This is a genomic window from Flavobacterium sp. DG1-102-2, assembly GCF_033042555.1.
Taxonomy (GTDB): Bacteria; Bacteroidota; Bacteroidia; order Flavobacteriales; family Flavobacteriaceae; genus Flavobacterium.
In genome coordinates this window covers 56,607-113,115 of sequence record NZ_JAWLIK010000009.1, presented here as the reverse complement: position 1 = coordinate 113,115, position 56,509 = coordinate 56,607, and the positions used below count along the sequence as shown (strand labels likewise).

Genomic DNA, 56,509 nt, shown 5'->3' with positions numbered 1-56,509 from the left:
AAAAGTCAAACAGGAAAAGTTTTTGGTATCCTGTTTTAAATGGCAGCCTAAAGATGGTATCGTCAAGGTAAAAGGCGTCGCACTGGCTTACAAGCCTGTCCAGCACGAGCACCATCCATTTGCCTGATGAGCGTGTGTATTTCTTTTGTTTCAGCAGGGCCGAGATGTGTTCCCTGCCGCAATCCTTTACTTTAAGGTTGGTATGTATGCCGGCAGATGATGCTGCAACTTTAGTGATCTGCTTAACGTGTTTGTACAGCACCAGCTTACCCTGAATGGCATCCAGCATCTCGCGGTGCAGGTTGGTAAGGCTCTGGGGAGTAAGGTTGTTTTGCTGTTCGTTAAGAAGTATGTAGTAGTCGGCCATAAGGTTAAGCGCAGGGGCTATCTCACCGCATACGTTCTCAAACGTATCGCTTTTAGGAGCTTCTTTAAGACAGATGTCCATAAAATCTACCTTAAAGGCGTCCTCATGGCCAGCAGCCATCTGTCCGTCTTTTGTTATTTCGGCATCGGAGTTATAAATAGAAGCAAACTTCCATAAATTAATAAGGTCTTCTATCCTTTTATCTTTACGGTAAGCGGCATCGTTCTCTATTTCGGTAATCCATTGTTCTATAGTCCCTGCGTCCATAACATAAATATTTTACTCAAATTTAAATGCGATATGGACTGCCATGCTTAATTTTATACCAAACCGAAGGTATTTTATACCAAACCTGTTTTTGCACATAAAGCACAAAACAGGAAAAGTGTTTTGTATAATATAAATGCCGTTTGGTATAAATAAGTTTTTAACGCGAAGGTTTTTAACGTACTTCGCACTGATTATAATACTATGCAGAAAGTAAAAGCGATATATTGTACAGAAAATGGTTTTGTAGATTTTCTTGTAGAGCCTAAATACAGGGTATACCGCCATTTTACGATATGGTTGTACCTTATACTTACGCTTTTGGACGGGGGAGAAGCAGGAGAGTATAACGGAAATTATTACCTGTACATACGCATAATGTGGATGGCCTATTTTCTTGCCATGGTATATTTTAATATGTATGTTTTGGTGCCCTACCAGCTTTTTAAGGGGAAATATTTTACGTACATAGTAACGCTTACCGGGCTTATAGTCGTTACGTTCTCTGTAATGAGGCAGATCAATATTATGTATTTTGACCCTCACAGGATCTTACCAAAGCAGATAAAATTGAGCTTTTGGAGGGAGATACTGGCTGCAGCCAATATTCTTACCCTTACGGTATTCTCATCTACAGCGATAAAGCTGTTTCAGCAATGGAAGGTAGATACGACCAGGATGGCAGAGCTGGAAAAAGCAACGTTGCAGATGGAGTTAAAGGAGCTAAAGAACCAGATCAATCCGCATTTTTTGTTCAATATGCTCAATAATGTTAATGTGCTGGTTACAAAAGATCCTGTAAAGGCATCGCTTATTATCGTGAAGCTGTCAGACTTTTTGCGTTACCAGCTCTATGAGAACAATGCGGCATCGGTGCAATTATCGTCTGAAATACAGTTTCTGACCGATTTTATGGAGCTTGAAAAAATAAGGCGTGACGATTTTACGTTTGAGCTTACGGTAAATAACAGTGAATATGATAAGGATAGTTTTAAATCGATTAGCCTGCCGCCGAGTTTGTTTATCTGTTTTATAGAGAATGCCATAAAGTACAGCATAGACCTTGATAATCCATCGTATGTAAAGGCCGGGTTTACAATAGTTGACGATAAACTGCATTTTACCTGTATCAATTCTAAAGCGGCAGAGCCATTGGTACTTTCAGAGAGCGGAGGCCTGGGCCTTGCCAACGTGAAGCGAAGGCTGGAGCTGCTGTACGGAAAAGATTTTACACTGGATATACGCAACGATGAACACGAATATGAAGTTAACCTGATACTGCCACTATGAACTGTATAATTGTAGACGACGAACCGCTTGCGCGCGAAGGCATGCTGCTCCAGCTTCAGGATGTGGCGGGTATTACTATTACCGGCAGCTTTAACGGGGTAAAAAAAGCCCGCGAGTTTATGCAGGACAATAAGGTAGACCTCATCTTTCTTGACATCCAGATGCCGGGCGTAACGGGTTTGGAGTTTGCATCTACCATACCAAAGGAAACACTGGTAATCTTTACAACAGCCTACTCTCAATATGCACTGCAGAGCTATGAGGTAGAGGCTATAGACTATATTGTAAAGCCCGTTAATAAGGAGCGGCTGTACAAGGCGGTGCAAAAAGCCATTGGCTACCATGAGCTGTTAAGCGGACAAAATGCCTCTATGGAAAGCATGGACGCCGAGTTTATGCTTATTAAATCAGAAAGGCGTTATCATAAGATACTGTTTAAGGATATATTGTATATAGAGGGATTAAAGGATTATGCGGTTATTTATATAGAAGATAACAAGGTAATTACCGCCATGAACCTTAAGACCATCCATAGCCATTTAAATCCTGCACTGTTTGCAAGGGTTAGCAAGTCGTACCTTGTAAACATAAACCACATAGATTCTTTTGATAACCACACCATATATATAAAAAATTCAGAGATACCTATTGGCGATGTGTTTCGCAAAGATTTTCTGGAGCTTTACCTGGGCAAAAACCTGTCAGACAAACTGTAGAAGTTCAATCATCAATCAAATCGGCCTCCGTTAAGTGCGGGGGCATTAATCCAACCAATCATGAAAAAAACGCTGTTTTTAGTTTCATCGGCATTGCTATGCCTTAATGCAGCCGCACAGGATACCGAAACCAATAAGCAAAAGGCACAGTCGGCCATCGCCGATAAGTTTCCGTTTGCGAGGGTATTTGACGTGAAATATGTGCAGTACCTGCCACAGGATTTTGACAGCAGATTGCTGGGCGATGACTTTATAAGCGGACGTATTAAAAACAAGTCAAAGCTAAATATCGCTGCAAACATTCCGGTTATCATGAAGCCAAAATGGAATATTACCGCATCGGCATCATATAAATATGAGCATGCCGAACTGGAGCAGGTAAAAGATTTTAGCGGGGCACCGCAGACCTATTATAACGGCAGCAACGATTTTCATTACCTTTCGGCAGCCGTAAGCTTTACGGGCTTTACAACATTGTTTAAAAAAATGTTTATCTATAATGCCAGCTTTATTGCCGATGGTACAGAGAAAGATGCACAGCGTATAAAAGGTTTTGTAGGCGGAACATTTGTGCTAAAAGCCAACGCAAAGACCAAGATAACAGCAGGCCTTATTGTTTTGATAGACCCTGCCTCGCCGGTGCCGGCAGCACCTGTGTTTACGCTGGAGCATAAATTTAATAACGGTTGGATTGCTGATATCATACTGCCGCAAAGATTGTTCTTAAAACACAATGTGTTTGAAAACGGTAGGATATCTATTGGTACAGAACTTATTGCAGATGGTTTTTACCTGAACTCTTCTGCGCCGGGCTTTGCAAAGGTGTATGATTACCGACAGCTGGAGCTGAGGTCGGGCGTAACGTATGAACACTGGTTTGGCGACGGGCTTATAGGTACTGCAAAGGTGGGACTTGCCAATGTTTTCAACTCAAGGATTACCGAGAGGGGAGAGTCTACAAACGATTATATCTTCTCTACCAACCAGGACGGTACGGGCTATTTTAGCGTTGGGTTCTCTTATGATCCTTTTACAAACAGAAAGAAGAAATCGTAATTAAGTGATAAGCTCAAAGGCTGCGATCTCTTTTTCTTCGCCATTAATGATAAGGGATACTTTGTGTTCGCCTAAATGGAATACCCTCGTAGTAATAGCCCTGAACGATTGTTTTCTCAATATTGCTGCTTTCTCGCCCGGCTGATAGGTCTTTTCGCTTATCTTAAATACTTTTTTTGCCAGGTGGCCTTTGGCTTTCATATAATACAATCCATATTCAAGGCGAACGGTTTGCGGCTTGTCATCCTTATTTTCTATAGTAAAGGTAAACTCTACGCTATCGCCCAGTTTTACGACGGGAGTAAGCACCTCAAAACCGGCGTGGGCAATATGCGTAGCATCAAGTCCGTACAGTTTAAGTATTTCGGGATGGCCTTGTTTTAAAAGGGTACGGCTGCCGTGCTTTACAATGGCATCTGTTGCCGCGCTGGTGCCTTTCCATTTTTTGGCAATCGCCAAAACAACATCAGGATGGTCTTTGGCAATGTCGTTAATATTGTTGGCAACGCTTCTTCGCACAAAGTCAGACGGGTCATTTTTAAGGTTCTCCAGAATAGGCAAAACCGCCGATGGGTCTTTCTTCAGGCTGGGTATCGCCATAGCCCATGGTAGTCTTGGCCTTGCGCCCTCACTTGCAAAACGGCGCACTTTATAATTGTCGTGCAGCGACCATGCAAGCATCTGCTTCAGCATTTTGTCCTCATATTTTATCAGGAACGGACGTACGGCAAACTCACAGCTGACGTATTGGGTAACAAACTCCAATGCTCTTACGGCGTCGTCGTAGTGATTGATACCGTATACCTCAATATAATCGGGAAGGAACATGCTTGCCAATCCGTCTTCGCCAAAGTTGGCTTTACGTGCATTTTCTATTATAACCTCCAGGGCATCTGCCGCCTTGCCAAAATCCTTTGGCATAAAATGGTGTAGTACTATCGCAGTATGGCGCATCCTTGCCTTTAATTCTTTATCCTCAAAACCGTCAGAATTGATCAGGCTAATGAATTTATCCTTGTCAAAACCGGGCAGCGATTTAATCAATACGGCACATAATCGATCGTAAAATGACGGGGAGTATAAGTTTTTAAGGGCGCTCATGAGTGATGGTTTATTGTTGCAAACATACTGCAATTAACGCAAATTAAAACCCCTCCGCTTAGATAAGGGAGGGGTTTGGGTATATAAGGATATCAAATATTCTCTTAGTGGCTTTTTTGCAGTTTGCCATATGCGTGGTCTAATGCATTTTTCATTTTATCGGCAGCGCCCTTAATGGCTTTCTCCACCGTGTCGGCATGGTTGGTTACGGCAACAGCTTTTAGTCCCTGTGCATGTGCTTCTATAGTGCAGCGTTTGTCGTCAGGTCCCGGTTTGTCGCCGTTCTCATCTGCCAGGTGTACATTGATGCCTGTAATCTTATCATCAAATCGTTTAAGCGTTTCGTTTATTACGGTTGTAAAATAATTTTCAATTCTCTCGTGGCCTGCATCGGCGCAATCTATACTAAACTGGATCTGCATATTCGTCATTTTTATGATTATTGGTTTAGTAAATTTAGCGAATTTTTGCCGCAACCCGAAAAAATTTAGGTTAAGATTGGCATTTATCGCTCTATGGCATCATAGAAAAAATAAATGGGTTAATGTTTGGTAGAATATACCGATTGGTATAATTTTGTAGTGTGAAAAATGATAATGCAATGATGACTAAGGCCGAAAAAACAAAACAGTATATAATAGAAAGGACAGCGCCTATATTTAACCGTAAGGGTTTTGCAGGCACGTCCATGAATGATATTATAGAGGCTACAGGCCTTACCAAAGGGAGCATTTATGGCAACTTTGACAGTAAGGATGATGTAGCGCTGGCTGCTTTTGATTATAATTTTGGTGCAGTATCTTCTATGATAAGGATAAGAATGGCGGCAAAACCGCATAGCGTAGATAAGCTTAAAGTATACCTAACGGTATTTTCTGACTTTGTAAACCTGCCTTTGATGCACGGCGGATGCCCCGTACTTAACACAGCAATAGAAAGTGATGACACACATGGGCAGCTTAGGGCTAAGGCGGTGGGCGCCATAGAAAACTGGTACAAAAATATTGAAGACGTTATTAAACATGGTGTAGATATGGGCCAGATAAAGCAGGGTACGAATGCAAAAGATTTTGCAGGTGCTTTTATTGCCCTTATAGAGGGCGGCATGATGCTGGCAAAAGTAACCGGTAAAATGCACGGGCTTAAAGCTGCCGTTAAGCAGGGAGAAAAAATGATAGGCGATATAACGGCCTAAAATTTTTTACCCTAAAATATACCGATCGGTATATTTTAGGGCAGAATGTTTGATTTTTTTCGTGTAGATAAGTAATTATAAATAAAAATATACCGATTGGTATAAAAATAAAATTAAGATATATGTTTTCAGAAGCAGCACAATTCCTTAAAGACCGCGTGGGCAAAGAAGTAACTGATTCGCCATCGCCATTTATGAGCTGGCTTAAACCGGTAATGGTAGAGGTGACAGAGGGCAGCCTTACATTTCAGTACACTGTACGGCATGAAATGACAAACCCGTTTGGTACGCTGCATGGCGGCATCATTTCGGCAATTATAGACGATGCCATAGGAGCAACGCTCATATCGTATAGTGAACCTTTCTTTTATGTGTCAATAAACCTGGTGGTAGATTTTCTCGCGTCTGCACGGGAAGGCGATGTTATACTGGCACAGACCTCAATTACAAAAAAAGGCAACCAGGTGGTAAATGCACAGTGCGAGGTATGGAATGCCGACCGGTCTAAATGTATTGCAAAAGGGTACACCAACCTGCTTAAAACAGAAATAAAGAAATAAGGTATGAAAAGAGTAGCAGTAACAGGCCTTGGCGCCATAACGCCGCTGGGTAATTCGGTAGCTGAATTTTGGGAGAACATACTTGCCGGGAAAAGCGGTGCCGGACCCATAACAAAATTTGATACATCTAAATTCAAGACGCACTTTGCCCACGAGGTGAAAGGTTTTGATATTGGCAGCTATGTAGACAGGAAAGAGGCCCGTAAGTACGACCTGTTTACCCAGTATGCCATTGCCGCTGCCGATGAAGCAGTGAAAGACGCCAGACTCGATTTTGATACCATGCCCCAGCAGGAACGTTTTGAAGTTGGCGTAATTTGGGCTTCGGGTAATGGGGGCATTGGCACTTTTGAAGAGCAGTTAAAAGAGTTTCATTCGGGTGACGGCACGCCGCGTTTCAATCCGTTCTTTATTCCTAAAATGATTGTGGATATTGCTGCCGGGGTGCTGTCTATAAAATACGGACTGCACGGGCCTAATTATGCGACCGTGTCGGCTTGTGCCTCTTCAAACACAGCTATTATTTCGGCTTTTGATACCATCCGTTTAGGCAAAGCAACCATTATGATTGCAGGAGGCAGTGAGGCTGCCATTACACAATCGTCTATTGGAGGGTTTAACGCGTCGCAGGCATTGTCTAAACGAAATGACAGTCCGCAAACAGCATCGCGCCCTTTTGATACTGACAGGGATGGTTTTGTAGCCGGAGAGGGTGCAGGCGCACTGATACTGGAAGATTGGGATCATGCCATTGCCCGCGGCGCCAATATCTATGCCGAGATCGTAGGCGGCGGTATGGCAGCAGATGCGTATCACCTTACCGGAACACCCGCCGATGGGCTTGGCGCACGATTAGGAATGGAAAAGGCATTAGCAGATGCCAACCTTCAGCCATCCGATATAAACTATATAAATGCTCACGCTACGTCTACACCTGTGGGCGACCTTAGCGAACTCAATGCCATACATGCCGTTTTTAAAGGTCAGGATGTTGCCGTAAGCGCAACAAAATCCATGACCGGTCACCTGTTGGGGGCAGCGGGTGCCATAGAAAGCATCATTAGCGTACTGGCAGTCAGGAACGATATCGTTCCGCCTACCATCAACCTCAAAAACCCTGACCCGGCAATTCCGCAGGGGCTGCACCTGGTACTCAACACACCAGAGAAACGAACTATAAACTATGTCCTGAACAACACCTTTGGGTTTGGCGGGCATACGGCTACTTCTATATTTAAGAAAGTATAACGAGTTGCAAAGCTTCAAAGTCGCAAAGTGACAAAGCTTGCTTTTCTGAAAAAATAAAATAAATCAAATTATAAAATGAAAACAACAGCAAATACAATATTAATTACCGGCGGCAGTGCAGGTATAGGTTTAGAAATGGCACGCCAGTTTGCGGCGCTTGGCAATAAAGTGATCATTACCGGAAGGGATGAACAGCGCCTTAACAAAGCGGCTGCCGAGCTTGGCAATGTTACCGCAATACCGTTTGACGTAAGCGATGCTGCAAGCGTTGATGACCTTGTAAACCGTATTACAGCAGAATTCCCTGACCTGAATGTACTAATTAACAACGCAGGCAGCGCAGCAGTACACAATCTTGGTACAGGCAGCGGCGCTTATGAAATAGCAGCAGACGAAATAGCTACCAATTATCTTTCGGTAATACGACTGACGGAGAAATTGCTTTCGCTGCTTAGCGCCCAAAAAGAGAGTGCAATTGTTAATGTATCGTCTATCGTGGCGTTTGTACCTACCCAGCATTTACCAACGTATTCGGCGAGTAAGGCTGCGCTGCATTCGTATACCAAATCACTTCGCCTTGCGCTAAAAGATACAACTGTAAAGGTGTTTGAGCTTATGCCACCATTGGTAAACACTACATTCTCTGCCGAGATTGGCGGCGAAAAAGGCATTGCACCATCGGTACTTGTAGAAGACCTCATTGATGGTTTTGGGTTAGACAGGTTTGAGATACGTACCGGCCAGACTGAAGATATGTACCAGTTTAGCCTTGCAAGCCCCGAAGAGGCACTGCTGGCTATGAATGGTGTTTCATAATTGGCAATCCGGCTTTAGGGCCGTCTCTATATACATCTATTCTTAGAACAGTCCCGTACCCGTGCGGGACTGTTTGTTTATTCTTAAATTTTTTGCGTAAGCCTGAAACTATTGCGCAAACTTTTGCATCTTTGTAAGATAAGAATCATGCACTGTAACTATGAGGTCTACGCTATTGTTTTTACTGAGTTTACTGTCGTTTTGCGCATCGGCGCAAATCCTTGAGACCAAGGTGCGTGACAGCGTTAAGCTGGACAGCATAATACCCGTTGCCGACCCAAAATACAGGGAAGACCAAATGTATGCGTCTGTAGCTTATAACATGGTTCAGAGCAAACCGGGGCTTTATTCGCAATATTCTTTTTCTACGGCACTTACTGTAGGCTTTTTGAGGGATATGCCCATAAACAAAAAGCGAACGTATGCCATTGCGGCCGGACTTGGCTATTCGTACAATAACATAAAACATAACTTTATCGTTCAGCCCATAGAGAACGGCGTTAATAGCTACCAGCCCGTACAGGAAGGAAGTTTTGATAAGAACAAATTGGTGCTGCACTACCTTGAAGTGCCGTTAGAACTGCGCTGGAGGAACAGCGATTCCATAAGCCATAAATTTTGGAGGGTGTACCTTGGGGTTAAGGTAAGTTACCTTTTTGCCGATAAAACACTTTACAAACCCGGCGACAGTCCGCCGGTAAAGGTCAGGAATGATAAGAACCTTAACGACTTTGTGTATGGTGCCTATATCTCAGCCGGATGGAATACTTGGAACTTTTATGCCTATTACGGCTTAACGCCAATATATAACAACGCACCCATCGTAGACAGCGACCAGAAGCTTACGCTAAAATCGCTCAACTTTGGACTCATCTTTTATATCCTCTGATGCTATGGACAGCGTGCTCAGGGAACATATAGAAAAGATAGTGCCGCTTACGGATGAAGAGTTTGTCTACGTCCGCTCTCATTTTTCTACCAAAAAATATAAAAAACATCAGTTTGTAATTCAGGCCGGCGAAACTGTACACTATGCTTATTTTGTGGTTTCGGGGCTTTTAAAGCTTGTGCATACCGATGCTTCGGGCAAAGAACACATCGTTGCCTTTGCCATGGAAGACTGGTGGGAAAGCGACTTTAAAGCGTTATATAACCAGGAAAAAGCATCCATGTCGCTGATATGCCTTGAAGATACAGAGCTGTTTTGCATCGCTGTTGACGATTATAAAAAGTTGTGTGCAGGAATGCATAAAATGGAACACTTTTTCCTTGAAAAAGCTAATGGCGGACATATAGGTTCGCAGCAGCGCATACTTTCCCTTATTACCAGCAACGCAAAAGAACGCTATGAACAATTGCTGGAACGTTACCCTTCACTATTCCAACGTGTGCCAAAATCAATGCTTGCCTCTTACCTGGGTGTTTCGCGCGAAACGCTGAGCAGGCTTTCTAACTAGCGTGATAAACCTCACATGGTATCTGTGACTAATGTCATAGTCCCATACCTCTTATTCTTTGCAATTTTGTAGTGTATAAATCGCAATGCAGTTATGAAAAACGCAGTAAAAATTTTAGCACTTACACTAGTAACGATCGTGCCGGCAATGTCGCAGACTAAAAACGCAAAACAAATGGAAAAGAGAGAATTCAGTCCGTGGCAATGGCAGGACGGGCGCAGCTATGTTCAGGCTGTTGAGGTAAAGAATGTTCAGGCAACATTATATTGTGCAGGGCAGGCCGCGGTGCATGCCGACGGTACATCGAGCAATGCCGATATGAAAACGCAGCTGCTGCTGGCTATAGATAACCTGGAAAAGGTAATAAGTACGGCGGGCTATGAGGCTAAAAACATCGTAAGGTTAAATGTATACACGACATCTGAGGAAGAATTGTTTGCCAACTTTCCCATCCTTCAGGAATGGGTAGCAAAGCACGGCATTAAACAGGCAACAACGGTATTTCAGGTAAAGAGCTTGTTTGAAACGCTTACCGTAGAGCTTGAAGCTACCGTGGTAAAATAATTTTATTAAAAGAATGATTTAAAATGATAATGGACCAGCAGGTGAACCATTTTAAGTAAATTGAAAAGCCCTCATGTCTTATGATATGAGGGCTCTCCGTTAATAACCTGTATGTGTAAAAATAGAAATGATGTTAATTGCCGTTGTACGGTGCAGAGAATACACCATCTGTAATGGTAACATATTCTTCGCCGCCGGTAAGTTGCAGTACGCCTGAGAATGTTCCTTCCACGCCCCATTCATTAAGGGTGGTTACCTTCATGGTAAAGCTTGTTCCGTCACTTCCGTTGCCATGGTATGTAGTGGTGCCGGTAATGTTTCCGTTACTGTCAAGATTCTGTATGTAGTATGTGCCGTGTAATTCAGAGTCAGCCGACGTATATGTTGTGGTTGTAGCACCCTCTTCAGATACCAATTGGAAACCAAATCCTGGTGATGTAAAATCGTCTTCTTCGTGGCCGCTTATGGTCACAAAGTGAACCACTTCTTCAGACGGTTTGTCGTTGGCACTTACCATATAACTAAAGTCGCGTGCAACACCGTTTATCTTGCAGGTAAGTGTTCCTTGTTTTGCAGGGGAGGTACTTCCGCCGTCGTCATCGCTGCAGCCTGTTACCGTAACGGCAAGGAGGAATAAAGGGAGCATAAAGATTTTTTTGAAAGTGGTTGTGATAGGTGTGTTCATGCATTAATAAAAATTGTATTATAATTCTTTAAAAATACAACAAACAGCAAACCTGCAAAAATCGAGATATTTAATGATTTCTGCCAAATGACGAATTCCTGTTAATAATAATTTAATTTATTTCTTACAGTTGCGTTGTGTGGTTTTTGGAAAGGGTAGGAGGTATATGTGTTTAACTTTTAATTAACACGGTTAGTCGTGCTGCTTAATTCCCTATGGGAAAAATGAAAGAGCGCTTTTTTTTTCTACCGATATTATTTCCCTAACGGGAAATGTAGTGGTTTAAGACTGGAAGGATATCGCGTAGCGATTAAATGTTGGTAGAAATAATATGATGGGACTATGAATTTCCCGTAGGGAATTGATTATTATGTGTCAAAAAATGGAGTAATAGGACTAATATTTCCTTAATATCTATAAGCGGATATGTCACTAAAGTTTTATCGTAATGATCCTCAATAAATACATCAAAAGTCAGGTTGCTTTGTATTATGCCTGTGTAAATGTCTGTACCAAGATTTTCATACCAGGTCACTTTTTCAGATTGCAATACTTCATTATACTTTCCGGAAAGCACTAAATTGATTGTAGCTAAAAGATCTGGAATTGTAGACTTGTGCGCTGTATATCTGTTAAGTAAAATTGCGAGATCAAGATTAGAATTTGAAGCAATTACCTTAAGAAAACCATTATCCTGCTTATGAAATGATATCCCGTATTTGTTCAATATATCTATATTCATATTCTAAATAAATTAAACCGATGGCAATAGCCATATATACCAAAGCCCAATTTGCGGAATGATACCAAGCAATGCGCCCAGCGTCACTTCGCCCAATGAGTGTTTTGCCTGCATTCGCGATGAGGCTACGATGCCCGCACAAAGCACGATAAATGCGATGAGGTTTAAAAAACGAATGTGGTAGTATGCCGAAATGCTTATTACAAAGACAGTGAACGATGCCATTGCCATGGTATGCAGGCTTGCATTGTGGCCTGTTAAGACAAGGGCCAGGGCAAGTACTACACTTATCAGTACCCCTGTAAAGTAATAATACAGTTCAGGGATTACTACTATGGAAAGGCTGTATTTGATAAGCACGAGCAGGAGCAGGGCATAAACGGCGAGTGGCAGCCGGCGTTCTTTTGCATCGGGGTGGCTGGTTTTCATCCTGCCAAGCGAACGCAGCAGGTAAAATATAGACATGGGCAGCAATACGGTAAGTATTAATACCTGAATGAAAGCAAGGTAAATTTCGTGTTTATAGAAAAAGGTATTGGCCACCAGAAAATAAAACAGCGTGGCATATACCGGCACAAACAACGGATGGAAAATATAGGAAAATATGGCAAGAAATTTTTTCATGCCAGTTTAGATTTTCTTCCTCATCCTTGCAACAGGAATATCCAGCTGCTCGCGGTATTTGGCAATGGTACGCCTTGCAATAGGGTAGCCTTTGTCTTTCAGGATCTCTGCAAGTTTATCGTCAGGTAAAGGTTTACGTTTGTCTTCTTCCTTAATAACGGATTCCAGTATGTTTTTAATCTCTATAGTAGAAACATCTTCGCCCTGGTCATTTTTCATGGCTTCAGAGAAGAATTCCTTGATCAGTTTAGTGCCATAGGGCGTTTCAACATATTTACTATTGGCTACACGCGAAACGGTAGAGATGTCAAGGCCTACCATATCGGCAATGTCCTTAAGGATCATCGGTTTCAGCTTGGCTTCTTCGCCATCAAGAAAATATTCTTCCTGATAGTGCATAATCGCGTTCATGGTTACAAAAAGCGTTTCCTGGCGCTGGCGTATCGCGTCGATAAACCATTTTGCCGAATCCAGTTTTTGTTTTATGAACTGAACCGCGTCTTTCTGGGCGTTGTTCTTATCGCGGCTGTCTTTATAGGTTTGCAGCATCTCCTGATAGTCTTTAGACACATGGAGTTCAGGGGCGTTCCTTCCGTTAAGGGTAAGTTCAAGTTCGCCGTCTACAATGCGTATGGCAAAATCAGGCACTACATGCTCTACGGTTTTGTTGCTGCTTTCGTAAGATCCTCCCGGTTTAGGGTTAAGCCTTTCGATCTCATCTATGGCAGCGCGAAGCTGGTCCTGAGAAATATCAAATTTTTGAAGCAGCTTGTCGTAATGCTTTTTGGTAAAGGCATCAAACTGCTGTTCAAGTATATTTATGGCAAGATCTACCGCGCTGGTGGGTGTCCTGTGCTTTAGCTGCAATAACAGGCATTCCTGCAGGTCGCGTGCGCCAACACCGGCAGGTTCCAGTTCGTGGATAATGTGCAGAATGCGGTCGGTGGTTTTTTCGTCGGTATAGATACCCTGTGTAAAAGCCATATCATCCACAATATCCGGAATGCTTCGGCGTATGTAGCCCATATCGTCTATACTGCCGACAAGGAATTCTGCGATTTCGCGCTCATCGTCAGACAATATAAAGGTATTAAGCTGGTCGATAAGATTCTGGTGAAAGCTAACCGGGGCTGCAAAGGGCATACTGCGGTCTTCGTCGTCGTCGCTGTAGTTGTTGGATTGGGTCTTGTATCCCGGTATCTCGTCGTCGCTAAGGTATTCGTCTATGTTTATCTCGTCTGCATCAATGCGCTCGTTATCATAGTCATCATAGTCGTCAAAATCTTCGGTAGTATCGTACTCGTCTTTTTCGTATTCATCCTCTTTACCGGTCTCCAGGGCAGGGTTTTCTACCATTTCTTCCTTAAGGCGCTGCTCAAAAGCCTGCGTAGGAAGCTGTATCAGCTTCATCAGCTGGATTTGCTGCGGCGATAATTTCTGGGATAATTTTAATTGTAAGTTCTGCTTAAGCATATAAACACAGTCATTTTTACAGTATAAAGTTACAAAAATCAGGCACAATTATTGATGCTTTTTTAGATAAAATTATAAAACTGCGTTTTAGAGGATTATTAAAACCACTTATTTTATTGAATATGCTGTTGTTAGGGATTGCTTATCATAATTTGTAACAAGCAAAAAGCCTCACATTACTGCGAGGCTTTCTCAATACTACTATCTCAATTCTCACTACTGAGAAAATTAAAATTCTGCGTTTTGCGGTGTCCTTGGGAAAGGAATTACGTCGCGGATGTTTGTCATACCTGTAACGAAAAGCACAAGGCGTTCAAACCCAAGTCCGAAGCCGGCGTGTGTAGCGGTTCCAAATCGACGGGTATCAAGATACCACCACAGTTCTTTTTCGTCGATGCCAAGCTCAGCGATCTTTTCAAGAAGCACGTCAAGGCGTTCTTCTCTTTCCGACCCTCCAACAATCTCACCGATACCAGGGAAAAGGATATCCATGGCACGTACGGTTTTCTTGTCTTCGTTAAGCCTCATGTAGAATGCTTTAATTTTTGCAGGATAATCGTAAAGGATTACCGGGCATTTAAAGTGTTTCTCAACAAGGAAACGCTCGTGCTCACTTTGTAAGTCGGCGCCCCATTCTTCAATGATATAGTTGAATTTCTTGTTCTTGTTAGGCTTAGAGTTCTTAAGGATATCAATAGCCTCAGTATAGCTTACGCGTTTAAAGTTATTTTCCAGTACAAACTGAAGTTTTTCAAGCAAGCCCATTTCACTGCGCTCTGCCATCGGTTTGCTTTTCTCCTCGTCAGTCAAACGCTGGTTAAGGAAAGCAAGATCGTCTTTACATTTGTCAAGCGCATATTTTATCACATACTGGATAAAATCTTCCGCAAGGTCCATGTTATCGTCAAGGTTATTAAAAGCAACCTCAGGCTCAACCATCCAGAATTCGGCAAGGTGGCGCGATGTGTTAGAGTTTTCTGCACGGAATGTAGGCCCGAAAGTGTAAATCTGACCTAATGCCATTGCAAATGTCTCTCCCTCAAGCTGTCCTGATACGGTAAGGTTTGTTTCCTTCCCGAAGAAATCCTGCTTGTAGTCTACTTTTCCTTCTTCATTTAATGGAGGATTGCCAACAGGGAGCGATGTTACCTGGAACATTTCGCCTGCGCCCTCAGCATCAGATCCTGTAATGATAGGCGTGTTTACATACACAAAACCTTTTTCCTGAAAATATTGGTGAATAGCAAACGACAGTACCGAACGTACTCTCATTACGGCGCCAAACACGTTGGTACGCACACGAAGGTGGGCGTTTTCACGTAAAAATTCAAGCGAATGTTTTTTAGGCTGCATAGGGAATTTTTCAGGGTCAGAATCTCCCAAAATCTCTATGCTTTTAACCTGTACTTCATATTTTTGTCCTGCGCCCTGGCTTTCGGTAAGGTTACCTTTTACAGCTACAGCAGCGCCGGTTGTAATGCGTTTTAGCGTTTCGGCAGGCGTATTTTCAAAATCAACAACACACTGAATATTATTTATAGTAGATCCGTCATTAAGGGCTATAAACTGATTATTCCTAAAAGTTCTTACCCATCCTTTTACTAATACATCATCAACAGGCTTCGCGCTGTTAAGCAGGTCTTTAACTTTTGTGTGCTTCATTTTTTAAAAATTTAAACTTTGTTTTAAGGTTATGCACCTGTTTGGCAACATAATGCAAATGCCTGCAAATGTAGTAAAAAGCACAAAAAGGTGTAGTGTTCAAAAGCCACGAATTGCACAAATTTGCATAAATTTATTACTGTGGCGATTTATTACCGATAAATGCCTGTTGCGTTTGGTAAAATATAATTTAACAAATGTAAAATATGAATGGCAGGGGTAAGGCTACCTTTGCATAAAAAGTCAAGTCATGAACTGGATATTACTGATCATTGCCGGATTGTTTGAAGTTGGTTTTGCTTCCTGCCTTGGTAAGGCCAAAGAAACCACAGGTGCAATTTCCAATTACTGGATGGGCGGCTTTTTTGTCTGCCTTACTATTAGTATGGTGCTTTTATATAAAGCTACACAAACATTGCCTATAGGTACAGCCTATGCGGTTTGGACGGGAGTCGGCGCAGTAGGCACTGTACTGGTCGGGATTATTGTTTTTAAAGAGCCGTCAGATTTCTGGAGGCTGTTCTTTATTACTACACTTATCGCTTCGATCGCGGGGTTGAAGTTTGTGTCGCATTAGAGAAGGTTTGCAAACTTTTTAAAAAGAACCTTACTTTTTATGGCCTCACCCCCGGCCCCTCTCCAGCGGAGAGGAAAGGTTTTTAGATTGATTTGTTTTATCTTAGGTTTTTATCTCATAAGCTAACCAGATGGATAATACTACCAATTTTGATGATTTATAAATGAAGGATCCCAATAGCTGTTGCGGAGCGTGAGGATTAAAACAAATTCAACACAAAAGACAGCTTAACCGAAATATTCCTGTCAAAGCGTTCCAGGTGATAAGGGCCGTAACGGTAGAATGCTGAGATACCAACGATGCTAAAGATCTCATTCAGTTCCACGCCGCTTTCATAATAGCCTTTCTCAAGGGTGTTGAATTCGATACCCAGATGGTCGTTCTTGTCATGCATATTACCCCAGGCGGCACGGGTTACCAGTACAGGAGCCATTTTAAATTTACCCGAAATGGTAAATTTCCTAAAGGCATGTTTCAGCTGCCCCATGACATACTGGCTGGAAAAGAATTCATTGAAATACATCGTCTCAAAACCATTCTTTCCGGCGAAGGTAATACGTGCCAGTATGCCATCCTTATCAAGGTTATTGGGCGACGTACTGTACAGATGCGTTATAGGTGTATTGCCCAGGGCTATACCGGTCTGGAAAAGCCCAGAAGTTTTCTGGCCGTTAAGGTATTTTTTCTCAAATTCGGCGCGGGCATCCAGCTTACTGAAGGTGAAATCGCTGTCAAGAAAATTAGAAAGCGACTGCGTATACTGAAAAGCAAATTTTGGAAATCGCTTTTCGGTCTCGATCCGTCCTTCAGGGGTCTGCATATAATCACTAAACGGATTCCATTGTATTGCCAGCGAGGCTGTAGTAAGATTAAACAGCTTGTACGATGAACCGTCCGGCATGTAGGTGTAGCCAAATTTTGGGTCTATACGGCTGCGGGTAAGCTGCCATACGCTCTCACTTTTTGGAACTATCTTGGTCTGGATGTACGCCTGGTACGTTTGATGATTGTAGAACGTTAAAAGGTTGATAAGCCTGGGGTCATAAATCTTAAACGTCTTTCTGTCGGTAGCAAAATAAGTACTGGCAATTTCGGTGATATCATCGGTATAGGATATGCCTATCCATGAACTCGAAAAATTGCCTACGCGCACAGCCGCGCCTAATCCATATTTAAACGTTCCGTCTTTAGTTCCGTAGGCACCGTAACCGCTCAGGCGAAATGTTTCGGCAAATTTATTATTGGTCACAAAACCGGCACCAACCCTAAAACCTTCATAATTGTTGTAACGTATTATTCGCTGAAGGTCGATATCGAGCGGACCAACCGGAAAATAACCGTTAATTATCCTCTTGCCTTTAATGAGTATCTGTTCCCAGTTCTCTTTAGCGACAATGCTGTCCATCTCACTGTAGGTAGTAATGCTTCGGGAATCGAGTGTATCGGGGCGGAAGTTGTTCCAATAGCTTTCGGGCCTGTTTATGGCCTCTTCCTTAATGTCAATGGCTACGCCCTCCCTGCGGATGGTTACGGGAATATCGAATTTCTTGTCAAAGTTCCCGGATTCTGAGTACACATAAACAAGGTCAGACGGTTCGGTATCACGCTTGCGCTTACCGGTGCTTTCAGCGTCAAACTTAATTGTTTCCCCTAATATCTTTATGTCCTGCTTGTTATTGCCTTTTACGATCTTAAGTGTTTTCCTGTCAGGAAACCAAAGTCCTTTTTCCTTTTCGTAACTAAAAAAATGGGTAGAGGTAATATCCAATACGTTTTTGATACGGAAAATAGCCTTGGCCATTCCATAGTTTTTAGTGTCTATGTAAATAACGCCTTCAATCCTTTTTTTCTTCTTTTTGTCTTTAGGATAAAAGTGTATCATATACACATCGCGGCTGTCTATGGAGACAGTATCCAATATCTTGTAATTGTATTCTTCAATGGCATCAGAAGCCAGTGGCCCTTCATACTTCGTTTCAAGTATATCTATCTTATCGGTGTATACCGAATACGACTGTATCTTAAGGCTTATCAGTTCGTACAACGGACGTTTAAAGCCTGCCATGCGTGTTGCCAGCACATTTTCTTTTAAGCCCTGTTTGCGGTTGTACAAAAAATCTGAAACCTTTTCCGTCTGGTATATGTGCCTCTTTTCAACCAGTTTTTTGAATTTGAAGTCGGTTGAATCTATCTTTTTAAGGATTCTGGCCGCTTTTTCGTAACCATAAACCGAATCCAATGCCCCTGAGATGGAATCAGGATTGGCGGTAACGATAAGGCGTTCGTATGTTCTATAGCTAAAGCTGTTCAGTTTTTGCTGCGGGTCGTTTACTATCCTGCCCTTAATGGCCCTTTTTATAATTCCCGTTACCGGATTTTCGCCGTTGATAACCAGCTCGTTCATCGTTTCGGGATTAGGCTCTAATGGCACCGAATAAAAAGTACGGCCAGGGGTGATCTTAAACGAACGGTCTTTATAATTTAGGTAGGAAACAGTGAAAATTTCGTAGAGTTTGGCGTTTTCAAGAACAAACCTGCCGTCAACATCCGCAATAAGGCTTTTGCCATTCTGCTGGTATACGGTAGCAAATGATAGTACCTGGCCGGTTTCGCCGTCTTTTACGATACCCGTAATGGCATGCTGCGCCATACAGGTGGTAGAAATAAAAAAGAACAAAAACGCAAGTATTCTCATGTAGTCTTTATAGCTAAACGAAGCAAAAGGCAAATTGTTACGCAAAGATAGGATTATTAAAAATCAGATTTGATGATTACCAGTTCTTCATTCCTTCCAGAAGTTCATCATCTGTTAAATACTTCCCATGTTTAATATCTGCGCTTCCTTTCTCAAGTTTTGCTTTATAGCTTTCAAGGTCTAATGGGGTGCCGTCTGCGGCGTAGGCTACTATATGCTGATTATTTATATTCTCCATATTATAAAGATATAATACAATAACGGATTACGGTTGACTTTATGATATACTAAAAATCCGCCACGATGGACGGATTTTCATTATACTTTCATTATCTCAGCTTCCTTCACGACAAGCAGTTCATCAATTTTTTTGATATAACTGTTGGTCAGGTCCTGTATGCTTTCTTCAGCGCCTTTGCAGGCATCTTCAGATACGCCGTCTTTTTCAAGTTTTTTAATGTCGTTGTTTGCGTCTTTACGCACGTTACGCACACCAATTTTAGCATCCTCAGCTTCTGCCTTAGCCTGTTTGGCAAGATCTCTCCTGCGTTCTTCTGTAAGGGCAGGTACATTGATGATAATGTTATCACCGTTGTTCATTGGGTTAAACCCGAGGTTAGCGATCATGATAGCTTTCTCAATAGGGTGCAGCATTGCTTTTTCCCAAGGCTGGATTGTTATCGTCCTTGCATCAGGCACATTAATGTTTGCTACCTGAGATAGTGGTGTCTGCGAACCGTAATAGTCTACAAACACACCTCCAAGCATTGCCGGAGTTGCCTTGCCGGCACGGATGTTAAGGAATTCTTTTTCAAGGTGGGCAATAGACCCGTCCATTGATTCTTTTGCGCTGTCTAAGATAAAATCAATCTCTTCCATGGTGTAATTTTATGCTAAAAAATTAAACGTTTACAGTAGTTCCTATAAGTTGGCCTTCGCAAATCCTTACAAGGTTGCCTTCTTTGTTCATATCAAACACGATGATCGGCAGCTCGTTTTCCTGGCTAAGGGTAAAGGCAGTAGTATCCATAACATTAAGGCCTTTTTGCAGTACATCATTAAAGGTAAGCGTGTCATATTTTACTGCCGTAGGATCTTTTTCAGGATCTGCAGTATAAATTCCGTCTACGCGTGTTCCTTTAAGGATAACATCGGCGTGAACCTCCACACCCCTTAATACGGCAGCCGTATCGGTAGTAAAATATGGGTTACCTGTTCCTGCTCCAAATATTACGATCCTTCCTTTTTCAAGGTGGCGCACAGCCCTTCTTTTTATATATGGTTCGGCAATAGCCTCAATTTTTAATGCAGTCTGCAGGCGTGTAGGCATACCGGCATCTTCAAGGGCGCCCTGTAGTGCCATTCCGTTAATAACAGTGGCAAGCATACCCATGTAATCTCCCTGAACCCTGTCCATGCCATTGCTGGCTCCGGCCACACCCCTAAAAATGTTTCCTCCGCCTATAACGATGGCTATTTCTACACCTTTATCGTGTATTTGCTTTATCTCTGCAGCATATTCGGCAAGCCTCTTAGGGTCAATGCCATATTGCCTGTCGCCCATAAGGGCTTCGCCACTTAGCTTTAACAGGATTCTCTTGTATTTCATAGGGTAAATTTTGACTGGTGCAAATATAGTAATAAATGTTTTTCCTGAAATACAAATTTATGCTTCCGTATTACGGCAGCGGCTCAGCTGGTATCAGCTCCCCGTGCGATTTTCTGGCGGCTTCGTACCCAATGTTGAAAATCTCGTCCATCTTGAACTTATTGGTCTCAAAAGTACTGTACATTGCCAGTTCGTCAGGTGCTATAACCCAGTCGCATAGCGTAAATTTCTGCATATTGGTATTGGCCGAAAGCAAATCATACGCACGCGTGGTTACCGATCGTATGGTACGCAGGTCGCCTGCATCAATTTTCTGGATCGGGCTTACATAAATGCCAATAAGGTTATCACAGCGCCCCTGCAGTATATCGGTAGGAAAGTGGTTAATGATGCCGCCATCGCTGTACAGCCTGCCGTCTATTTCATAAGGCGAGATGATGCCGGGAAAGGCAGATGAAGCCAGTACGGCATCGGCAATTTTTGTTTCAGGGCCAAAGATCCTGAGCTTTCCTGATACTAAGTCGGTCGCCGTAAGGTGCATCTTGTATTTCATATCGCCTAATGTGGCATCCTGAAATACCGATGTAAAGTAGTCACGAAAAGCTTCAGAGTCGATAAAACCTGCCTTACGGAAGGTGAAATGTTTCCAGTGGAAAAAATAAATGGATTTAAAGAATTCCAGTATCTCTTCGGGTTTTTTGCCCCAGGCGTATAAAGACGACACTATGGCACCCGAACTGGTTCCTGCTATATGAGACGGCTCAAGGCCTATTTCGTCAAAATATTTTAAAACACCCGCATGGGCAATGCCTTTTGAGCCCCCGCCCGAAAGTACAAGTCCTAAAGAACCCCCGTCAATTTTCATTACACTAATTATTTACTGACTAAATTACAGTTTTTTATTGAATGGTCTTTTTTTTGATGTATTAAAAGTATCATTAATTTTGTATAAAAAATTGAAGGATATGAACGTTACCACATCATTAATTACAGATAGCATAAATAAAAGCTATTCGTATGCCCAATACAGGGATCATGTAACAACATTGCTTAAAGACGGACTCGCGACAGGCAGCACCCAGAGTGAAGACCTTACGCATTACAGTACGCTTAACGAGGTGCGTATGAACCGCCTTGATAAGACCATTGCTATACCCGACGAAATAAAACACAAACTGGGCAAGCTAAAAAAACACCATACCCTGTTGGTAATCTCCGAAGGATGGTGCGGTGATGCCGCGCAGATCCTTCCTGTCATCAATAAAATGGCATCAGAAAACAGTGCTATCGACCTTAAGATCGTGCTGCGTGATGAAAACGACGAACTGATGAACGATTACCTTACCAATGGCGCACGCTCGATACCGAAACTTGTTTTGGTAGAAACCGATACGCTTACCGCAAGGGGTAGCTGGGGGCCACGCCCTCACGATGCTGCAAAGCTTATCATGGATAATAAAGAAAAATACGGAGCAGTAACCGCCGAGGCCAAAGAGGAACTGCAAAAATGGTACCTGCACGATAAAGGCCACAGCACTATGGAAGAATTGCTGTTGCTGCTGGAGAACGCTGAGAATATAACCCCCTAACTCCCAAATGGGGAATTTGGAAAAAAACTTGCCCCTGACTTTTGTCGGGGGTATTTTTTTGTTTTTTTGATTAAGGTAAAAGAGAAATTATTGAACGCGGATGACGCGGATTTTGGTAGATTAACGCAGATTTTTTCGCACTTTGTCCTTGCGGGCGAATTGCAACAACTTTGTAATCTTAATAAAATCCTCTAAGCGTATTGCTGTAAATTATATTGTAATCCTTTGTGCTTTCTGCATCTTTCGAGATATAAATAAATTTATACTTGCTGTTCTTCTTTGGAGGAAGTTTAAAAGAATATTTTGATTTCAGATCTGTAATTAGGATTTCCTGTTGGTTTTTAACCCTGATTATTTCTGCCAATCCAAGGACTCTGTCGGTTACGAGCGTATCTGAAAAAATTATTTCATTACCATTTTTTACTTCAATTATTTCGTTAGATAAAAAACCATCAGTAAAAAATAAAGCGGAGTAAATAGAGTCTTTTGCTTTAAGTGTATTTAAGAATTTAATAGTAGAGGTATCTATAGGATATGAAGATTTATTATACTCAAACTTCGGACTTGAGCACATTATAAAGGCTAACAGCAACGGCAAATAATAGAGTTTTTTCATTTTTATTTATTTTAAATTGCTTCGTTGCTCGCAATAACCATAATCTCAGCATCGGACCTCTAGCAACTATTAACTGCCAACCGGCAACCAACTCACAATCTCAATCTTATCTGATGTAGACATTCCTCCAGGATTACACCCGGGCTGACCTTCGGGGATTGGTTTATTGATGGCTTTGTAATAGTCTGTCCAGGCAGGAAAGAAATCATTTGTGCCGGGTTGTTTATAGATCATAGGGAAAAGCTGAAAGAACGGCTTGTTGTTGTTAGCAGCCTTAAAAGCATCGTATATCAGTTCAGAGCAATAGTAGCTGCCGTTGTTGTAAACATATTCCTCGTCATACGGCACGCCCATCTGCTGTAGCGAAAAAGCAATCGCATCAGGAATGAGCTTTTTGTATTTCTTCTTCAGGCGGCCAATGAGCATTGGTTTCCTGGTATTCTTTGAAAATTTTTCTAAGGTAGAAAGGCGAACGGCCTTGCCGGCGGCTTCTATAATATAAATGGTGTCGTTGCGGTGCAGCACCATGCCCATGTGGCTGAAATCGTTACCCTTGTAGCCTTCGGTTACGGCTTCAATGGCATCGCAGAGCGGGCCGCAATCCATATCCTGAAACAGCATGTCGCCATCCAGTAGTTGTGCCTTTTGCTGTGCAAAAGCCGATGATAGTGATAGTAAGAAGAGTAGCAGGAATTGTTTCATGTCAGTCAAAATTAAGGATGCAGATGCCAAGGCTGATGGTGCTTACCTGTTTAATGTCATATACGCCGAATCCGTAATAATTAGCTTCAACAAAAAAGCCAAGGTTTTCATCGTCGGTAAAGCCCAGCCTGTATTTTTGATAAAGCCCCGAAAGATCGCCGCGTCCTAATGCAAACGCCTTGCCTACGCCATACTGAAAGATCATGGCGGTATCATCGTTAAATTTTGGGCGCAGGATTATTGATCCATAAACAGGAGCTGCAACTAGTTTGGGAGATATCATTCCGTCTATGCCTGCGTTAAGGCTAAGCGCTATAGTCTGCCCTGTGTGAAATCCAAAACCGCCCTGAAAGTTGAGGCCATCAGGCAGGAACCATGATTTATTCTGCTCTCCGGTATAAGGATCGTTTGTGCCATATTCAGGATTTGCCCTGAAGGGCAGCGAAAAAGAGAAATTGGAAAAAGCACCAATTTTACCAAAGAATGGCTTTTTCTCTTTTGTATCGGTAATGTCGCGGGTAATATATACCGTTTGGGCATGGCTGTAAAACCCTGCTAAAAGTACTGCAGGCAGTATTTTAAGCAGATACCGTAACTTCATCTTCAAAAGCTTGGGGTGAAATGGCATCTTCAACAGAGAATTCGCCAATTTTCGTACGGCGCAGTACCGTTAAGTGAGCGCCTGAATTTAGCGCTTTGCCAAAGTCGCTGGCAAGCGAACGTATGTAAGTACCCTTGCTGCATACTACCCTGAAATCAATTTCAGGCAGCGCAATACGGGTAATCTCAAATTCGTGTATGGTGGTTTTCCTGAAAGCAATCTCAACCTCTTCTCCCGCGCGGGCGTGTTCATACAGCCTTTTTCCGTCTTTTTTTATAGCCGAAAATACAGGAGGCTGCTGGTCTATCTCGCCTAAAAATTGCGGCAGGGTATCGTGGATCAGCGCTTCGGTAATATGTTCTGTGGGAAAGATAGTGTTTACCTCGGTTTCAAGGTCAAACGACGGGGTAGTGCCGCCCAGCATAAAAGTGCCTGTGTACTCTTTAGGCATGCCCTGAAGTTCCATAATACGCTTGGTAAATTTACCGGTACATACTATTAATAGCCCGGTAGCAAGCGGGTCTAATGTACCTGCGTGGCCTACCTTTATTTTTTTGAGGTTAAGGTGTTTCTTAAGCGCCCATTTTACTTTGTTTACAGCCTGAAAAGAACTCCATGTTAATGGCTTATCTATCAGTACTACTTTTCCTTCCTGGAAATCTTCGGGTGAAGCCACGATGCTACTATTTATAAATTGTAAAATAAGCCAGCAATGCGGCGCCAACTACGATTCGGTACCAGCCCCATGGCTGGAATCCGTATTTTTTAATGATGCCTATAAAACCTTTAATGGCGATAATGGCAACTATAAAAGCAATCACATTGCCCACAAGAAACATCTTCATGTTTTCACTGCTTTGCATAAGCAGTTCGTATCCTTTAATGTCTAATCCTGTCTGATGGTATTTTTTCACGAATACCGAATATACTGTAACAGCTGCCATGGTAGGCACGGCAAGAAAGAAAGAGAATTCGGCAGCGGCCTGGCGGGTAAGCTTTTGCTGCATACCGCCGATTATAGATGCTGCTGCACGGCTGGTGCCCGGCATCATGGCAAGGCACTGCCAAAAGCCTATGGTTACCGCTTTTTTTACGGTAATTTGCTCTTCGTTGTATATTGTAGGGTTCTTAAAGAAATTGTCTATAAAGAGTAATACGATACCGCCCAGTATCAAAACGATGGCGATAGGGATAGGGTCGCCAAGGGCTGCATCTATCATATCGTCAAAAATATAACCCAGTACCAGTGCAGGTATAACTGCACAGGCAAGTTTTACATAAAAACTCAATTTGCTGAAATCAAGAAATTTTTTCCAGTACAATGCCACTACGGCCAGTATGGCGCCAAATTGAATGGACACCTGGAAAAGTTTAACGAAATCGTCTTCCTGTATGCCATAGTATGAACTTGCAAAGATCATGTGGGCGGTAGACGATATAGGCAGGTATTCGGTAAGTCCTTCTATAATAGCAAGGAAAATACTTTGGATAAAATCCATCTAATATTACTTTTTGTTGGTAAAATTCTTGATTGGCTTGTCTTCTGGAAAGGTCTCTCCGGCAGGTTTTTCCGTCGTAGTACCCGGGTTTTTAAGAATGGCATAAATAGTAACACCAAAGCCTATAAGCACAACTGTTGGCGCAAGCCTTATCCTCCTGAAATTAAAGATCGCATCGCTGAATACTTTAGGGTCGTCGCTGCCACCGCCGGCCATTAGTATAAAGCCCAGGGCAATAACACCTATGCCTATTAAAAGTATCTTATAGTTTACCTTTTCAAAAAGGAAATGCGTTTTTATTTCGTTGTTGTTTTGATCCATTGTTTTAGTTTTTGTCCGATGTCGGAGGTCCGATGCAGGGAGTAGCTTGTTATTTGGAAATTGTTATTTGAAATTTTAGTATAAATCGTCTGTCCTTAAATTAAGGAAACGCTGCGTTGCAAAAAACGTGCTTATGGTAGATATGATGATTCCAAATGCCAGCACGCCCGAAAGCACAATGGCTGTAGGTACCCAGTCTTCCCAAATGTTAAGTACCGGGAAGGCACCGTCAAGGTAGTATACCAGCCATATCAGCGCAGCAATGGCAAGCAGTGAGCCTATAAGCCCGAGTTTGATGCCTCTCCATATAAACGGTTTGCGGATAAACGATTTTGTAGCGCCTACCATCTGCATTGTTTTGATGGTAAAACGGTGCGAATAGATGGAAAGCCTTAGTGAACTGTTGATCAGCAGCATTGATATTACTACCAGTACGCCGCTTATGATAAGTATCCAGAATGATATCTTTTTTATGTTTTCGTTAGCGATTTCTACAAGCGTGTTGTCATAGCTTACGTCGCCTACATCAGGGTTAGAGCGAAGTTCAACCTCTATTTCCTTGATCTCTTTTGGCTGAACGTAATTACCTTTAAGGCGCACGTCATACGAGTCTAAAAGCGGGTTGTTGTCCAGCAGGGTTTCGTAGTCGCCTACAATGTCCGGGTTGTTTTTTGCAGCATCTTCTTTAGATACATATTTGCTGTCCTTAATATATTTTGAATTCATCAGCATAACGCCAAAAGCCTGTTTGGTACTGTCTGTAGCTTCCCTTTTAAAATAGATTGTCATGGGGATGTTCTCCTTAACATGGCTCGATATTTTTTCGGTATTGATAACAAACAATCCCAGTGCGCCCAGGAGCGTAAGCACTATGAAGATGCACAGTATAACAGAAAAATAAGAAGAGATCAGTCGTCTTTTCTGGAACTTTTCAAAAGATATGGACATAGATTAGATTTTAGCTGTAAAAATAAATAAACTATTTCGTTTACGCGTAGTTTATAACGGGCAAAGTTTTGACTTTCGTACAATAAGCGTAAATTTGCTTTTTTTGAGGGGCTAAGGCCCTTAGGTACTGAGTGACTTAGGTTTCCTGTTGAAGCCGCACAAAAACCTAAGAACCTTAGCCCCTAAGCAACTAAGAACCTTTTTAAGAAAAATGAGATATAATCCAAACGAAATTGAGGCCAGGTGGCAGAAATACTGGGCAGAGAACGGCACTTTTAGTGCAGAGGACGTAAGCGATAAACCTAAATATTATGTGCTGGATATGTTTCCGTACCCATCAGGGGCGGGACTGCACGTAGGCCACCCGCTGGGCTACATAGCATCTGATATTTATGCGCGCTACAAACGCCATACCGGTTTCAATGTACTGCATCCGCAGGGTTATGACAGCTTTGGCCTTCCGGCAGAGCAGTATGCCATACAAACGGGGCAGCACCCTGCCATTACTACCGAAGCCAATATTAACCGTTACCGCGGGCAGCTGGACAGGATAGGTTTTTCGTTTGACTGGGACAGGGAGGTGCGTACCTCTAACCCCGAATATTATAAATGGACACAGTGGATATTTATCCAGCTGTTCAACTCATGGTACAATAAAGATGCCGATAAAGCCGAAGACATCAGTACGCTTACAGCAAAGTTTGAAGCAGAGGGTAATGCAAACGTAAATGCCGTAAGCGATGATAACATTGCTGTATTTACCGCTGACGAATGGAACGGCTACAGCAAAGGAGAGCAATCTAAAGTACTTTTAAAATACAGGCTTACCTACCTAGCTGAGACCGAAGTAAACTGGTGCCCGGCACTGGGAACGGTGTTGGCTAACGACGAGATTGTAAACGGCGTTTCTGAAAGGGGAGGCTACCCGGTTATCCGTAAAAAGATGACACAATGGAGCATGCGTATTTCGGCCTATGCCGAGAGGATGCTTCAGGGGCTTGATACAATCGACTGGACAGAATCGCTTAAGGAAAGCCAGAGGAACTGGATAGGCAAATCGGTTGGGGCAAGCGTTTCGTTTAAGGTACTTACTGCCGACGAAGCTGCCGATGCAAAAGAGGCTGAAAAAGGACTTGGACTTAAAAGCCTGATAGATGACCTTACAGGGAACTTTAATGATAATACGGACGAAGACAAATTTATAGAGGTGTTTACTACACGTCCTGATACTATTTTTGGCGTTACGTTTATGACTCTCGCTCCGGAGCACGAACTTGTTGCTCAGATAACAACACCAGCGCAAAAAGCGGCTGTAGATGCTTATGTAGAGGCAAGTGCTAAACGAAGTGAACGCGAGCGTATGGCAGATGTCAAGACAATATCAGGTGTGTTTACAGGGGCGTATGCCGAGCATCCGTTCACAAAAGAGCCAATTCCTGTATGGATAGGCGATTACGTGCTTGCCGGTTACGGTACAGGAGCGGTAATGGCGGTGCCTGCAGGCGACCAGCGCGATTATGATTTTGCGAAACATTTTAATATTGAGATAAAAGATATATTCGCCCCCCAGCCCCCAAAGGGGGAGGAAGCTGACGGAGCAGAAATGCTGGAAGCTTTTACCGAAAAAGGAGGTTTTAAATTAAAGAATTCTGATTTCCTTGACGGTATGGGTTATAAAGAGGCTACTAAGAAAGTTATTGCCTCTCTGGAAGATTACGGACAGGGCAGGGGCAAGACCAACTACCGCCTGCGCGATGCTGTCTTCAGCCGCCAGAGGTACTGGGGCGAGCCATTCCCGGTATATTATGTAAACGGCGCGCCGCAAATGATAGCGACCGAACATTTACCGGTTCGCCTTCCGGATGTAGAGAAATACCTTCCTACCGAAGACGGACAGCCGCCATTAGGCAATTCTAAAGAGTGGGCTTGGAGCATTACAGAAAACAAAATAGTGTCTAACGACCTTATAGATAATGTGACTGTGTTCCCGTTAGAGCTTAACACGATGCCGGGATGGGCAGGAAGCTCATGGTATTGGTTGCGCTATATGGATCCGCATAACAATGATGCCCTTGTAAGCGAAAAAGCCGAAGCCTACTGGCAGAACGTTGATCTTTACATAGGCGGCAGCGAGCATGCTACAGGCCACTTATTGTATAGCCGTTTCTGGAATAAGTTCCTTAAAGACATGGGCTATATTAATCAGGAGGAGCCATTTAAAAAACTGATCAACCAGGGGATGATATTGGGTACAAGTGCATTTATTCACGTGTATCAGTTGAATGCTGTTGCCAAAGCAGGACCAGATACTGCCGATGTGCCGCAAAGGATTCCATTTATGATCTCTGAAAAGATTTACAAGAACATAGCTGAAGGAAGATCGTCTAACACCATCGAAAAATGGCTTGAGGAGAAATATGGAGAGAAAAGCACATGGAACTTTGAAGTGAGCTATACTCCGGCTGACCTTATAAAACGTAATGTTGATATCTCATTGCTAAAAGGCCTTACTGACGAGCTTGATGTTGACGCCTTTAAGAAAAGCGCTTTAGATAAAGATTTGGCTGAAGCTGTTGTTCTTACCGATGATGAAGGTAAATACATTGTTACCCGCGAGGTAGAAAAAATGTCGAAGTCCAAATATAATGTTGTAACACCGGATGATATCTGCGAGCAGTATGGCGCTGATACACTTCGCCTTTACGAAATGTTCTTAGGTCCGCTGGAACAAGCAAAACCATGGAATACTGCGGGTATTACGGGGGTATCAGGCTTCCTTAAAAAGCTTTGGAAACTGTACTTTGATGATAACGGGCTTATAGTAACCAGCAACCCTGGAAGCGCCGAGGCCTATAAAACCCTGCACAGAACTATTAAAAAGGTTCAGGAGGATATAGAGAACTTCTCATTCAATACATCGGTGAGTTCGTTTATGATTGCGGTGAATGAGCTTACAGCCATGAATTGCCATGAGCGTACAATCCTTGAACCGCTTGCTGTCCTTATCTCTCCGTATGCGCCGCATATGGCAGAAGAGCTTTGGAGCAGGTTAGGGCACCAGGGCAGTATCGCTACTGTTCCGTTTCCTAAATTCAACCCCGAGTATCTTGTGGAAAGCAGTAAAGAATATCCGGTATCGTTTAATGGTAAGACACGTTTTACCATCGAACTGCCTATGGATATGAGCACTGCCGATATAGAAAAAGCCATCCTTGCCGATGAGCGTACAGCACAGCAGCTTAACGGCGGCGCCCCTAAAAAGGTAATTGTTGTACCGGGCAGGATTATTAATATTGTGATGTAATTAGGTCCTGCAAGGTTTTCAAAACCTTGTAGTCTAAAATTATATAAACCTACAGGGGTCTTTAAGGCCTTTCAGGTTAGGAATAAAGCCCTGAAAGCAATTTGCTTTCAGGGCTTTTGTATTTCTGTTCTTTTGTCTTGAAACAGGCAGCACCAAAAATTCAGGGTTCTAACTCCTTAAGACACAAATTACCTCGTTCGGCTAAACCATTCGAACTCGCTTTTGGTTCAAACAGCGAATGCTTATTAAAGCCTTTCTCCATAATTTGCTTACGCAACAGGGCTAAATGCCAAACTTCACTCTTATGCTGTAATGCATCAAATCATTTGAACTTCAAAATAGAATTGTCCCAATTTTACAATTTTTATACTTTTTTTTCTTATAAATTTGCGGAATGAAAATCATTTCCGCAACGCTTAAAATGCTGTAAAATAAGGTGTTTCGGACTACTTTTTTGCTATTTTTGGCATGCTCTTTGGTTTTCAGAAAACAAATCAATTAAAATCAATCATAATGAAAAAAATCACACTTACCCTAATTGCCCTATTGGGAATGAACGCTGTAATGACGGCGCAGGAAACCACGACAGACAGTACATCTGTTACTAAAACACGTTATGTTCATAACAGCAAAGACCGTTTTAATTTTTATTACGGGTTTGGTGTCAATGTTTTTGGTGATTATAAACTTAACGACAAACTGAAACCGGCACAACTGCCAACCATAGGTACCACAGCTCCTGAGATTACAGTTGGGTTTAATTACATGCCTTCAGACAGTCATTTTTATCATGATCTTGAACTTGCTGTAGCTTATATGGATGATAAGACATCGGCCAACAGGATAAAGACTGCTGTAACATCATTCAGGATAAGGCCTCACTATAAGATTATAGATAACACAAAAATGTTCTTTTCGGCAGGTATTGACGGAGGGATTGCTACAACAATCCTTAACCTTTACAGCAGAGGCAACAGGATAGACCTTAACAACCCTAATCCGGGCACACATACAGGGCACATAAACATGAACAGTACACAGTTTATATTAGGACCGTCTGTAGCGCTGGCGCTTTTTCAGGACAGCTTCCCGGTACGTATAAATGCAGGATACAACATAGGTCTTTCAAGAGGGCGCTGGAAATCTGATGTTGCAGAGGTAGACAATGCGGTAAAGGAAAGCGGACTTGGCAATTTTTACGCAAAAGTACTTATAGGCTTCTAATAGTTACTTAGGAGTTATATATGATGGGGCTGTCTCAAAAGTGTCATTTTGAGCGACTAGAGGGCTATGCCCGACTGGCGAAGCAAACGAAGTGTAGTCGAAAAATCTCAACTGATTTTTTAGAGATTTCTCTATTCCGCTACGCTTCAATCGAAATGACAAAACGGCTATAAAATTACTTTTGAGACAGCCCTTCTTTCTGTTTATGTAACTGACATTCACTGACAAATTTTCATATTTAGCCAATCGTTAACGTACTGGCGTTACTTTTGATTGTATATTACAAATCAAAAAAACGAATAAGATATGTTAGGATATTATGTATTGATAGGTCTTATAGCGCTGGTAAGCTTTGCTGTAAGCGCAAAACTGAAATCTAAATTTGAATACTACTCTAAAGTACACCTGCGCAACGGCATGAGCGGTGCAGAGATCGCCCAGAAAATGCTTAGCGATAACGGCATTTATGATGTAAGGGTCATTTCTACCCCTGGACGCTTAACTGACCACTATAACCCTGCCGACAAAACGGTTAACCTTAGCGAAGCGGTATACAACGAACGTAATGCTGCGGCTGCGGCTGTTGCAGCACACGAAGTGGGTCACGCCGTTCAGCATGCTACGGCATACAGTATGCTAAAACTGCGTTCACAGCTCGTACCTGTAGTTAATATAGGTTCTGGGCTTGCGCCCATGGTTATAGTTATAGGGCTTGTAATGGGAGCGGCTGCACAAATAGGTATTGGTTATTATGTGGCTATCGCCGGGCTGGTGCTTATGGCTTTTGTAACGTTGTTCAGCTTTATTACGCTTCCGGTAGAATATGATGCCAGTAACCGCGCCCTTGCATGGCTAAAGAATAAAAACATGCTTACGCCACAGGAATATGACGGTGCCCAGGATTCCCTTAAATGGGCTGCGCGTACTTATGTAGTCGCGGCAATTGGCGCACTTGCTACACTTTTATATTGGGCACTCCAGGTATTTGGCGGGTCAAGGAGGTAAAACTCCTTTCTATATATAGCGTGAAAATCCGCTTCGGTACTACCGGGCGGATTTTTTTATTTACTATCCTGCCGAAAATAATTCAAGCTGCCTGAATACCGGCACCAGTGACTTTCCTTTTTCAGAAAGTGTATATTCTATATGAAGCGGTTTAAGCTGAATGGTTTCTTTTTCCAGCAATCCGCTTTCATGCAATTCCCTTAATGCTGTTGCAACAGATTGTTTGTTAGAGCCTTTTAAATCTCTTAATAAGGCGTTGAACCTCACGGGACCATCTACTGCAGACAAAAATATCTGCGGTTTCCATTTGCCCGAAAGCTGTTTTAATAGCCCTTCTGCCGGGCATCCATTATCATTATTCTGATCTTTTTCCATAGTCACGTTTTTTTGACTAATTGACTCGCATGCCAAATAAGTTCAACTTTGCGGTAAATATATCAATTATATCAAACCAACAGCCACCAAAACAAACCTAAAGTTGACTTTTGTATTCCTGCCTGTGATTATATTATCGGTAGGCAGGATTACTGAGTATTTCATGATGTTTACCATCTAACCTTAAGCGTAAAGCAAGTGAAGATTTCAAACGCGGTAGTCCTGCTTGCACTCATGTGCTGCTTAGGATGCCAAAGCCAAACGAAGAAAGAGATGAAAGACGATAAAGCAAATCCATTGCTATGTGATCCCGCTACCGGCATGTGCGAAATGCAAGAACAGGCAGGAACAACAGCTCAGGTATCAATTACGCCTGTAACAAAGCCTGTAAAGATCATTTATTACACAGATCCTATTTGTTCGTCCTGCTGGGGTATTGAGCCGCAGCTGCGAAAGCTTAAGCTTGAATACGGCGATTACGTTGAAATTGAATACCGCATGGGCGGCCTCCTGCCCGACTGGAGCTATAACAGCGGAGGTATTAGCAAACCGGCAGACGTTGCCCATCACTGGGATGAGGCAAGCGCACATTATGAAATGCCGATAGACGGAGACGTATGGCTTGAAGATCCTTTGGATTCGTCTTACCCTGCCTGCATTGCCATGAAGGCAGCCCAACTTCAGGATAAGCAAAAGGCAGTTAAGTTTATGCGCATCCTCAGGGAGATGCTGTACCTCAACAAGAAGAATATTGCAAAATGGCAGTATATTAATGAAGCGGCAACCCTTGCCGGACTTAATACCGAAAAACTGAAAAAGGACTATGAAGGGCCTGCAAAGAAACTTTTTGAGGAGGATTTGGAGATGGCAAGGAACCTGGGCGTACGCGGGTTTCCTACACTCTTCTTTTCTGACGGTTCAGGAAACCAGTTAAAGGTATACGGGTCAAAACAGTATGATGCTTATGAGAATGCGCTCAAAGCAACATTCCCTGAAGTCAAAAAGAAACCCGTGGGCAGCGATAGTGTTTTGGAACTGTTCACTATGTATCCTACACTTGCCATAAAAGAGGCTGCAGTTATACTAGGTATTACCACTGCTAATGTGAGAACGCTTCTTGATGCGGAGCATAGTAAAGGGAACTTAGATATGAAGAATAGTAAAAATGGCATTCTATATATAAAGAAACAGAAGAATTAATTTTTGGGGTAAAAATCCGCTGCGGTGACGACCAAAGCGGATTTTTTTATGCTTATTACTGAAGATCAAAATCATGCGCTTTTTTTTGTAGTATTGTAGTATAAACAATGAAGCAAAACACATGAGAGCAATTAACCCGTGGATCAATTTTAATGGAAATGCTCAGGAAGCATTCAACTTTTATAAATCGGTTTTTGGCGGAGAGTTTACTAAGATTGTTCGTTTTAAAGACCTGGCAAGTGATGAGTTCATTGTGCCCGAAAGTGAAGCTGATAAACTCATGTACATTGCCTTGCCGTTAGGTAAAAACAATGTACTGATTGCTAATGATGTTCCCGAATTTATGGGGCGGGTTAGCGAAAACGAGAACAGGTCTAAGATAGCAGTTGCTGCCGAAAGCCGTGAAGAAGCCGACACACTATTTAACGGACTATCGGCTGGTGGCACAGTAGAAGGACCTATTGGCGAGAGCCCGTGGGGTACTTATGCCGGGATGTTTAGGGATAAATATGGCATTGAATGGATTATTGAATTTGACCCGACTGCAGTTGGTTAATGTAATACGACCAAATAGTAATCTTAGAAATTGATTTGTGTTAGTGTGGGCACGAGCGAGACGCTCGCGCCAGCAGGGGGAGTGACGGAGTTAGAGCTAAATTTCATTTTGAAAATAATCTAATAGAGTCAGCATATCCATTTTTATAAAAACAACAACCATGAATCAAAATATAATAAACCAATACAAAATATCATTAGTTAATAAATGGATAAATATTCCGGGTGAGTCGCCATTTTACATAAAAGTTATATCAACTAATAATATTTACTTAACAGATTTTCTGATGGAATGGAATGCGGAAGAAATAAATGAATATCTCATTCCAGAAATTGATAAAGTTTTAAATGGTAATGAATTAGAATTTGAAACAGGTTCTGAAACTACAACTATGACTATAGGGCCGATAAGTACAATATTTTTTATCGATAATGTAGGTGCTGATTATCCTCAAATACCTACTCCCGATTTAAGAGAAATTGTTATAGGTTGGAAAGAATATTTAGAAAGCTAAAAACATACCATACTTTATTCGAAATAGAAACAATCCTATGTCTAATACCAACCCACCGATAGTAGTAGCTAAAAGGTATTATCCGCGCCTTTCAGAAATCGTTACCGTAAATGACCTGCCTGAATTTTTATCTTTTGTACAGGAAGGACTTAATGCCATATTTGATAAGATACACTATAAAAACCTTCAGTACTTTAAGAGCTATAGGGGGCGACAGTGCTTTTTATAGGCTTGATATAGTATCGGGCAAACCATTAGGGTTTACAATACCGGGCGGGCTAAAGCTATTGCTAAATCCTGATGCAGGCGAGAGCGTCTCACTCGTGCCCAAAGTAAAACAACTATATGTAAGAAGTTTTCTAGTCATTGAAATGACGATAACACTATTTTAGAAATTGATTTGAATTAGTGTGGGCATGAGCGGGACGCTCGCGCAAGCGGGGGAAATATTGAATTTTTAGAAGCATTTAATAGATTTAGATATTTAAAAACTGTCAAATTTCAACATCTGAGATTCTTACATCAAATAAAAGGAGGACATCATTATTCTTACGTTACATATGATATATTATCTAGTGTCCTTTGGAAAGTCGTACCGAATAATGTAAATTATTCCACAACTATTCCATTAAATTTAAGGACAAAAATTTCTCAAATTAACGGTCATATTTTTATGAAGATATTTGGAGATTTAACCCGAATTTAAACTTGGCAGATCAAAACACTAAACTAATTAATGGACTTGGTGTAAGCAGAAAAACCAAACATTTCGTAATAAATCCAAATTGGAATGATCAAAAAATAATTGAAGAAATGGCACATACTTGGACAAATAAAAAACAAATTGGGAATAAAGAATCTCTTGAGATAAAGCATAATGGTATAATACATAATACCAACCAAACCAACTATAAATCTATTTTCTCAGACGGTACAGAGATTGAGATTTTTTTTAGAGATACAGATGTAGATCCAATTTCTGGAGATTTAGTTAATAACCATATTTCCCTATTCGCAATAATAAAAACATAGTTATGAGTAAAAGTACTGAATACAACTTAAGGTTTTATAAAACAAATGTTGATGGAAAAATTTATAATATATGTTCTCATCATGGTACTGTAGATAGCAAATCAAATCTAATTTTTTTAACTCATCTTGACTATGATGATACTATGTCTTTTTTAAACGATTTACAGTTATCGGTTAATTCAGAAAGTAATGCAGATGAAGGTTTTGACTCTTCAAGTATAGAACATATCAGCATAAAATATGAATACCCAAATGTTAATATTGACGATATTTTAATTCTTCCAATGATTGATTTTATAGAATTGCTTACTGAATGGAAAAATTTCATCAACTCTTAAAGTTTGAAAAAATAATTTCATAAATTAATCCAACTGTATGCCAGATACCAATCCACCAATAGTAGTAGCCAAAAGGTATTATCCACGCCTTTCTGAAATCGTTACCGTAAACGACCTGCCTGAGTTTTTATCTTTTGTGCAGGAAGGCCTTAATGCCATATTTGATAAGATACACTATAAGAACCTTCAGTATTCTAAAAGCTATAGGGGCGATAGTGCTTTTTATAGCCTGGATATAGTCTCGCGCAAACCCATAAGCTTTACTATTCCTGGCGGGCTTAAGTTGGTACTTAATCCTGATGCAGGCGCGAGCGTCTCGCTCGTGCCCATAAGCCAAAGCAGGTAATCTTTGAAGGCCTGTTTACTTTGCTTATAGGGGCATGTACTGAAAAATTTAATCTGCCCTGAAAACCTTTACCCAATCCACATACATAGATGATGGCTGAATTTTAGACGGGTCAAGGTTGTTAAACATGCCCCCTCCTACAGCCAGGTTGAGGATAATGTTTTGGGTTTTTCCAAACATGGCGGGTATGTATTGCTGCCCGGGTTGTGTTGCTACTTTGCTTTCCATCACTTCACCATCGAGCAGGAAAGTCAGACTGGTTTTTGTCCATATCAGTTCATAAACGTGGTAGCTGTTGGTCAGGTTTTTAGCTGTATTTATCTCTTCAGATGTCAAATCGTCATTGGTTACGGGAGTATCCGCCTGGCTGCCGTAATAATAGTTGGTTATATAATTATGTTTGTCGCCTGTGGCTTCCAGTATGTCAATCTCGCCGTGTGTAGGCCATGGGTTGCCATAACTCCAGAAGGCAGGCCACATACCGTAAGCCTCAGGCAGCTTGATACGGGCACTTATCCTTATTTTCGGGTTGGCATCGGTAGCCGCAATGGCAAAGTCTGACTCGATCCTGCCGGAGGTATAGTCATAGTCGGAAAGTTCGTCGCTGTCAGGCAATATTGGGCCTGTAACATATTGTTTTATAGCCTTTATCTCAAGAATTCCGTCAGAAAGTATAAGGTTCTGTTTCCTGTACAGCTGAAGTTCCTCGTTAAAAGCGCCGCCTTCCCAAATTTGCCACTGGCTGAGGCCGGCTGTAAAATTCTCTTCATATATTTTAGAAAAGCCCTGTGTAGCCAATGCGGTTTCGTCAAGATCATAATCCTGCGTTGTGGGTGTTGTAGTTTTTTTGGTGTCGTCAGACTGACTACATCCTAAAAATGTAAACAGAAAAGAAAAAGCCGAAAAAATAATTTGTTTTTGACGATTCATGGAGGGGGAAATATTTTTTTATTAAAACGAAAATTCAGCAGAAAATTGTATGGCAAAATGCATGCCCAAAACGTGTGTCACTTAAAAAACCAAATGGGTAACATCATTTTGCAACACTTTGATTTTCAAATTTTTAAAGGATTCTAATTTTACGCACAAAAACCGCGTTTTGAGAACCAAAAGCGTAATATTACAAGCTTACAGATTTACTTATTTTGCCGTGTTTTAGTTGCGAATTGCAATAAGTAAAAAAGGCATTTTGTTTTCCGCTGAACACTGAACACTGAACATTATAACTGTATCTGCCTCTCAATCTGCTGGTCCAGCGATATAAAGGTCTCGGTTCGTGACACCCCGTCGATCGGCTGAATCTTATTGTTGAGCAATTGCATGAGGTGCTCGTTGTCACGGCATATGATCTTAATGAGTATCGACCAGTTTCCGGTAGTGTAGTGGCATTCCAGTACCTCGGGAATCTTGCGTAGTTCCTTAACAGCCTCAGAGTTACTGGCGGCTTTTTCAAGGTATATACCCACGAAAGCCATAGTGCTATAGCCCAGCACACGGGTGTTAACGATAAACTTAGAGCCTGCTATAACGCCTGCCTGTTCCAGTTTTCGCAGACGTTGGTGTATCGCCGCCCCTGAAATCCCTATTTTAGCGGCGATCTGTAGTATTGGCTTACGGGCGTCTTCCATCAAAAAACGTAAGATCTCTTTATCTATACCGTCTATTTCTATATGCTGCGGATTAATTTTCATAGTTACAGTTTGTAACCAAATATACAATTTATGCTTTACGAAAATAACATAAAAACCAAAACCTTCCCGCGTTAGCGGAAAGGTTGAGCAAAGTTGGGTTAGTTATTAAGGTTTTTAGCTGGCCACATTATTTGGGTTGTACCCCATGTAGCTGCCCTGTTTTTCGTAAAAAACAACCCCAAATTCTTCAAGTTCTTTTAATATCGGCGCATAAACCTCTCTCTTTAGAGGCATTTGGACGCCGGGGGTGGTAATGTTGCCGTTTAGTATCTGTAATGTCGCGATGGCTACCGGCAGGCCAACAGTCTTAGCCATAGCGGTATAGGTCTGGTCGTCGCCTATGCATACCATCGTAGCGTCTACCTGGTTCTTTTTACCTTCAATCTCGTAACCTATTTTGTGATACATCACAATCATGTCCTTATCTTCAGGGCTTAACGTCCAGCTGTCAGAAAGTATCTTTTCCAGTATCTGTGCAGGGGTGGCGTTATGCAGCCCTACTATCTTATTGGCATTAAAAAGGTCAAGCTCCACAAGCTTATCCCACTGGCTGTCATCCTGGTCAATGTTCAGCATGTGGCGCAGTTTAAGTTCCACAGAATCAGTAGGGTGGTAAGGCAGGAATGAGTTGATGAACTCCCTGTAGCTCATGGTGTCAGAGTGTTCCATGATATACGAATCGTCTGTCATGCCAAGCTGAACAAACATATTCCATGACTTGGAGAAGCCTACACGGCGAAGCGTTCCGCGATACAGCGTAAGGGCATCTTCAAGGCCGTAAACACTACGGTATTTAAGCGAATCACGGTTGGCATAGCCTTCAAATCTGCCGTAGCGTTCCACTTCCATAAACTCTGTCCTGCGGAATAACTTGTTGTAAGGTATATACTTATAAGTTCCTTCCTGTATAAATTTTGCTGTACCGCCCTGACCTGCAAGTACCACATTGCGTGGGTTCCAGGTAAATTTGTAGTTCCACAGGTTGTTGTCGCTTTCAGGTGCTACAAGGCCTCCGCAAAACGATTCAAACAATAATATTTTGCCGCCTTTGTCGCGGATATCATCAATAATTTTCATGGCGCTCATGTGGTCAATGCCGGGATCAAGGCCAATCTCGTTCATAAAAACGAGGTTATTCTCTTTAACCAAAGTATCAAGCTCCTGCATGGCCGGACTTATGTAAGACGCTGTAACCATGTGCTTTTTGAAGGTAATGCAGTCTTTGGCAACTTCAAAGTGAAGGTGGGCAGGCAGCATTGAGATCACGATATCTGCTTTGCTGATTTCGGTTTGGCGCTGCTGCTCATTAAATATGTCAAAGGCAATGGCAGTAGCGTTTTTATGTTCTTTTGTTTTGCGCTGGGCAAGCTCTAAAGAGAGGTCGCCTATGGTAAGGTGAAGCTGCTCGGCTTCTGATTTGTTCAGTAGGTATTCAATAAGAGATGAGGCCGAACGTCCGGCGCCAATAATCAGTATATTCCTCATAACAATTTGGTAATTATCACACGAAAGTAGCAATATGTTATATTTATAAAAAATTTTATAGCGAAAAAATTATTGAAAGGTTTTAATTTTACCCCATAATATTACCATTATGGATAGAAAAATTCTCCTGGTAGCCGCTGTATTTGGGGCTATTGCCATTGTTCTTGGCGCTTTTGGCGCACACGGATTAAAATCTTTGATTTCTCCTGAATCGATAGCCGTTTTTGAAACCGGGGTCAAGTATCAGATGTATCACGCACTGTTTTTGTTATTTTTAGGAACTACCCCGTCGGTCTCTCAAATGGCAAAAAATACTATCCTTATGCTGGTAGTTTCCGGAATTGTGCTTTTTTCAGGATCTGTCTACTTTTTAGCCTGTAATGTGCTTTTTTCTTTTGATTTTAAGAAAATTGGCATCATAACTCCAATTGGAGGATTACTATTAATACTGGCTTGGATTGTGTTATTTTTACATTTAATTAAACAAAAGAGATAATTTTTTTGCAAATTGATACATTGTAATAAAATTATTTTTACTTTTGCCCTTTGTAACAATGCAACTTATATCGAAAAGTATGGATAATTACGGCCTTTCTACGAAAACGATTTCGTTAGAGAACTTAGGAATAAAGAATGCTAATGTGAGGTATCAGCTGACTCCGGACGAGTTACATGATATTACGATTGAAAAAGGCCAGGGTGTAGAAAGTGATTCGGGTGCGCTTGCCATCAACACAGGTGAGTTTACCGGAAGATCTCCTCAGGACCGTTTCATAGTACGCGATAGCATTACGGAAGATAAAGTATGGTGGGGTAATGTAAACATCCCATTTGACAGCGCTAAGTTTGAAGCGTTATATAATAAAGTGACTGCTTACCTTTCTAATAAAGAGGTTTTTGTGCGCGACAGTTATGTGTGTGCAGATGCAGACTTTAGGCTTAATGTAAGGGTAGTGACAGAAACAGCATGGTCTAACCTATTCTGTTATAATATGTTCCTTCGTCCTGAAGAGTCGGAACTTGATGATTTTAATGCAGATTGGCACGTAGTATGTGCGCCGGGCTTCATGGCAGATCCCGCTGTAGACGGCACACGCCAGTCTAACTTTGCAATACTTGATTTTACAAGAAAGATCGCCCTTATAGGCGGTACAGGGTATACGGGCGAAATGAAGAAAGGAATTTTCTCTGCGCTTAACTTTATCCTTCCTGTAGATAAGAATGTGCTCCCGATGCACTGCAGCGCTAATGTAGGTGCAGATGGTGATACAGCTATCTTCTTCGGACTTTCAGGTACAGGTAAAACAACGCTTTCTGCAGATCCTGCGCGTAAGCTTATTGGCGACGATGAGCACGGATGGGCGAGCGATAATACCGTATTTAACTTTGAAGGCGGCTGTTATGCCAAGGTAATTAACCTTACCGAAGAGCATGAGCCGGATATCTTCAGGGCTATAAAAAGAGGAGCGATCCTTGAAAACGTGATATTTAAAGAAGGTACTAACGAGGTAGATTTTGAAGATGTTTCTATTACTCCTAATACGCGCGTTAGCTACCCAATTTATCATATAGATAATATTCAGCCGGGTTCTGTAGGGCATAACCCAAAGAATATCTTCTTTTTGAGCGCCGACTCATTTGGTATCCTGCCTCCAATCTCTAAACTGACTCCGGGACAGGCTGCTTATTACTTTATTTCTGGCTACACGGCAAAGGTTGCCGGTACAGAAGCTGGTGTAAACGAGCCTCAGCCTAACTTCTCTGCTTGCTTTGGAGCGCCATTCATGCCGCTTCACCCAGCAAAATATGCCGAGATGCTTATCAAGAAAATGAAGGATGCCGGCGTAAACGTATGGTTGATTAATACAGGCTGGTCAGGCGGTGCTTATGGCACAGGCCAAAGGATGAAGCTTAAATATACACGTGCCATGATTACGGCGGCGCTTAACGGCGAGCTTGATAATGTAGAGTATAAAAACCACACTGTATTTGGCCTTGCTAAACCGCAGAGCTGCCCTAACGTACCTTCGGAAATACTAAACCCAAGGAATACATGGGAAGATAAAGATGCTTATGATGCTAAAGCCCTTGAACTGGCGGCTGCATTTAAAAATAATTTTGCAAAATTTGAGGAATTTGCAAATGAAGAAATTATGTCTGGCGGACCGCTGGCATAATGTGAATTTTAGAATAGATGTTTTTTGGAAAGAAGGCTGTCTCAGAAATGGGGCAGCTTTTTTGTTTAGATCTACCCCATCCCTTTCCGAAGGAGAGAGACCGAGGGTAAGGTTTGTAAAGGATGGGAACAAGGGTAATTTTGAGCAAACAAAAAAACAGCCACTCATTGAGCGGCTGTTTTTGTATAAAGTAGAGTTTCTTTTCCTATTTTTCTTTATTTACTTTAGCGATATATTTCTCTAATGCCATAGTCATAGAAGGTGTATCAGGGGTAGGGGCCATAATGTCTATCCTTAGTCCATGATCCAGGGCTTCTTTTTGTGTTGTGCTTCCAAAAACTGCTATGCGCGTATTGTTCTGCTGGAAGTCAGGGAAGTTCTTGAACAGCGATTTTATTCCTGTAGGCGTAAAAAATGCAAGTACATCATAATACACATCTTTAAGGTCGCTAAGGTCGCTCATTACGGTCTTGTAAAAAGTACCCGGTGTCCAGTCTATCTTAAGTCCGTTTAATGTAGGAGGGATGTCGTGGTTAAGCTGGTCAGAAGCCGGTAAAAGAAATTTTTCGTCCTTGTATTTCTTTATCAGCGGCGCCATATCGGCAAAATCCTTTTGGCCAACATATATTTTACGCTTGCGGTACACCACATATTTTTGCAGGTAAAAAGCTATCGCTTCACTCTGGCAGAAATACTTTAATGTTTCCGGCACTTTGTAGCGCATTTCTTCTGCTACACGAAAAAAGTGGTCTACGGCAAATTTACTTGTAAGAATGATCGCTGAATAGTTGTTAAGGTCTATTTTTTGCGCTCTCACGTCTTTTGCGCTTACACCTTCCACTTGTATAAATGACCTGAAATCAACCTTTACCTTATGCTTTTGCTGAAGTTCGAAGTATGGTGAATTTTCTACTTTAGGCTCCGGCTGCGAAACCAAAATTGTTTTCACTTTCATATTTGATATATTGTAATACTAACTTTTTCTAAACCAATAATACATGAAATAATAGGGCGCTATTTCAAGTGTGCAAAGATACAAAATAAAATAGAATAATTTTGAGAGTATCAAGTTTTGATAAATCCTTAATGAAACGAGGTACGAAATAACACTCGCGGCAATTATAAGCCCCAGAATTGAGTATATAACAATGGGGTGCTGAGCTTCATTGTAAAATAAGAAAATATTTACAGGGAGTATAAGCAATCCTATGTAAGTCCTATAGTTTACTTTGTGAAGGTTAAACAGTTCATTAAACTCCTCAATATTAAACGATGTGGCAATAATTTTCTCAATAAGGTACTTTGAGAGGATAAAAACACCTATAACAGTAAAGATCTGGATAAAATTTATCCAGTTGTGCTTCTCGATCTTGTCAAAATTTGTCCATCCCTCATAGCTGAGCAGGAACTGGAACAGGAACGTAAAGGAGATGACCTGTACCAGGAAAAAAGAAATGGTAAACCAGCTAAGCATATTACCGCTGTCTTTATAAATCTTTGTATATTTATCAGACACTGCAAGTTTGATAAATTCAGCAAAACGGGTTTCAAATACGCTGCGATTAACGGCAATAAGCGCAAAACAGGCCACAAACACAAGTGTTGCCCAGTCTTTGCCATTCGCTATCCTTTCGTTGTAAACGAGTTCCATCATGCTGCAAAATTAGTGTTTTTTGCATTCTCTTATTTTAATTATAATTTAATTATGTGTGATGCGTTTAAAATACATTATTTTTGCACCAAAATTCACGGTATCAAATGAGCGACGGCATAGTTATAATACCTACTTATAACGAGATTGAAAACATTGAGGCTATTATCAGGGCAGTTTTTGTGCTTGATACGCCGTTTGACGTACTCATCGTGGATGATAATTCTCCCGATGGCACTGCGCAGAAAGTAAGGGAGCTTCAGGCAGAATATCCGGGAAAGCTTAACCTTGAAGTAAGGGCGGGCAAATCCGGACTTGGTACTGCTTACGTACATGGTTTTAAGTGGGCTATTGAACGAAAGTATGAATACATCTTTGAGATGGATGCCGATTTCTCGCACAACCCGCAGGATCTTGAAAAATTGTATGCTGCCTGTGTAAAAGGGGCAGATGTTGCAATAGGCTCTCGTTATGTAACGGGAGTTAATGTGGTGAACTGGCCGCTTAACAGGGTACTTATGTCTTATTACGCTTCGGCTTATGTGCGTACCATTACAGGAATGACTATAAGGGATGCTACGGCAGGCTTTATATGCTACCGGTCTAAGGTGCTGGAAAGCGTAAACCTTGACAGGATAAAATTTGTGGGCTATGCCTTTCAGATAGAAATGAAATACCGTGCTTATGCTAACGGTTTCAACATAGTAGAAGTGCCTATTATCTTTACAGACAGGACAAAAGGCGAATCTAAAATGAGCAATGCTATCATCAAAGAAGCTATCTTTGGAGTAATATCGCTCAGAATAAAACAAATGCTAAACAGACTATAGAAAAAGAATTTAATGAACAGGATTTTAATTAAGAATGCCAGGATTGTAAACGAAGGAACTATTTTTGAAGGCGACGTATTGATCGAAGATAAATTCATCAAGGAAATCGCCGAGAAAATAAGCCCTAAATCTTCAGACGTGCAGATAATCGACGCTGAAGGCAGCTTCCTGATACCGGGTGCCATAGACGACCAGGTGCATTTTCGTGAACCGGGGTTAACCCACAAAGGTACTATTGAAACCGAATCGCGCGCTGCCGTTGCCGGTGGTATAACTTCTTTTATAGAACAGCCTAATACTGTACCTAATGCCGTAACCCAGGAACTGCTGGAGCAGAAATACCAAAGGGCGGCCGAAACATCGTATGCCAACTACTCTTTCATGATGGGCGGTACTAACGATAACCTTGAAGAGGTGCTTAAAACAAATCCAAGAAATGTAGCCGGTATCAAGTTATTCCTTGGTTCTTCTACAGGAAATATGCTTGTGGATGACGAGCAGGTGCTTGAAAAAATATTCTCCAGCACAAAAATGCTTATCGCTGCTCACTGCGAAGATGAGGCGACTATTCGCACCAATCTTGAAAAATATAAGGAAGAATACGGAGATGATATCCCTGTAAAATTCCATCCGCTTATACGCAGTGCAGAGGCGTGTTATATCTCTTCATCTCGAGCTATAGCACTGGCTAAGAAAACCGGCGCAAGGCTTCACGTTTTCCACGTGTCTACAGCTATCGAGACTGATCTGTTTACCAACAAGATTCCTCTTGAGGATAAGATGATTACTGCCGAGGTATGTGTACACCATTTATGGTTTAGCGATGCCGATTATGAAAAGAAAGGTGCGCTTATAAAGTGGAACCCTGCAGTTAAGACCGCAGAAGACCGTCAGGCGTTGTGGAATGCACTTCTTGACGACAGGATAGATGTTATTGCTACAGACCACGCACCGCATACACTGGACGAAAAGAAAAACCCTTACACGAGCTCGCCGTCAGGAGGGCCGCTGGTACAGCACGCTGTAGTTGCAATGTTTGAGGCTTACCATCAAAAGAAAATCTCGGTAGAGAAGATCGTAGAGAAAATGGCACATAACCCTGCCAGGATCTTTAAGATAGAAAAACGAGGTTTTATAAGGGAAGGTTACTATGCCGACCTTGCCATTGTAAATCCGGGACTGCCATGGAATGTTAAGAAAGAAAACATCCTTTACAAATGCGGATGGTCTCCGTTTGAAGGCGTTAACTTCAAATCAAGGATTACCCATACTTTTGTAAACGGAACATTAGTATACAACAACTTTAAGGTAAAAGATGTTCGTTGTGGCGACAGGCTTTTATTTGAAAGGGAATAGTTATAGCGGCACCCTGTGGCTGAAAATAAATAATAAATGAAAAAACTGTTACTCCTTATAGTATCGATCGTGATGTTTTCCTGCGGTAAAGAAACTGCCGCAGAAAAACCTGCGCGCCTGTTATCACAACAGGATATGGAAAATATCCTTTATGATGTTACCATAATGCAGGCTGTAAGGTCGTATCAGCCACAGGTGCTGGATACTAATAAAGTAGATATACAGCATTATGTCTACAAAAAATACAAGATTGACAGCCTTACCTATGCGCAGAATAATATCTGGTATGCGGCTCACGTAGAGAAATATGCAGCTATATTAGATAATGTTGCCATTAGGGTGCAAAAGGAAAAAGACGCTGTTACTAAAAAGATCGATAAGGAGAAAAAGAAAGATGCTGTAAAGGTATCTCCATCTCCGGTTTCTGCCAATATTGCTAAGAAGGATAGCTTAAGGAAAGTTGTTTTAGGCAGGACTCAGCGTCAGCAAAAGTAAAATCCAGTTTCTCCACAATTTTACTGTTGTCATAATGCTCAATATTATGAGATGATCTTGCCATGCTTCGAGTAAGCTTACGACGTTGGCCTGTAAGCTTAGATACAAACCAATCAATTCGCCATGCGGCAGATGTCATCAATGGCGATGCATAGATTGACGGCCTGCTTTTTTTCATTGCATCGGCAATAATACTAAGCATCTGTTTATAGGTAAAGTTCCCCGATACAAGGGTATAACGTTCGCCATTGGTATCGGTAGCCATAAGTTGCAGCATTGCTTTTACCACATCTTCTACAAACACGATGCCTACACTGCCTTTGGTATAAAACGGCTGCCCATTTTTAACCGATTTAAGTACCTTGCCGCTGCCTTCGTTCCAGAAGCCTTCGCCAAAAATCACCCCGGGATTTACAATAACCACATTAAGGCCTTCCTGCCAGGCGCGCCAAACTTCCATTTCGGCGCCATACTTGCTTATGGCATAATCGCCATGCCTTACTTCGGGATTCCATTCGGTTTCTTCTGTAATGGCTTCGTTGTCTTTAGGTGTTCCTAATGCGGCAATCGAACTAACATGGCAGAATTTTGCAACGCCAAAATCGAGCGCGCAGTTTACCATGTTTGCGGTGCCTTCAATATTTACCTTTCGTAAAAGTGCTTCGTCTTTTGGTTCAAAAGAAACATTGGCAGCACAATGATATACAGTATCAATACCGGCAAAGGCTTCTTCAAGAGAAGGAACATCGGTAATATCACCCTGAACCCATTCAATAGCGTCAAAGCGGCTATTTCCCTTTGCCGTGAAAAGGTTTCGGGCTTTGTTCAATGATTTCTCAGTACGGTAAAGCGCGCGTACCTTTTGTGCATTGCCTGCTAATTCAAGCAGTAAATGCGCACCTACTAATCCTGTTCCGCCGGTTACTAATATCATATTTACAAATGTAGTAGGTAAAACCGAGAATATTTTACAAATGTTAATCAAAAATGTTAGCCAGCTTTGTATTTTTGCATCACATTAAAACATACTCATGAAAAATTTTGTAGAAGAACTAAGATGGAGGGGCATGGTGCACGATATTATGCCGGGAACCGAAGAGCAACTGAATAAAGAGATGACTGCTGCCTATATAGGCTTTGATCCAACTTCAGATTCATTGCACATTGGCAGCCTTGTGCCTATCATCATATTGGTTCACCTGCAAAAAAGCGGCCACAAGCCTTTTGCCCTTGTAGGAGGTGCGACTGGAATGATCGGTGACCCCTCAGGAAAGTCAGACGAGCGTAACCTGCTTGACGAAGCTGCACTGGAAAAAAATGTTGAAGGTATTAAACGCGTGCTTTCGCGTTTTCTTGATTTTAATGATACATCGGCTAATGCGCCCGTACTCGTGAATAACTACGACTGGATGAAAGAGTTTTCATTTATAGGCTTTGTGCGCGATGTAGGTAAGCGTATTACCGTAAACTATATGATGGCTAAAGATTCGGTTAAAAAGCGCCTTACGGGTGAAGCAGGAAGTGGTATGTCGTTTACTGAGTTTACCTACCAGCTTATCCAGGGCTACGATTTTTACCACCTGCATAAAGAATACAACTGTTTGCTTCAGCTTGGAGGCAGCGACCAGTGGGGTAATATTACAACAGGTACAGAGCTTGTAAGGAGAATGAACGACGAAGGTGCCAAGGCTTATGCCATGACCTGCCCGCTTATAACTAAAGCAGATGGTTCTAAATTCGGAAAATCGGAAGGTGGAAATGTATGGCTGGATGCCGATAAGACATCGGTATATAAATTCTACCAATTCTGGCTGAATACTACCGATGCGGATGCTGAGAAGTATATCAAAATATTTACATTCCTTCCAAAGGAAGAAGTTGAGGCTATAATAGCAGAGCACGTTCAGGCACCGCATTTGAGGGTGCTTCAAAAAAGGCTTGCAGCAGAAGTTACTACTTTTGTTCACGGTGCTGAAAGCCTTGAAGATGCAGTTAAAAAATCAGAATTTGTGTTTTCTAATTACACACGTGAAGATTTACAGGGGCTTGACGAAGAATTTTTTACTGATATTTTTGGGGAATTCTTTGTAAAAGCAATAAGCCTGGGAGATCTTTCTGTAGAAACTGATATAATTAATATATTGGCTGACCAAACCGGAATTTTTCCTTCACGTGGCGAAGCAAGAAAGGCTTTGGCGGCAAATGCTGTAGCGATTAATAAAGTAAAAATTACCGACGCTTTTCAGCTAACATCGAGCGATGCGCTTTTAGGTAAATTTATACTTGTGTCATTCGGTAAGAAAAAGAATTTTGTAATTCCGGTTGAAGAATAATCAATCAGTGGATAATAACATAAAGGAGCTTTAGGGCTCCTTTTTTTGTGCCATATATCATCCTTACGAAGGAAGGATTTGATGTTGCGATCAGAGATTCTTCACTTCACTGTACTCCGTTCAGAATGGCAAAACATATGTCTAACTGGCAGCATCTCGCTCGTGTCCAAATAACTTAAAAATACTAAATGCTGCAACCTAATACACCATCAGGTTACAGCCTCTTATGTCAGAATTATCAAAACGTCCCAGTACTTCAAACGACTGGTTTGGATACTTTTTACCAAGGTCCTGTGTGGCGATAAACGAGCACGAATTGTAATTGGCAAGGTCAATAACGTTTATGCCGCCTGTTTTGCCATAATCAATGTAGCTTAACGCATCTTCGGTATCGCGGATAAGAATGTCCATCCACCTTGGGCAGTCAAAAATGCCATCGCCCAGCGAATAGGCCTGCGAGAGCAGTTCTGTCATGCCATATTCCGAATGGATCTTGTTTACGCCAAAACCTTTACAAAGCTCATCGTGAAGCTCCTCGCGTATCATTTCTTTGCGGCGGCCTTTCATGCCCCCGGTTTCCATGATAATGGTATTTTTTAAATTGAAGTTTCGTTTTTCTATAAGGTCAAGCAGGGCATAAGTAACGCCTATAAGCAGCACATTTTGTCCGGACTCGTCAAGTTTTACCAGTTTGTCTATAAGTTCGTCGTAATTGTTCAGGTAAAAGCCGCTTTCAGGATTGTTAGACCCTTCAATAAGGTCTTCTACCATATAAATAAGAGACGATCCTTCTCGCTCCAGGTAGGATGGAAGCAATGCCAGTACAGCATAGTCTTCTATATTGCCGTAAAATTGCGAAAATGCCTGGCGAAAGCTCTGTTCGTAATAGTAAAGGTCAGTTATAAGGTGGCGGCTGGTTACCATGCCGGTTGTCCCGCTGCTGGTAAAGGTTTCCTGTATCGCGTCTTTAGAACTTATCACGTCGTGGCTCTTAAAGAACTGTATGGGCAGAAACGGAATTTCTATAACCGACTTTACATTTTGCTTGTCCTTTTTAAGAAAGCTGCAAAAATCGCGGTATACCGTATTATTATCGTATTGATGGCGAAAAACCTTAAGGGTTATCTTTTGAAATTCTTTTTTTGAGGCTATGGTAAATATGTCTTGTGCGGTAACCAAGGGAAAATGTTTTTTGTAAAAATACAAAATAAAAAAGCACCGCGACTGCGGTGCTTAAAAGATAATATTGCTTTGAGATTACTCTACAACCAGCTTGCGCGTTGCAGAAGCGTCTCCTTCTTTAATTTTAATGATGTATACCCCACGGTTAAGGTTAGTTATAGATAACTCTTTTCCGTTAAGCGTAGCCTGCATAATCCTTTTTCCAAGCATGTCAAAAATCTCTACATCCTTGCTCATGGCAGGTTTTGCAGTTGTAATATAAATCCTGTCCTTAGCAGGGTTAGGATAAATACTTAACCCTTCTATAGGTTCTTTACCCGCAGCATAAGCTTTGTTTTCCTGGGCTGAAACGCCAAGTGAAAACAGGCAGGTAAGAAGTAAAGCGATATAAAAGTATTTTTTTGCCATATAGTAAAATGATTATGTAAATGTATAAAATATATTTCAAATACTGTACCAAAAAACTATTAATGTTAATTTTTTATTTTTCAGGGTTTTAAAGTAGGTAAACCGCCCATTTTTCAACGAAAAATTAGCCGATATTGCCAAAATAGAAAACATCCGCCAATTGGCGGATGTTTTACGTATTTCGAATGAAATTATTTTATGAGAAATGCTATTTATTATAGACCTGTCCATGCAGCCCATGATGGCATTGAAGCTCCGTTACCTGCACCTGTAGCGCTTGTAACAATTGTAAGAGCACCAGCTGAACCTTCAAAAGTATTAGTGTTAGCAGTTACATTAGTAACCTGAACACCTGATACAGGGTTAGCAAGGAACCATGTTTGAGAATCTGTACCGTCAAATTTGATAGCAGCACTTCCTGTTCCTGTAAAATCCTGGATAAATACGTTAGATATTTTACCATGAGTACCTCTTCTTAGCATGATACCAGCTTCACTTGTTACAGCGGTATTTTTACGGCCTACAAGAGTGATGTTAGAAAGAACAGGGTTAGATATTGGGGCTAATAATGGGTTTGCTGTATTGTTGTCAGCTTCAATACCACGGCTATCAGCAGAGAAAGCTAAAGCACCAGCCTGGTTAGCATACATGTTAGATACAGTACCGTTCCATCCTTCAGTCCAGTCAAAAGAGTCATCCTGGTTTCCTACAGAAAGTAGGTTAGTTCCGTTTACAGATCCACCAAACCACTCAAATCCGTCATCAGATCCCTGGAAAGTAAGGATGTTGTCAACTTTAGTTCCAGAACCTACTGCGTAGAAAGTAACACCGTTAAATTCAGCATCCGGGTTGATAAGAGCTCCAGCATATTCTATACGCAGGTAAGAGTAAACACCTGAGTTATCAGCAGCGTTAGTGCCACCATAAGTTAAACCTGTAACTTCAGCTTGTACGTTTGTACCAAGGTTAGTGACAGCTTTACCACAAATTACGATTCCACCCCAGTCACCAGGAGCTGGTGTAGCACTGTTAGATGTAAAAACGATTGGTTTAGCAGCAGTTCCCTGAGCGTTGATTTTTCCACCTTGTCTTACAGCAAGTACAGCAACCTGAGTACCTTCAGCGTTACCTTCAAGTCTTGTTCCGGCAGGTATAGTTAGTGTTACACCGTCTGCAATATATACAGGACCATCGATAGTGTAAACAGTGTTAGCGTCTAATGACATGTCAGCAGTAATGTTTCCTGTAAGAACCGCTTCTTTTGTACCACCACCTGTGTTGTTAGAATCATCATCACCACAGCTTGTAAAGATTGCAGCCACAATTGCAAGGCTTAGAACTAATTTTTTCATTGTCTTAAATAATTAATGTTGTTTAATTTTTGTATTGCAAAGATGGGTCAGCAGGCTCTTTTAGCAGTTAAGCCGATGTTATATAATCTTTACTGTAACATATACTTTCGGTTAATTTAATGTTATGAATGTTAACTCAATACCGCATAAAAAGAAAGGGCAGCTGTATAGCTGCCCTTTCGGTATATTGCTGTGTCTATGACTAGAAGATGTTGTATTTTATGCCAAGGCTAAAATCAGATCCTGCTTTGTAGTCGTAAGAAGTAAGGTCGCCGCTTTGGTTTTCCTGTACCCTTCTTATCCTGCTGTTAAGAATGTTCTCAACAGTAAAGCCTATGCTCCATTTGTCGTTTATCGTAGTGTTAGATACAAAGTTTAGCATAACGATACCTTTTTCTACAATGTTTCCTCTTCCAAAAGAACCAAGAGAATAGATCCTGTCGTGGAAGTAGTTACCTACAACAGATACTGTTGGTTTTACAGTTCCTGTTTCTATGCGGTACGTAAGGTCGGCATTAAGAAGTAGTGGAGATGCTCCCTGAAGCGCATCGCTTTTGTCGTTAAAATTAACACTTAACGTGTTGTTGCTTTCTCTGGCTACTTTATCTGTGTCAAGTTCCTGTTTAGAGTACATAACTGTACCATTAAGGCCTGCACTAAGTGTTTGTTTTGTTACATCGTCTATCTGCCAGATGTTTTTCTTGATCTCAAACTCAAAACCTGCAACGTATGCATATTTACCTGCATTTACAAATGTATTGTCGTTAAGTACAGAGTTTAGCAATACCTGGCTTATTGGGTTGTTGATGTATTTACCAAAAACACCTACCGATATTACTTCGTCTCCTTTAGGGAATACTTCCCATTTAATATCAAGGTTATAGTTGTCAGACGGTTTAAGGAACGCGTTACCTACAGAGTTTTCTCCTACACCTTCGTAACGGAATGGTGCTTTTTCTTTAAACTGCGGCAGTGTGTATGTTTTACTTGCAGCTGCACGAAGGTTAGATTTTTCGCTAACGCTGTATTTTAATGTGGCAGCAGGTAAGATATACGTCTTGTCAATTTTTGCATTTTCAAAATTTACGTTAGGAAGCTGAATGTTTGTATCCCATTCCAGTTCCTGTAATACTTTTTCTGCCCTAAGGCCTAATGTATACGTGAACTTGTCTGATGTTGAATGTTCAAAGTTTACTAAACCTGAGTGTATGCTTAGGTCACCATTGTATGTAAATGGTTTAAGGCTTTGTAGTCTTGATGTGTTGATGTAAAAAGTACCCGGTACATTTTGAGTCAGCGACTGGTTGTCTGCATTAAGGAAAGTATCAAGGTCATATCTGTTTACAGGTATGTTCTCTGCCTGGGCTACCCTGAAGTTAAACTGTGTAGCTTCAAAATCTCTTGATTTGATTCTTCCGTTATAGCCAAAGCTTAATTTACCTTTGTAAAGATCATCTTCACCTTTAAGTATTTTTAGCGTAGCCACTGCTTTAGCAGCATATTCTGTCTCGTCTATGTACTGAAAGTAACGGTTGTTTGTAGTAGGCGCAGCAGTATTAAAAGTATAAAGGCCATCTTCTCTGCGTACAAGGTTGTTAGTAATCCTGTCCGGAAGGTCTGCATTTACAGTACTGTAGGTTAAACCCCAGTCAAGGTCAAGCCTTTCGTTAGCGTTGTGCTTGCCTAATATCTGGTTAACAAAAAGTTTGTTCTGTTCAGTAAGCGTCTGCCTGTTGAATTCGTAACGGTTATCTCCCTGACCTATAAAAGTATCATATTCGTTAACCGAGCTTTTAGATGCATTTACAAAAACGCTGTTTGCTTTAATGGTATTCCTGTTGTTTATCTTATAAGCAACATTTGCCATTAATGTAGTTTTTGTAGAAAACTCATATTTGTTTACGTTGTAGTAGTCTGTCACTACTTCGTCGTTAGACGCTATGTTTCTTTGAGAACCTGTTTTGTAAGTGTACCCATTGCCATAGTTAGCGGTTCCAAAAACGCTTAAGCGTCCTTCCTCTCCTATATCAAAGTTTTTTCCGCCTGTAATCCCAACGCTTCCGTTTACCGGGTTAGACTCAGTTACCGGGCTCCACTTTGTACCAAACTGGTACTCTCTAATAGATGTTGGAGCGTTTACTTTGTAAAAACCAGACTTGTTAGCGCCGTCTGCCATTCTGAAGGTAGAACCAAATGCTTTGTTATTAAGCCCGCTTCCTACTTCAACCTGAAGTTTTCCGTCTCCTGTATGTTCTTTAGATAAGATATCTACGTTAGCACCACCCATATCTCCGTATAATGATACGTCGTATGTTTTACTGATGCCTACGGATTGTATGATGTCTGTAGAGAAAAGGTCAAGCGCGATGTTTTTATTTTCCGGCTCGTTACTTGGTAACGGCATGCCGTTAAGCATAGTGCTGTTGTAACGATCACCAAGGCCGCGTACAAAAATTCCACTATTGCCTTCGGTTTTAGAAATACCTGTTACTTTAGTTACCGCTGCTGCTGCATCGCTTACACCTTTACGGGTAAGCTCCTGCGCACCGATGTTCTGTTTTATAACGGTAGCATTTTTTTGTTCCATTAAAAGAGCAGTCTCTTTCTCGCGGCTTACCGTTTTCTCTATCACTACATCCTGAAGCTGTACGCTCGTAGATGCAAGTGCCTGGTTAATTGTTTTCTTTTCACCTGCAGCGATACTTACCGGTATCTCTTTGCTTTCATATCCTAAGAAGCCTATTACAAGTGTAAAGCTTCCCGGGTTCACGTCAAGGGAGTATTTCCCGTTCTCGTCGGCAGTTGTGCCGGTGGCTGTTCCTTTTACCGCAATGCTTGCAAAAGGCAGCGTTTCATTATTCATGTCTTTGTCGGTAATTGTACCAGAGATTGTACCTTTGTTTTGGCTAAAGCCTAATGCGAAGATAAACAGTGCAATTAATGATAATTTGAGTTTCATTTCGTGTGTTATAATTTTGGTGCAAAGTAACTTCCGGTATCTCAATCCAATGTTACATAATAGTTATGTCTGGATTTAGTATTTATTATTAAATTGTTAAGGCATTAAATAATTGTTAACACGTTTGTTCGTTTTGTATTATCTTTACCTTTGACCCCGAAAAACATACATGAATTGCCATTATGAAAAAAAAAGAGATCAAGATCTTATTGGTTGACGATGAGCAGGATATCCTGGAAATTGTGGGGTATAACCTAACTCAGGAAGGGTATCAGGTCGTAACGGCTGTAAACGGCAGGGAGGCAGTGGCCAAGGCTAAAAAAGAGCTTCCGCATCTTATAATAATAGATGTAATGATGCCTGAAATGGACGGTATGGAAGCGGTAGAGAACATCAGGAAAATACCTGAGCTTAGCAACGTTATCATTACTTTCCTTACAGCACGCAGCGAAGATTATTCTCAGGTTGCAGGCTTTGATGCCGGTGCCGATGATTATATTGCAAAACCTATCAAGCCGAAATTGCTTGTAAGCAAAGTAAAAGCACTGCTTAGAAGGCTTAAGGATGATGAGGCTAAAGAAGATGTACTTCGTGTAGGTACTATCGAGATTAACCGTGAAGAGTACAAGATCGTTATGGAAGACAAAGAGATCGTTCTTCCAAGAAAAGAATTTGAACTGTTCTATCTTTTAGCGTCTAAACCGGGTAAAGTATTCAAGAGAGAAGAAATTCTTGACAAGGTTTGGGGTAACGAAGTAGTTGTGGGCGGCAGGACTATAGACGTGCACATAAGAAAGCTTCGCGAAAAAATAGGCGATGAATTGTTTAAAACTATAAAAGGAGTAGGCTATAAGCTTGAAATTTAGTGGCAGTAAACTTTAGAAAAACATACAGGTTTGCCGTAAAATCGGCACTCTATATCTCATTATTCTCAACCGCCTTCATGGCGGTTATGTTGTATTATTTCCTTACACTCAACTGGAATTTTGTAATAATGTTCTCTATAGCATTATTCATATTTTCGTTCTTTGTACTTCAGTACAGGGTAGAGCGTTTTATTTACCGCAGGGTAAAAAAAATATACGACGACGTTTCGCTGCTGGAATCCAGCAGCTTCAGGAACAAAGCCATCACTACAGATATGGCCACCCTTACCCGCGAGGTAGAAAAATTTGCCCGCGATAAAAAGATTGAGATCGAAACCCTTAAGATTCGCGAAGAGTACCGCCGGGAGTTTTTAGGTAATGTATCGCATGAACTTAAAACGCCTTTGTTTACCGTTCAGGGATACATACTTACACTTCTTGATGGCGCCATGAACGATAAGGAACTCCGCAAGAAGTACCTTCAGCGTGCTGAAAAAGGTGTGGAAAGGCTTATTTATATCGTGCAGGATCTTGACATGATCACTAAGATGGAAGTAGGTGACCTGAATCTTAATTTTACCAAATTCAATATCATTGATGTAGTGCAAAATGTATTTGACCTGCTTGAGATGAAAGCCGATAAAAAAGGCATCATGCTTATGTTTGACATGAAGTACATAAGGCCCGTTATGGTGTATGGCGATCAGGAAAAAGTACAGCAGGTGGTTACTAATCTTGTTGTGAACTCTATTAAATACGGTAAAGAGAACGGAACTACCGAAGTGGGCATTGAAGACCTTGTAAACAATAAGATCATTGTTCGTGTAAAAGACAATGGCGAGGGTATAGA

61 protein-coding genes (2 of these 61 only partly in view) are annotated in these 56,509 nt (G+C 41.6%); 30 read left to right on the top strand and 31 right to left on the bottom strand.

Translation table 11 applies throughout. The features are described from left to right. Positions 1-634 carry the 5' portion of a hypothetical protein gene (locus R1T16_RS13585; protein WP_317501657.1) on the bottom strand. 38 nt of this gene lie to the left of the window's left edge, so only the first 634 of its 672 coding nucleotides appear in the window; the start codon lies at positions 632-634; its stop codon lies beyond the left edge, outside the window. A gap of 204 nt (positions 635-838) precedes the next feature. Between R1T16_RS13585 and R1T16_RS13580 the strand changes: the two genes are divergently transcribed. The 3 genes from R1T16_RS13580 to R1T16_RS13570 are packed head-to-tail and all read left to right on the top strand — an operon-like array spanning position 839 to position 3,696. Next, a complete protein-coding gene (locus tag R1T16_RS13580; protein ID WP_317501656.1) occupies positions 839-1,924 on the top strand; it encodes a sensor histidine kinase in 1,086 nt (361 codons plus the stop codon). Beyond that, positions 1,921-2,640: a LytTR family DNA-binding domain-containing protein gene (locus tag R1T16_RS13575; RefSeq protein ID WP_317501655.1), complete on the top strand. Its 720-nt coding sequence runs from the start codon at positions 1,921-1,923 to the stop codon at positions 2,638-2,640. Before R1T16_RS13580 ends, R1T16_RS13575 begins: the two co-directional genes overlap by 4 nt. Positions 2,641-2,700: 60 nt before the next feature. Beyond that, positions 2,701-3,696: a hypothetical protein gene (locus R1T16_RS13570; RefSeq protein ID WP_317501654.1), complete on the top strand. Its 996-nt coding sequence runs from the start codon at positions 2,701-2,703 to the stop codon at positions 3,694-3,696. Here the strand turns inward: R1T16_RS13570 and R1T16_RS13565 are convergent, their stop codons facing one another. Both R1T16_RS13565 and R1T16_RS13560 read right to left on the bottom strand, forming a co-directional pair. Continuing rightward, the gene (locus tag R1T16_RS13565) at positions 3,697-4,797 is read right to left on the bottom strand and encodes a DNA alkylation repair protein (RefSeq protein ID WP_317501653.1); all 1,101 of its coding nucleotides are present in this window, start codon (positions 4,795-4,797) and stop codon (positions 3,697-3,699) included. 104 nt (positions 4,798-4,901) lie between these two features. Continuing rightward, entirely contained in the window at positions 4,902-5,219 is a 318-nt protein-coding gene (locus R1T16_RS13560; RefSeq protein WP_317501652.1) for an HPF/RaiA family ribosome-associated protein, read from the bottom strand. A 161-nt stretch (positions 5,220-5,380) separates the two neighbouring features. Here R1T16_RS13560 and R1T16_RS13555 point away from each other — a divergent pair, with 161 nt between their 5' ends. The 7 genes from R1T16_RS13555 (at position 5,381) to R1T16_RS13525 (ending at position 10,637) form a co-directional block, all read left to right on the top strand. Continuing rightward, the gene (locus R1T16_RS13555) at positions 5,381-5,992 is read left to right on the top strand and encodes a TetR/AcrR family transcriptional regulator (protein ID WP_317501651.1); all 612 of its coding nucleotides are present in this window, start codon (positions 5,381-5,383) and stop codon (positions 5,990-5,992) included. A gap of 122 nt (positions 5,993-6,114) precedes the next feature. Beyond that, a complete protein-coding gene (locus tag R1T16_RS13550; protein ID WP_317501650.1) occupies positions 6,115-6,552 on the top strand; it encodes a PaaI family thioesterase in 438 nt (145 codons plus the stop codon). Between the two features lie 3 nt (positions 6,553-6,555). Continuing rightward, positions 6,556-7,800 carry a beta-ketoacyl-ACP synthase II gene (gene fabF / locus R1T16_RS13545; protein ID WP_317501649.1) on the top strand — a complete coding sequence of 415 codons (1,245 nt, stop codon included), beginning with the start codon at positions 6,556-6,558 and terminating at the stop codon, positions 7,798-7,800. A gap of 75 nt (positions 7,801-7,875) precedes the next feature. Beyond that, positions 7,876-8,616: an SDR family oxidoreductase gene (locus R1T16_RS13540; RefSeq protein WP_317501648.1), complete on the top strand. Its 741-nt coding sequence runs from the start codon at positions 7,876-7,878 to the stop codon at positions 8,614-8,616. A gap of 160 nt (positions 8,617-8,776) precedes the next feature. After that, a complete protein-coding gene (locus R1T16_RS13535) occupies positions 8,777-9,505 on the top strand; it encodes a porin family protein (RefSeq protein WP_317501647.1) in 729 nt (242 codons plus the stop codon). Between the two features lie 4 nt (positions 9,506-9,509). Beyond that, positions 9,510-10,073: a Crp/Fnr family transcriptional regulator gene (locus R1T16_RS13530; RefSeq protein ID WP_317501720.1), complete on the top strand. Its 564-nt coding sequence runs from the start codon at positions 9,510-9,512 to the stop codon at positions 10,071-10,073. Between the two features lie 174 nt (positions 10,074-10,247). Further along, positions 10,248-10,637 (top strand): RidA family protein, encoded by a 390-nt coding sequence (locus R1T16_RS13525; protein WP_317501719.1) that lies wholly within the window; start codon positions 10,248-10,250, stop codon positions 10,635-10,637. 133 nt (positions 10,638-10,770) lie between these two features. Here R1T16_RS13525 and R1T16_RS13520 read toward each other — a convergent pair whose 3' ends face one another. From R1T16_RS13520 to asnS, 5 genes are all read right to left on the bottom strand, one after another. Continuing rightward, complete coding sequence (locus tag R1T16_RS13520) at positions 10,771-11,283, bottom strand: hypothetical protein (protein WP_317501646.1); 513 nt, start codon at positions 11,281-11,283, stop codon at positions 10,771-10,773. 379 nt (positions 11,284-11,662) lie between these two features. Continuing rightward, complete coding sequence (locus tag R1T16_RS13515) at positions 11,663-12,064, bottom strand: hypothetical protein (protein WP_317501645.1); 402 nt, start codon at positions 12,062-12,064, stop codon at positions 11,663-11,665. A 12-nt stretch (positions 12,065-12,076) separates the two neighbouring features. Continuing rightward, on the bottom strand, positions 12,077-12,688 hold the full coding sequence (locus R1T16_RS13510; protein WP_317501644.1) for a hypothetical protein: 612 nt from the start codon (positions 12,686-12,688) through the stop codon (positions 12,077-12,079). 6 nt (positions 12,689-12,694) lie between these two features. Further along, entirely contained in the window at positions 12,695-14,161 is a 1,467-nt protein-coding gene (gene rpoN / locus R1T16_RS13505) for an RNA polymerase factor sigma-54 (RefSeq protein ID WP_317501643.1), read from the bottom strand. A gap of 228 nt (positions 14,162-14,389) precedes the next feature. Further along, positions 14,390-15,823, bottom strand: coding sequence for an asparagine--tRNA ligase (asnS, locus tag R1T16_RS13500; protein WP_317501642.1), 1,434 nt, complete (start codon positions 15,821-15,823; stop codon positions 14,390-14,392). A 250-nt stretch (positions 15,824-16,073) separates the two neighbouring features. Between asnS and R1T16_RS13495 the strand changes: the two genes are divergently transcribed. Beyond that, the gene (locus R1T16_RS13495) at positions 16,074-16,400 is read left to right on the top strand and encodes a multidrug efflux SMR transporter (RefSeq protein ID WP_317501641.1); all 327 of its coding nucleotides are present in this window, start codon (positions 16,074-16,076) and stop codon (positions 16,398-16,400) included. Between the two features lie 199 nt (positions 16,401-16,599). On the opposite strand, the gene R1T16_RS13490 is transcribed toward R1T16_RS13495, so the two are convergent. The 5 genes from R1T16_RS13490 to R1T16_RS13470 form a co-directional block, all read right to left on the bottom strand. Next, positions 16,600-19,095, bottom strand: a complete 2,496-nt coding sequence (locus R1T16_RS13490; RefSeq protein ID WP_317501640.1) for a DUF5686 family protein — start codon at positions 19,093-19,095, stop codon at positions 16,600-16,602. A 76-nt stretch (positions 19,096-19,171) separates the two neighbouring features. Beyond that, positions 19,172-19,333 carry a hypothetical protein gene (locus R1T16_RS13485; RefSeq protein WP_317501639.1) on the bottom strand — a complete coding sequence of 54 codons (162 nt, stop codon included), beginning with the start codon at positions 19,331-19,333 and terminating at the stop codon, positions 19,172-19,174. Positions 19,334-19,413: 80 nt separating this feature from the next. Continuing rightward, positions 19,414-19,974 (bottom strand): ribosome recycling factor, encoded by a 561-nt coding sequence (gene frr, locus R1T16_RS13480; protein ID WP_317501638.1) that lies wholly within the window; start codon positions 19,972-19,974, stop codon positions 19,414-19,416. A gap of 22 nt (positions 19,975-19,996) precedes the next feature. Beyond that, a complete protein-coding gene (gene pyrH / locus R1T16_RS13475; RefSeq protein ID WP_317501637.1) occupies positions 19,997-20,704 on the bottom strand; it encodes a UMP kinase in 708 nt (235 codons plus the stop codon). A 70-nt stretch (positions 20,705-20,774) separates the two neighbouring features. After that, positions 20,775-21,569 (bottom strand): patatin-like phospholipase family protein, encoded by a 795-nt coding sequence (locus R1T16_RS13470; protein WP_317501636.1) that lies wholly within the window; start codon positions 21,567-21,569, stop codon positions 20,775-20,777. A 100-nt stretch (positions 21,570-21,669) separates the two neighbouring features. On the opposite strand from R1T16_RS13470, the gene R1T16_RS13465 reads away from it, so the two are divergent. Further along, complete coding sequence (locus R1T16_RS13465; protein WP_317501635.1) at positions 21,670-22,293, top strand: thioredoxin family protein; 624 nt, start codon at positions 21,670-21,672, stop codon at positions 22,291-22,293. 178 nt (positions 22,294-22,471) lie between these two features. Here R1T16_RS13465 and R1T16_RS13460 read toward each other — a convergent pair whose 3' ends face one another. The 7 genes from R1T16_RS13460 to R1T16_RS13430 form a co-directional block, all read right to left on the bottom strand. Continuing rightward, positions 22,472-22,909, bottom strand: coding sequence for a hypothetical protein (locus R1T16_RS13460; protein ID WP_317501634.1), 438 nt, complete (start codon positions 22,907-22,909; stop codon positions 22,472-22,474). Between the two features lie 69 nt (positions 22,910-22,978). Beyond that, complete coding sequence (locus R1T16_RS13455; RefSeq protein WP_317501633.1) at positions 22,979-23,611, bottom strand: YiiX/YebB-like N1pC/P60 family cysteine hydrolase; 633 nt, start codon at positions 23,609-23,611, stop codon at positions 22,979-22,981. Position 23,612: 1 nt separating this feature from the next. After that, on the bottom strand, positions 23,613-24,212 hold the full coding sequence (locus R1T16_RS13450; protein ID WP_317501632.1) for a hypothetical protein: 600 nt from the start codon (positions 24,210-24,212) through the stop codon (positions 23,613-23,615). Beyond that, positions 24,190-24,888, bottom strand: a complete 699-nt coding sequence (gene truB, locus R1T16_RS13445) for a tRNA pseudouridine(55) synthase TruB (protein ID WP_411162034.1) — start codon at positions 24,886-24,888, stop codon at positions 24,190-24,192. The genes R1T16_RS13450 and truB overlap by 23 nt, the downstream gene beginning before the upstream one ends. A gap of 7 nt (positions 24,889-24,895) precedes the next feature. Further along, positions 24,896-25,711, bottom strand: coding sequence for an undecaprenyl-diphosphate phosphatase (locus tag R1T16_RS13440; RefSeq protein ID WP_317501631.1), 816 nt, complete (start codon positions 25,709-25,711; stop codon positions 24,896-24,898). 6 nt (positions 25,712-25,717) lie between these two features. Next, a complete protein-coding gene (locus R1T16_RS13435) occupies positions 25,718-26,032 on the bottom strand; it encodes a DUF3098 domain-containing protein (RefSeq protein WP_317501630.1) in 315 nt (104 codons plus the stop codon). 75 nt (positions 26,033-26,107) lie between these two features. Beyond that, positions 26,108-26,980, bottom strand: coding sequence for a cell division protein FtsX (locus R1T16_RS13430; protein ID WP_317501629.1), 873 nt, complete (start codon positions 26,978-26,980; stop codon positions 26,108-26,110). Positions 26,981-27,191: 211 nt separating this feature from the next. On the opposite strand from R1T16_RS13430, the gene R1T16_RS13425 reads away from it, so the two are divergent. The 3 genes from R1T16_RS13425 to R1T16_RS13415 all read left to right on the top strand — a co-directional run bounded on the left by R1T16_RS13425 (position 27,192) and on the right by R1T16_RS13415 (position 32,513). Continuing rightward, entirely contained in the window at positions 27,192-30,284 is a 3,093-nt protein-coding gene (locus tag R1T16_RS13425; RefSeq protein WP_317501628.1) for a leucine--tRNA ligase, read from the top strand. Positions 30,285-30,797: 513 nt separating this feature from the next. Beyond that, complete coding sequence (locus R1T16_RS13420; protein ID WP_317501627.1) at positions 30,798-31,508, top strand: hypothetical protein; 711 nt, start codon at positions 30,798-30,800, stop codon at positions 31,506-31,508. Between the two features lie 306 nt (positions 31,509-31,814). Further along, positions 31,815-32,513, top strand: a complete 699-nt coding sequence (locus R1T16_RS13415; RefSeq protein ID WP_317501626.1) for a zinc metallopeptidase — start codon at positions 31,815-31,817, stop codon at positions 32,511-32,513. Positions 32,514-32,576: 63 nt separating this feature from the next. Here R1T16_RS13415 and R1T16_RS13410 read toward each other — a convergent pair whose 3' ends face one another. Next, entirely contained in the window at positions 32,577-32,888 is a 312-nt protein-coding gene (locus tag R1T16_RS13410; RefSeq protein WP_317501625.1) for a helix-turn-helix domain-containing protein, read from the bottom strand. Positions 32,889-33,161: 273 nt separating this feature from the next. Between R1T16_RS13410 and R1T16_RS13405 the strand changes: the two genes are divergently transcribed. The 7 genes from R1T16_RS13405 to R1T16_RS13375 all read left to right on the top strand — a co-directional run bounded on the left by R1T16_RS13405 (position 33,162) and on the right by R1T16_RS13375 (position 36,874). Next, complete coding sequence (locus R1T16_RS13405; RefSeq protein ID WP_317501624.1) at positions 33,162-34,088, top strand: ClpXP adapter SpxH family protein; 927 nt, start codon at positions 33,162-33,164, stop codon at positions 34,086-34,088. Between the two features lie 121 nt (positions 34,089-34,209). After that, on the top strand, positions 34,210-34,644 hold the full coding sequence (locus R1T16_RS13400) for a VOC family protein (RefSeq protein ID WP_317501623.1): 435 nt from the start codon (positions 34,210-34,212) through the stop codon (positions 34,642-34,644). Positions 34,645-34,804: 160 nt separating this feature from the next. Continuing rightward, a complete protein-coding gene (locus R1T16_RS13395; RefSeq protein ID WP_317501622.1) occupies positions 34,805-35,158 on the top strand; it encodes a hypothetical protein in 354 nt (117 codons plus the stop codon). Between the two features lie 37 nt (positions 35,159-35,195). Then, the gene (locus R1T16_RS13390; protein WP_317501621.1) at positions 35,196-35,387 is read left to right on the top strand and encodes a hypothetical protein; all 192 of its coding nucleotides are present in this window, start codon (positions 35,196-35,198) and stop codon (positions 35,385-35,387) included. Positions 35,388-35,866: 479 nt separating this feature from the next. Then, the gene (locus R1T16_RS13385) at positions 35,867-36,190 is read left to right on the top strand and encodes a hypothetical protein (protein WP_317501620.1); all 324 of its coding nucleotides are present in this window, start codon (positions 35,867-35,869) and stop codon (positions 36,188-36,190) included. Between the two features lie 2 nt (positions 36,191-36,192). Next, entirely contained in the window at positions 36,193-36,528 is a 336-nt protein-coding gene (locus tag R1T16_RS13380) for a hypothetical protein (protein ID WP_317501619.1), read from the top strand. Positions 36,529-36,565: 37 nt separating this feature from the next. Beyond that, positions 36,566-36,874: a hypothetical protein gene (locus tag R1T16_RS13375; RefSeq protein ID WP_317501618.1), complete on the top strand. Its 309-nt coding sequence runs from the start codon at positions 36,566-36,568 to the stop codon at positions 36,872-36,874. A gap of 48 nt (positions 36,875-36,922) precedes the next feature. Here the strand turns inward: R1T16_RS13375 and R1T16_RS13370 are convergent, their stop codons facing one another. From R1T16_RS13370 to R1T16_RS13360, 3 genes are all read right to left on the bottom strand, one after another. Further along, positions 36,923-37,804, bottom strand: a complete 882-nt coding sequence (locus tag R1T16_RS13370) for a glycoside hydrolase family 16 protein (protein ID WP_317501617.1) — start codon at positions 37,802-37,804, stop codon at positions 36,923-36,925. Positions 37,805-38,094: 290 nt separating this feature from the next. Continuing rightward, entirely contained in the window at positions 38,095-38,565 is a 471-nt protein-coding gene (locus R1T16_RS13365) for an Lrp/AsnC family transcriptional regulator (RefSeq protein ID WP_317501616.1), read from the bottom strand. 114 nt (positions 38,566-38,679) lie between these two features. Beyond that, the gene (locus tag R1T16_RS13360; protein ID WP_317501615.1) at positions 38,680-40,050 is read right to left on the bottom strand and encodes a saccharopine dehydrogenase family protein; all 1,371 of its coding nucleotides are present in this window, start codon (positions 40,048-40,050) and stop codon (positions 38,680-38,682) included. 109 nt (positions 40,051-40,159) lie between these two features. Between R1T16_RS13360 and R1T16_RS13355 the strand changes: the two genes are divergently transcribed. Then, positions 40,160-40,546, top strand: coding sequence for a DUF423 domain-containing protein (locus R1T16_RS13355; RefSeq protein WP_317501614.1), 387 nt, complete (start codon positions 40,160-40,162; stop codon positions 40,544-40,546). Positions 40,547-40,625: 79 nt separating this feature from the next. After that, positions 40,626-42,227 carry a phosphoenolpyruvate carboxykinase (ATP) gene (gene pckA, locus R1T16_RS13350; RefSeq protein WP_317501613.1) on the top strand — a complete coding sequence of 534 codons (1,602 nt, stop codon included), beginning with the start codon at positions 40,626-40,628 and terminating at the stop codon, positions 42,225-42,227. 205 nt (positions 42,228-42,432) lie between these two features. On the opposite strand, the gene R1T16_RS13345 is transcribed toward pckA, so the two are convergent. Together R1T16_RS13345 and R1T16_RS13340 are read right to left on the bottom strand one after the other, a co-directional pair. Beyond that, on the bottom strand, positions 42,433-43,182 hold the full coding sequence (locus R1T16_RS13345; RefSeq protein WP_317501612.1) for a uroporphyrinogen-III synthase: 750 nt from the start codon (positions 43,180-43,182) through the stop codon (positions 42,433-42,435). Positions 43,183-43,200: 18 nt separating this feature from the next. Continuing rightward, positions 43,201-43,881 carry a DUF4271 domain-containing protein gene (locus R1T16_RS13340; RefSeq protein WP_317501611.1) on the bottom strand — a complete coding sequence of 227 codons (681 nt, stop codon included), beginning with the start codon at positions 43,879-43,881 and terminating at the stop codon, positions 43,201-43,203. Between the two features lie 104 nt (positions 43,882-43,985). On the opposite strand from R1T16_RS13340, the gene R1T16_RS13335 reads away from it, so the two are divergent. Genes R1T16_RS13335 through R1T16_RS13325 form a run of 3 tightly spaced genes read left to right on the top strand, consistent with a single transcriptional unit; the run spans position 43,986 to position 46,559 of the window. Next, on the top strand, positions 43,986-44,708 hold the full coding sequence (locus R1T16_RS13335; protein WP_317501610.1) for a polyprenol monophosphomannose synthase: 723 nt from the start codon (positions 43,986-43,988) through the stop codon (positions 44,706-44,708). A 12-nt stretch (positions 44,709-44,720) separates the two neighbouring features. Beyond that, positions 44,721-46,064 (top strand): dihydroorotase, encoded by a 1,344-nt coding sequence (locus tag R1T16_RS13330; protein ID WP_317501609.1) that lies wholly within the window; start codon positions 44,721-44,723, stop codon positions 46,062-46,064. 36 nt (positions 46,065-46,100) lie between these two features. Beyond that, entirely contained in the window at positions 46,101-46,559 is a 459-nt protein-coding gene (locus R1T16_RS13325; protein ID WP_317501608.1) for a DUF4296 domain-containing protein, read from the top strand. On the opposite strand, the gene R1T16_RS13320 is transcribed toward R1T16_RS13325, so the two are convergent. Further along, positions 46,501-47,493: an NAD-dependent epimerase/dehydratase family protein gene (locus R1T16_RS13320; RefSeq protein ID WP_317501607.1), complete on the bottom strand. Its 993-nt coding sequence runs from the start codon at positions 47,491-47,493 to the stop codon at positions 46,501-46,503. The two genes, R1T16_RS13325 and R1T16_RS13320, sit on opposite strands and share 59 nt — an antisense overlap. Before the next feature lie 97 nt (positions 47,494-47,590). On the opposite strand from R1T16_RS13320, the gene tyrS reads away from it, so the two are divergent. Beyond that, on the top strand, positions 47,591-48,892 hold the full coding sequence (tyrS, locus tag R1T16_RS13315; protein WP_317501606.1) for a tyrosine--tRNA ligase: 1,302 nt from the start codon (positions 47,591-47,593) through the stop codon (positions 48,890-48,892). Between the two features lie 198 nt (positions 48,893-49,090). Here tyrS and R1T16_RS13310 read toward each other — a convergent pair whose 3' ends face one another. From R1T16_RS13310 to R1T16_RS13295, 4 genes are all read right to left on the bottom strand, one after another. Then, entirely contained in the window at positions 49,091-50,071 is a 981-nt protein-coding gene (locus tag R1T16_RS13310; protein WP_317501605.1) for an acyl transferase, read from the bottom strand. Between the two features lie 78 nt (positions 50,072-50,149). Beyond that, complete coding sequence (locus R1T16_RS13305; RefSeq protein WP_317501604.1) at positions 50,150-50,482, bottom strand: T9SS type A sorting domain-containing protein; 333 nt, start codon at positions 50,480-50,482, stop codon at positions 50,150-50,152. Between the two features lie 215 nt (positions 50,483-50,697). After that, complete coding sequence (locus R1T16_RS13300; protein ID WP_317501603.1) at positions 50,698-51,834, bottom strand: hypothetical protein; 1,137 nt, start codon at positions 51,832-51,834, stop codon at positions 50,698-50,700. Between the two features lie 202 nt (positions 51,835-52,036). Beyond that, the gene (locus R1T16_RS13295; protein WP_317501602.1) at positions 52,037-54,793 is read right to left on the bottom strand and encodes a TonB-dependent receptor; all 2,757 of its coding nucleotides are present in this window, start codon (positions 54,791-54,793) and stop codon (positions 52,037-52,039) included. 182 nt (positions 54,794-54,975) lie between these two features. Between R1T16_RS13295 and R1T16_RS13290 the strand changes: the two genes are divergently transcribed. Then, positions 54,976-55,659, top strand: coding sequence for a response regulator transcription factor (locus R1T16_RS13290; protein WP_317501601.1), 684 nt, complete (start codon positions 54,976-54,978; stop codon positions 55,657-55,659). Further along, positions 55,659-56,509, top strand: partial view of a sensor histidine kinase gene (locus tag R1T16_RS13285; protein WP_317501600.1) — the 5' portion only. The gene runs 193 nt beyond the window's last position; only the first 851 of its 1,044 coding nucleotides appear in the window; the start codon lies at positions 55,659-55,661; its stop codon lies off the right edge, out of view. The genes R1T16_RS13290 and R1T16_RS13285 overlap by 1 nt, the downstream gene beginning before the upstream one ends.

What these genes read in the sequence shown, in the direction of transcription:
- R1T16_RS13455 (WP_317501633.1), bottom strand. Translation starts at nt 23,611, where the DNA reads ATGAAACAATTCCTGCTACTCTTCTTACTATCACTATCATCGGCTTTT.
- R1T16_RS13380 (WP_317501619.1), top strand. Translation starts at nt 36,193, where the DNA reads ATGAGTAAAAGTACTGAATACAACTTAAGGTTTTATAAAACAAATGTT.
- R1T16_RS13465 (WP_317501635.1), top strand. Translation starts at nt 21,670, where the DNA reads ATGAACGTTACCACATCATTAATTACAGATAGCATAAATAAAAGCTAT.
- asnS (WP_317501642.1), bottom strand. Translation starts at nt 15,823, where the DNA reads ATGAAGCACACAAAAGTTAAAGACCTGCTTAACAGCGCGAAGCCTGTT.
- pyrH (WP_317501637.1), bottom strand. Translation starts at nt 20,704, where the DNA reads ATGAAATACAAGAGAATCCTGTTAAAGCTAAGTGGCGAAGCCCTTATG.
- R1T16_RS13565 (WP_317501653.1), bottom strand. Translation starts at nt 4,797, where the DNA reads ATGAGCGCCCTTAAAAACTTATACTCCCCGTCATTTTACGATCGATTA.
- R1T16_RS13345 (WP_317501612.1), bottom strand. Translation starts at nt 43,182, where the DNA reads ATGAAAGTGAAAACAATTTTGGTTTCGCAGCCGGAGCCTAAAGTAGAA.
- R1T16_RS13340 (WP_317501611.1), bottom strand. Translation starts at nt 43,881, where the DNA reads ATGATGGAACTCGTTTACAACGAAAGGATAGCGAATGGCAAAGACTGG.
- R1T16_RS13305 (WP_317501604.1), bottom strand. Translation starts at nt 50,482, where the DNA reads ATGGCAAAAAAATACTTTTATATCGCTTTACTTCTTACCTGCCTGTTT.
- R1T16_RS13570 (WP_317501654.1), top strand. Translation starts at nt 2,701, where the DNA reads ATGAAAAAAACGCTGTTTTTAGTTTCATCGGCATTGCTATGCCTTAAT.
- R1T16_RS13325 (WP_317501608.1), top strand. Translation starts at nt 46,101, where the DNA reads ATGAAAAAACTGTTACTCCTTATAGTATCGATCGTGATGTTTTCCTGC.
- R1T16_RS13355 (WP_317501614.1), top strand. Translation starts at nt 40,160, where the DNA reads ATGGATAGAAAAATTCTCCTGGTAGCCGCTGTATTTGGGGCTATTGCC.
- R1T16_RS13360 (WP_317501615.1), bottom strand. Translation starts at nt 40,050, where the DNA reads ATGAGGAATATACTGATTATTGGCGCCGGACGTTCGGCCTCATCTCTT.
- R1T16_RS13525 (WP_317501719.1), top strand. Translation starts at nt 10,248, where the DNA reads ATGGAAAAGAGAGAATTCAGTCCGTGGCAATGGCAGGACGGGCGCAGC.
- R1T16_RS13405 (WP_317501624.1), top strand. Translation starts at nt 33,162, where the DNA reads ATGAAAGACGATAAAGCAAATCCATTGCTATGTGATCCCGCTACCGGC.
- R1T16_RS13575 (WP_317501655.1), top strand. Translation starts at nt 1,921, where the DNA reads ATGAACTGTATAATTGTAGACGACGAACCGCTTGCGCGCGAAGGCATG.
- R1T16_RS13335 (WP_317501610.1), top strand. Translation starts at nt 43,986, where the DNA reads ATGAGCGACGGCATAGTTATAATACCTACTTATAACGAGATTGAAAAC.
- R1T16_RS13490 (WP_317501640.1), bottom strand. Translation starts at nt 19,095, where the DNA reads ATGAGAATACTTGCGTTTTTGTTCTTTTTTATTTCTACCACCTGTATG.
- R1T16_RS13330 (WP_317501609.1), top strand. Translation starts at nt 44,721, where the DNA reads ATGAACAGGATTTTAATTAAGAATGCCAGGATTGTAAACGAAGGAACT.
- R1T16_RS13365 (WP_317501616.1), bottom strand. Translation starts at nt 38,565, where the DNA reads ATGAAAATTAATCCGCAGCATATAGAAATAGACGGTATAGATAAAGAG.
- R1T16_RS13520 (WP_317501646.1), bottom strand. Translation starts at nt 11,283, where the DNA reads ATGCTCCCTTTATTCCTCCTTGCCGTTACGGTAACAGGCTGCAGCGAT.
- R1T16_RS13375 (WP_317501618.1), top strand. Translation starts at nt 36,566, where the DNA reads ATGCCAGATACCAATCCACCAATAGTAGTAGCCAAAAGGTATTATCCA.
- R1T16_RS13295 (WP_317501602.1), bottom strand. Translation starts at nt 54,793, where the DNA reads ATGAAACTCAAATTATCATTAATTGCACTGTTTATCTTCGCATTAGGC.
- R1T16_RS13550 (WP_317501650.1), top strand. Translation starts at nt 6,115, where the DNA reads ATGTTTTCAGAAGCAGCACAATTCCTTAAAGACCGCGTGGGCAAAGAA.
- frr (WP_317501638.1), bottom strand. Translation starts at nt 19,974, where the DNA reads ATGGAAGAGATTGATTTTATCTTAGACAGCGCAAAAGAATCAATGGAC.
- R1T16_RS13535 (WP_317501647.1), top strand. Translation starts at nt 8,777, where the DNA reads ATGAGGTCTACGCTATTGTTTTTACTGAGTTTACTGTCGTTTTGCGCA.
- tyrS (WP_317501606.1), top strand. Translation starts at nt 47,591, where the DNA reads ATGAAAAATTTTGTAGAAGAACTAAGATGGAGGGGCATGGTGCACGAT.
- R1T16_RS13495 (WP_317501641.1), top strand. Translation starts at nt 16,074, where the DNA reads ATGAACTGGATATTACTGATCATTGCCGGATTGTTTGAAGTTGGTTTT.
- R1T16_RS13450 (WP_317501632.1), bottom strand. Translation starts at nt 24,212, where the DNA reads ATGAAGTTACGGTATCTGCTTAAAATACTGCCTGCAGTACTTTTAGCA.
- R1T16_RS13320 (WP_317501607.1), bottom strand. Translation starts at nt 47,493, where the DNA reads ATGATATTAGTAACCGGCGGAACAGGATTAGTAGGTGCGCATTTACTG.
- R1T16_RS13435 (WP_317501630.1), bottom strand. Translation starts at nt 26,032, where the DNA reads ATGGATCAAAACAACAACGAAATAAAAACGCATTTCCTTTTTGAAAAG.
- R1T16_RS13515 (WP_317501645.1), bottom strand. Translation starts at nt 12,064, where the DNA reads ATGAATATAGATATATTGAACAAATACGGGATATCATTTCATAAGCAG.
- R1T16_RS13440 (WP_317501631.1), bottom strand. Translation starts at nt 25,711, where the DNA reads ATGGATTTTATCCAAAGTATTTTCCTTGCTATTATAGAAGGACTTACC.
- R1T16_RS13410 (WP_317501625.1), bottom strand. Translation starts at nt 32,888, where the DNA reads ATGGAAAAAGATCAGAATAATGATAATGGATGCCCGGCAGAAGGGCTA.
- R1T16_RS13540 (WP_317501648.1), top strand. Translation starts at nt 7,876, where the DNA reads ATGAAAACAACAGCAAATACAATATTAATTACCGGCGGCAGTGCAGGT.
- R1T16_RS13395 (WP_317501622.1), top strand. Translation starts at nt 34,805, where the DNA reads ATGAATCAAAATATAATAAACCAATACAAAATATCATTAGTTAATAAA.
- R1T16_RS13530 (WP_317501720.1), top strand. Translation starts at nt 9,510, where the DNA reads ATGGACAGCGTGCTCAGGGAACATATAGAAAAGATAGTGCCGCTTACG.
- rpoN (WP_317501643.1), bottom strand. Translation starts at nt 14,161, where the DNA reads ATGCTTAAGCAGAACTTACAATTAAAATTATCCCAGAAATTATCGCCG.
- R1T16_RS13415 (WP_317501626.1), top strand. Translation starts at nt 31,815, where the DNA reads ATGTTAGGATATTATGTATTGATAGGTCTTATAGCGCTGGTAAGCTTT.
- R1T16_RS13390 (WP_317501621.1), top strand. Translation starts at nt 35,196, where the DNA reads ATGTCTAATACCAACCCACCGATAGTAGTAGCTAAAAGGTATTATCCG.
- R1T16_RS13370 (WP_317501617.1), bottom strand. Translation starts at nt 37,804, where the DNA reads ATGAATCGTCAAAAACAAATTATTTTTTCGGCTTTTTCTTTTCTGTTT.
- R1T16_RS13300 (WP_317501603.1), bottom strand. Translation starts at nt 51,834, where the DNA reads ATGAAAAAATTAGTTCTAAGCCTTGCAATTGTGGCTGCAATCTTTACA.
- R1T16_RS13290 (WP_317501601.1), top strand. Translation starts at nt 54,976, where the DNA reads ATGAAAAAAAAAGAGATCAAGATCTTATTGGTTGACGATGAGCAGGAT.
- R1T16_RS13485 (WP_317501639.1), bottom strand. Translation starts at nt 19,333, where the DNA reads ATGGAGAATATAAATAATCAGCATATAGTAGCCTACGCCGCAGACGGC.
- R1T16_RS13425 (WP_317501628.1), top strand. Translation starts at nt 27,192, where the DNA reads ATGAGATATAATCCAAACGAAATTGAGGCCAGGTGGCAGAAATACTGG.
- fabF (WP_317501649.1), top strand. Translation starts at nt 6,556, where the DNA reads ATGAAAAGAGTAGCAGTAACAGGCCTTGGCGCCATAACGCCGCTGGGT.
- pckA (WP_317501613.1), top strand. Translation starts at nt 40,626, where the DNA reads ATGGATAATTACGGCCTTTCTACGAAAACGATTTCGTTAGAGAACTTA.
- R1T16_RS13400 (WP_317501623.1), top strand. Translation starts at nt 34,210, where the DNA reads ATGAGAGCAATTAACCCGTGGATCAATTTTAATGGAAATGCTCAGGAA.
- R1T16_RS13580 (WP_317501656.1), top strand. Translation starts at nt 839, where the DNA reads ATGCAGAAAGTAAAAGCGATATATTGTACAGAAAATGGTTTTGTAGAT.
- R1T16_RS13420 (WP_317501627.1), top strand. Translation starts at nt 30,798, where the DNA reads ATGAAAAAAATCACACTTACCCTAATTGCCCTATTGGGAATGAACGCT.
- R1T16_RS13470 (WP_317501636.1), bottom strand. Translation starts at nt 21,569, where the DNA reads ATGAAAATTGACGGGGGTTCTTTAGGACTTGTACTTTCGGGCGGGGGC.
- R1T16_RS13510 (WP_317501644.1), bottom strand. Translation starts at nt 12,688, where the DNA reads ATGAAAAAATTTCTTGCCATATTTTCCTATATTTTCCATCCGTTGTTT.
- R1T16_RS13560 (WP_317501652.1), bottom strand. Translation starts at nt 5,219, where the DNA reads ATGCAGATCCAGTTTAGTATAGATTGCGCCGATGCAGGCCACGAGAGA.
- R1T16_RS13430 (WP_317501629.1), bottom strand. Translation starts at nt 26,980, where the DNA reads ATGTCCATATCTTTTGAAAAGTTCCAGAAAAGACGACTGATCTCTTCT.
- R1T16_RS13460 (WP_317501634.1), bottom strand. Translation starts at nt 22,909, where the DNA reads ATGAAAAAACTCTATTATTTGCCGTTGCTGTTAGCCTTTATAATGTGC.